A 53,950-nucleotide genomic window follows, 5' to 3' on the forward strand; every position below is an offset into this window, starting at 1 on the left:
GCAGGCGGCCGTCAACGCCCGCATGCTCATCGACATTCTGGCCGCAACGGCGAAGGAAGCACGGGTGCCCCCATGGACCGCGAAATCATCCACCTGACCGTCAGGTCTTTCCCCGTGGCCGTGGAACGGGTGGTGCATCCCGAACTGCGCCGGCGCCCCGTGGTGGTCGCGCCGCGCACCGCGGCGCGCTCGGTCGTGACGGCGTTGTCCCCGGAAGCCTGGCAGGCGGGGATCCGCAAGGGGATGCTTCTGTCCCGGGCGCTGCGCTGCTGCCGGGACATGGTCGTGCTGCCTCCGAACGAACCCCTCTACCTCCGGGCCTCCCGCGCGATATGCGGGATCCTGGCGGCGTACTCCCCGGTGCTCGAACCCTCGGGGCACGGGCACGCCTACCTGGACGTCACGGGGACCGGCCGGCTCTGGGGGCCGCCGAGGGACGCCGCCTGGAGAGCGCGCAGGGAGATCCTGCGGCGGCTGGGTCTCGAGGCCGCGCTCGGGATCGCCTCCAATAAGATGGTCAGCCGGATCGCGACGGAAGCGACGCGGACGGCGGGACTGCAGGACGTGCCGCACGGGGAAGAGAGTTCCTTCCTCTCCCCGCTGCCGGTGCGGCTGCTCCCGGGTATCGGGCCCCGGACCGAGGAGCGGTTCCGGGAACTGAATATCCGCGTCATCCACGAAGTCGCCGCGATGAGGCCGGAACATCTCGCCCTGGCGTTCGGCCGTCCCGGTTTCCTGCTCCGCGAACGGGCCCTGGGGATTGACCGCACCCCGGTGGTCCCGGCGCGTTCGGCACCGGCGCTGGAACTGGAAAGGACGCTGGGCGAAGACTCGAACGATGAAGCGCTGCTCGCGGGGGAACTCGCCGATCTCTGCGACCGGGCGGGGGAGCGGCTGCGCGGGGAGGGGCGGCGCGCCGGGCGGGTGGAGGTGCGGGTCCGCTACGCCGACTACGGGGAGGGGGCGTGGGGGGCGCAGCCGGCCGTGCCGCTCGAGTCGTCGGCCGCCCTGTACGCCGCGGCCTTCCCCCTGCTCGGCCGGGCGCTCAAGCGGCGCACGCGCGTGCGGAGCGTCCACCTGAGGCTCGGGGCTCTCTCCGCGGGGCCGGTGCAGATGGACCTGTTCGCCGACCCGGGGCCCGCGCGCCGCCTGCGGCTCGAACAGGCGCTCGACACCCTGCGCCGCCGCTACGGCCGCCCCGTCCTGCGCCCCGCGGCGCAATCGTCCGTCGGGCGGTAGAGGGGATTATGTTCGTCCACCTTCACGTCCATTCCCACTACTCCTTCTGCCGCGGCGCCAGCAGCATCGAAGCCCTGGTGGATGCGGCCCTGGAGCGGGGGATGCCGGCGCTCGGACTGACCGACATCAACGGCGTCTACGGGCTGGTCCGGTTCCTTCAATATGCCGCCCAGCGGGGGCTGCGGCCCGTTGTAGGGGCGGAACTGAGGGCGGAAGGGGAGCGGGCGACGCTGCTCGTGCGCAACCGCGAGGGGTACGCCCTGCTCTGCCGCATCATCTCCGGGCTCCGGGAGCCCGGCTTCCGGCTCTCCCGCGCCCTCATGGAGGAGCGGGAAAACCTGGTCGTGCTCAGCAGCCAGGTCCCGCTGCTGGGGGCGCTCGCCCGCCAGAACGGGACCTCGGGCCTCTACGTCGAGCTCGACGATCCCCGGACCGAGGCGGGCCTCGTCGATTTTTCCCGGGCCTCGGGCGTCCCCCCCGTGGCGGCCAACGACGTCTATTTCGCCGACCCTTCCGATCACGCGCTCCACCGGTTGCTGCGCGCCATCGACCTGAACACCTCCCTGTCCCGGGTCCCGCCGGGGGAACTGGCGGGGGAGGACCGCTGGCTGAAGCCGGAGGCGGAGATGGAGCGCCGCTACCCGCACCTCGTCCGCGCCCTCGACAACGCCGCCCGCATCGCCGACGCGTGCCGGGCCGACCTGGAGATGGGCAAGCCGGTGTTCCCCCCCTGCGACCTTCCCGAAGGCGCCGACGCGTCGGGGTACCTGCGGGAGGAGTGCTACCGGGGGGCCGAGAGCCGCTACGGGGAGCTTTCCGATTCGGTGCTGAAGCGGCTGGACCACGAACTGGGCATCATCGAATCGAAGGGGTTCGCCCCCTATTTCCTGGTCGTGCGCGACATCGTCCGCCGCTCGGCGCGCACCTGCGGCCGGGGGTCGGCCGCGGCCAGCCTGGTTTCCTACTGCCTGGGGATCACCCACGTGGAGCCGATCACCCACAACCTTTTCTTCGAGCGCTTCCTCAACGAGGGGCGGAGCGACCCGCCCGACATCGACATCGATTTCCCGTGGGACGAGCGGGACGGCGTCCTCGAGGACGTGTTGATGAAATACGGGGCCGGGCGGGCGGCCATGATCGCCAACCACGTGGGGTTCGGCGCGCGCGCGGCCGTCCGGGAGGTGGCCAGGGTGTACGGCATCCCCGAGGCCGAGATCCGGGCGGTCACCCGGCGCATCGGCTATTACTGGGCGCTCGGCCATCTCGAGGACGCCGTGCGGCACCACCCCGTTTTCAAGGACATGAAACTGGGCGCCCCCTGGCCCGAGATCCTCCGTATGGCCGTGCGGCTCGACGGCTGTCCCCGGCACCTGTCGGTCCACTGCGGCGGCGTCGTCATCGTGCCCGACCGCATCGACCGCTACGTGCCCGTGGAGACCGCGCCCAAGGGGGTCCCGATCATCCAGTGGGAGAAGGACCAGGCGGAAGACGCGGGCCTGATCAAGATCGACCTCCTGGGCAACCGCTCGCTCGCGGTGATCCGGGACGCGCTCGCCGCCGTCCGGGAGCACTGCGGGGTGGATATCGACTACGGGCGCTGGGACCCCACCGGCGACGCCCGGACCCGGGACTTCATCCGCAGGGGGGACACCCTGGGGGTTTTTTACGTGGAGTCCCCCTCCATGCGGCAGTTGCAGCAGAAGTGCGGCACCGGCGATTTCGACCACCTGGTGATTCACAGCTCCATCATCCGCCCGGCCGCCAACCGGTATATCCGCGAGTATGTCCGGCGGCTGCGGGGCGGCGCCTGGACGTCGCTCCACCCCGTCCTGGACGAAGTCCTCCGGGAGACGTACGGGATCATGGTCTACCAGGAGGACGTCTCGCGCATCGCGATGGCGATGGCGGGGTTCGGTGCGGCCGACGCCGACCTGCTCCGGAAGGTCCTTTCGAAGAAGCGGGCGGGCGGAAAGCTCGAGGATTACAGGTGGAGGTTCTTCTCCGGTGCGGCCGCCCGGGGCGTTTCGCGGGAAGTGGCGGAAGAGGTCTGGGGGATGATCCTGAGCTTTTCCGGGTACTCGTTCTGCAAGCCGCATTCGGCATCCTACGCCCTGGTCTCCTACAAGTCCTGCTACCTGCGGGCCCATTACCCGGCCGAGTTCATGGCCGCGGTGCTCACCAACGGGGGAGGGTACTATTCGGCCTTCGCCTACGTGTCCGAAGCCCGCAGGATGGGGCTCGAGGTGCGGCTCCCGGACGTCAACGAAAGCGGGCGGGAGTATCGGGGCCAGGGGAGGGTGCTGCGCGTCGGGCTGATGCAGCTCAAGGGGCTCGGCCGGGCGGCGCTCGAGGCCGTCCTCGAGGCGCGCCGCGAGGGGCCGTTCCGGTCGCTGGAGGATTTTTTCCGCCGAGTCCCGATCGATATGGCGGACGTGAAGATCCTCGTCAAGTCCGGCGCCCTGGACGGCATCTCCGGCGGCGCCACCCGGCCCGAAATGATCTGGAAGGCGCTCCTGTGGCAGGAAACGCGCGCGGCGCGCCGGCCGGCGGCCCGCTCGCTTTTCGAGGACCTGCCCCCGGCGGAGCCCCCGCGGGTGCCGCAATATCCCCCCCGCGCCATCCTGGAGCACGAACTGGAGACGCTCGGTTTCCTCCTCAGCCGCCACCCGCTCGCCCTCTACGCGCGGCCGCTGTCGCGGTGCGGATGCGTGCGGGGGGCCGATCTCGCGAAACATGCGGGGAAGCGGGTGACCACGGCGGGCTGGTGGGTGACGGGGAAACTCATCACCACCCGGGACGACGAGCCGATGGAGTTCATCAGTTTCGAGGACACCAGCGCCCTGTACGAAACCGTCTTCTTTCCGGAAGCCTACGCCCGTTTCTGCCACATGCTGAACCGTTCCCGCCCCTACCTGCTCGGCGGCACGGTTCAGGAGGAGTTCGGCGCGGTCACGCTCGCCGTCGACTCGGTGCGGTTTCTTTAGCCCTGTCCCGCGGTTGACGGTTCGGGATCGGACGGACCCGGGTATAATAAAAAAAGATATGCGGAAACATAATGGAGGACGGATGATGAACGGAACCTTGATGCTGCGGGGCCTGGCGGTCGCCGCTCTTGCCGGGCTGCTTGTCCCGGCGGGCGCCGAGGCGCAGAAGACATTCGCCGGGGATTCCTTCGAGACTTCGGGCGGAGAACTGAAAATCACCTTTATCGGGCACGGGACGCTGATGCTGACATACGCGGGCAAGGTGATCCACGTCGATCCCGTGTCGATGTACGCCGATTACGCGACGATGCCCAAGGCGGACCTGGTCCTGGTCACGCACGAACATGGCGACCACCTGGACGCCAAAGCGGTCGCGGCCGTCAGCACCTCCCGCACCGTCGTGGCCGCCAACGAAAAGGCGGCGGGATCGCTCGGCGGCGCGGTCGTGATGAAGAACGGGGACGCGCGCACCCTGGCCGGCATCCCCGTCGAGGCGGTCCCCGCGTACAATTTCGAGAAGGCGTTCCACCCCAAGGGGAACGGCAACGGCTACGTCCTCACCTTCGGCGACCGGCGCGTCTACATCGCCGGGGACACGGAAAACGTTCCCGAGATCAAGAAACTGGAGGGGATCGACATCGCCTTCCTGCCGATGAACCAGCCCTTCACGATGACGCCCGAACAGGTCGCCGACACGGCGCGCTCCCTGCGGCCCCGGGTGCTGTACCCCTATCATTTCGGGGAGACGGACACCTCGAAACTGGTGGAACTGTTGAAGGGCGAGGAGGGGATCGACGTCCGGATCCGGCAGCTGCAGTAGGCGCCGGGCGAGGGGCAGCGCCGCCGGGACCGCCCGGGGAGGGCGGTCCCGGCGAACGGGTTTACTTCAGTTCCTGCTCCGCTTTCTGGATGACGTTGTTGATGCCCGTCAGCGAGCCGCGGTGACTGCTCTTCCAGAGTTTTTCCAGGTTCTGCCTCGCCGCCGAGGCCACCGACCCCTTGATCACGTAGGCCTTGGCGAAATTCAGCATGGCCGGGGCGGTCTTGCCCGACTGCCAGTAGGCCAGCCCCAGGTGGTAGTAGGCGGTGTCGTTTCTCTTGTAATAACCGACCGATTTGTCCAGGTTGCTGATCGCCGAGGCGTAGCTCTGGTTCTGGTAGGCCGATATTCCGATCGTGTAGTAGGCCGTGGCGTAATAACTGTCGGTGGCCTTTTTCCAGTCGCCGGCGCTCACCGCCGCCGGTTTTTCCGCTTTCGGAAGGGAGCTGACCGTCATCCTGGCGTATTTGTTCGCCTTGGCCATGTCCTGGGTGGAGAGAAAATGGCGCGTCAGCCCGTCCGAGATCTCGTAGAAGCTCGTATCTTTGGCCAGGGCGCGCTCCCCCCACTGGACGAACTTGGCCTGGTTTCCCAGCTGCTGGTAGGCCCTGGCGAGGGCGTGGGCCAGCTGGGCGCTCGGCTTGGCCGCGTAGGCCTTTTCTCCGAAGGTGGCGAAACCCTTGGTGTTGTCGGTTTTCGAATAGGCCTCGGCCATGGCGGCGAAGGTGAAATCGTCATCGGGCACGCCTGCCAGGAATCTGTTGCCCAGGGTGATGATCTGCGCGTAGTCTCCCTCCTGCCCCAGGTTCACGATGAGAGTCTGGTACTCGGCCATCACGTGCTCGCGCAGGCTCGTCTTGGGGTTTTCCTTGAGGAATTGCGCGGCCTTGTCCACCTTGGCCGCGGCGTCGGCCGTGGCCTTGATATCCTCGTAGCTCTTGTATTGCGCCTCGGTATAATCCTGCGCCTGCTGCGCCGCTGCCGGCATGACGGCCAGGCAGAGGAACAGGAAGCCGGCCAGCGTTCTGGAAATCATGGAAGTCGTGGGGGAAGTCATGGTGTCGTCTCCTTCGTTACGTGCCCGGCAGCGGTTTCCGCGGCCGCCCGGCACCCTTGGCGTTTTATATCAAAAGCCTTCTGTAAACACAACTTGAAACGGCCGCCCCGCACATCGGCTTGTGAACCCCCGCCCGGATCCGATATGCTTCCGGCATGAACATGGCCGACACGCCCATCCGGGACATCGATGCGGAGAACGAGGAGTGCAGGGTCAGCGAGGAGCTGGAGCCGCCCCCCCTCATCCGGTCGATCCGTGAAATAGGCCAGCTGAACCCGGTGGTCCTGCTCGAGCGCGGCGGGCGCCGGACGATCGTGTGCGGGTTCCGCAGGCTCCACGCCGCCCGGCGACTCGGCCGGGAATCGGTCCCTGCGCGCATCCTGGGCGAGGCCGATTTTTCCCCCCTGCACCCGATGGAGTTCGCCCTGCGGGACAACCTCGCGGCCCGGCGCCTGGAACCGCTCGAGCGGGCCCGCGCGCTGCGGAAGCTCGGGGAGGCCGGCCTGCCGCGGGAGAGGATCGTCCGGGACTATCTCCCGCTCCTGGATCTGCCCCCGCGCGACGAGGTCCTCGAGGCCCAGGTCCTGGTCGACCGGGCGCACCCCGGCCTGCGCCGCTGCCTGGCCGGGGGCGTCCTGACACAGCAGAGCGTGGAGGCGCTGGCAAAAAGGGCATCGCCGCTGCAGGAGCGTTTCTCCCTCCTGGTGGAGCGCGTCCGCCTCAGCGCCAGCCTGCAGCGCCAGCTCCTCGGGCTGCTGGGGGACCTGGCGGCCAGGGACGGCGCCCCCTGGGGCGCTCCGCTGGACGGGGAGGAGGCCGGCGCGGTCCTGGACGATCCCTCGCTCTCCCCTTCCCAGAAGGGGGAGCGGCTCTACGAGGCGCTCTACCGACTGCGCCACCCCCGGCTGAACCGGGCCCGCGACCGTTTCCGGCGGCGGGAACGGGCGCTCGGCCTCCCGGGGTCGATCCGGCTCGCGCCGCACCCCTATTTCGAAACGGCCGACATCCGCGTCGAGTTTTCGGCCCCCGACGCGGCGCGCTTCCGGGAGCTGGCCGGGGAGCTCGAGCGGGCGGCCCGCTCGCCCGTGCTGGAGGAACTGTTCGAGGTGGAAGGGGAGACCCCATGACGGCCTATCGCCCGGGGGAGGTGATCGTCGAAGCCGGGTCGTGGAACGACGGCGCCACCGCCGACATCCTCCGGAACCTCCCGGGGATCCCCTGCCGGACGGTGGAGGACGCCGGCGGGGTCTCCGCCTCCCGCGATACGCTGGTGCTCGCGCGTCACCGGGGCAGGTTCCTGAAGCGGTGCCAGGGCTCCGGGGCGGAGATGTGCTGCAACTATTTCATCGCCAGCTACGCCTGGAACTGCCACTTCGGGTGCACCTACTGCGTGCTGCAGTCCTACCTCGACGGGAGCGGGATCGTCGTCTGTACCAATATCGAGGACTTCCTGGGGGACATCGGCCGGACGCTGGCCGAATCCCCCGACCGGACCTTCCGGATCGGCACCGGCGAGCTGGCGGATTCCCTCGCCCTGGACCCCATCACGGGCTATTCCAGGAGGGTGGTCCCGTTTTTCGCCCGGCTGCCGAACGGCATCCTCGAACTCAAGACGAAATCGGACCGGGTCGAGAACCTCGAGGGGCTCGAGCACGGCGGGCGCACGGTGGTCTCCTGGTCGATGAACTCGCGCCGCATCTGCCGCTCGGAGGAGGCACGCGCGGCAACGCTCAAGGAGCGCCTCGCCGCCGCCGACCGCTGCCGCCGCTGGGGCTACCGGATCGGGTTTCACTTCGACCCGATCGTGCACTACGAAGGCTGGGAGGAGGAGTACCGCGAGGTCGTCCGGATGATCTTTTCCGTCGTCGACCCCGGCGACGTGGCGTGGATCAGCCTGGGCTCCCTGCGCTTCACCCCCCACCTGCGCGAGCGCCTCATCGAGCGCCACCCCGGTTCGCGCCTCCCCTGGGGCGAGTTCGTCCCCGGCCATCACGGGAAGCTGCGCTACTTCCGGCCGGTCAGGGAGGATATCTACCGGAAGATGCACTCCTGGATCCGCGAGTGCGCGCCCGGGGTGCTGGTCTACCTCTGCATGGAAAGCCGTCTGGTCTGGGAGCGGAGCCTGGGCTGCGCCGTCCGGGACGCCCGCCACCTATCCGATTGCCTCGATGCCGCCGCGCCCGGCCGGTTCCGGCCCTCCACGCGGGCAAATGGGCTATAATGATCGCAGGGACGGCCTCGAGATGGAGAACGGAAGATGAGCGTCAACGTCAAGGATCCTGTTTGCGGAATGCAATTTCCTCCCGGGAAGGCGGCTGGAAAGCTGGAGCACGAGGGCCGGACCTATTACTTCTGCAACCCCGGCTGCCTCGAGAAATTCCGCGCCGATCCTGAACGGTACCTGCAGCCCCGCCGGGCGGCGGCCGGGCCGGAGGCGGGGCGCGGCGGGGAAGAGGCGATATACACCTGCCCGATGGATCCCGAAGTCCGTCAGAAAGGGCCCGGTTCCTGCCCCGTCTGCGGTATGGCCCTGGAGCCGCTGGCCCCCGGCCTGGACGATGCTGAAAACCCGGAAATGGGCGCCATGAAGCGCCGGCTGCTCGTCTGCCTGGCCCTGACCCTCCCCCTGCTCCTGGTCGCCATGGGGGGTATGGCCCTGGGCATCCACGGCGCGGCCGGTACGTGGGTCCAGTTCGCCCTCTCCACCCCCGTGGTGCTGTGGGGGGGGTGGCCTTTTTTCCGGCGTGCCTGGAGCTCACTCGTCAACCGGAGCCTCAACATGTTCACCCTGATCGGGATCGGCACCGGGGCGGCCTACCTCTACAGCGTCTTCGCCCTGCTCTTTCCCGGGAGGCTCCCCCGCTCCTTCCTGGGCCCCGGCGGCGCCGCCGAGGTCTATTTCGAGGCGTCGGCCGTGATCATCACCCTGGTCCTCCTCGGCCAGGTCCTGGAACTCCGGGCCCGCAGCCGGACGGGGAGCGCCATCCGCGAACTGCTCGAGCTGGCGCCCCGCACCGCGCGCGTCGTCCGGGAGGACGGCTCCGAAACCGACGTCCCCCTCGACCGGGTGGAGCCGGGGGACCTTCTGCGGGTGCGCCCGGGGGAAAAGGTTCCGGTGGACGGCCGGGTGCTGGAAGGGGAGAGTGCGATCGACGAGTCGATGGTGACGGGGGAGGCGATGCCGGTGGAGAAGTCGGCCGGCGGCCGGGTGACGGGGGGTACCCTGAACGGGACCGGGAGCTTCATCATGGAGGCCGAAAAGGTGGGGGCCGACACCCTCCTGGCCCGGATCGTGCGCATGGTGAGCGAAGCGCAGCGGAGCCGCGCGCCCATCCAGCGCCTGGCGGACCGGGTCGCGGCCTGGTTCGTCCCGGCGGTGATCGCCGTGGCGCTCGCAGCCTTCGCCGTCTGGAGCCTGGTCGGGCCCGAGCCGCGGAGCGTCCACGCGCTGGCGGCCGCGATCGCGGTCCTCATCATCGCCTGCCCGTGCGCCCTGGGCCTGGCTACGCCGATGTCGATCATGGTGGGGACGGGGCGCGGGGCGCGCGCGGGGGTGCTGATCCGCAACGCCGAGGCGCTCGAGCGGCTCGACCGGGTGGACACCCTGGTGGTCGACAAGACCGGCACCCTGACCGAGGGGAAACCGGCGCTCACGGCCGTCCAGCCCATGGGCGGGTGGACCGGGCCGGAAATGCTCCGGCTGGCGGCGAGCCTGGAGCAGGGGAGCGAACACGCCCTGGCGTCCGCCGTGGTCGCCGAAGCCCTCGACCGCGGGCTCGAACTCTCCAGGGCGGCGGAGTTCCGCTCCCTGACCGGGAAGGGCGTCACCGGGGTCGTCGACGGGCACCGGGTGGCCGTGGGCAACAGCGGGCTGCTGGGGGAGGCGGGGGGGAGTCCGGATCCGCTCGAGGAGGCGGCCCACGAGTTGAGGCGGGCGGGGAGAAGCGTGATGCTCGTGTCGATCGACGGCGCCCCGGCGGGGCTGCTCGGCGTGGCGGACCCGATCCGGGACTCCGCCCGCGTGGCCGTGGCGGAGCTTCACCGGCAGGGGATCCGGGTGATCATGCTGACGGGGGACAACCGGACCACGGCCGACATCGTGGCGAACCAGCTGGGGATCGACGCCGTGGAGGCGGAGGTGTCCCCCGAGCGGAAGGGCGATTTCATCGAGCGGCTGCGGCGGGAGGGGCGGGTCGTGGCGATGGCGGGGGACGGCGTCAACGACGCCCCCGCCCTGGCCCGGGCCGACGTGGGGATCGCCATGGGGACGGGGACCGACATCGCGATCCAGAGCGCGGGGATCACGCTCGTCGGCGGGGACCTGCGCGGCGTGGTCCGGGCGCGCACCCTCAGCCGGCACACGATCCGGAACATCCGCCAGAACCTCTTTTTCGCCTTTGTCTACAACATCCTGGGGGTGCCCATCGCCGCGGGGGTGCTCTACCCGGCCCTGGGGCTGCTGCTCAACCCCATGATCGCGAGCGCGGCCATGACCTTCAGTTCGATCTCGGTGATCACGAACGCGCTGCGGTTGCGCAAGGTGGAACTCTAGCCCTCGGCGCCCGTTCCGTCCCGGCGCCGGGACAGCGCCTGTTCCCATTTCCACGCGGACCGCATCATGTCGTCCAGGTCCCGCTCCGCCTTCCACCCGAGCTCGCGGTTGGCGAGCGATGTGTCGGCCCACACCTTCTCCACGTCCCCCGGCCGGCGGCCGACGTAGCGGACGTTGAGCCGCACGCCGGAGACCCTTTGGAAGGCGTCGATGACCTCCCGCACGCTGTGCCCCCTGCCCGTCCCCAGGTTGAAGACCTCCAGGTCCGACCGGGTCTTTCCTTCCGCCATCCGCGCCACGGCGGCCACGTGGGCGCGGGCCAGGTCGACGACGTGGATGTAATCGCGCACGGCGGTGCCGTCGGCCGTGGCGTAATCGGTGCCGAAGACCTCGAGGCACTCCTGCCGCCCGGCCGCCGTCTGGGTGATGAAGGGGGCGAGGTTGTTCGGGACCCCCAGGGGGAGTTCCCCGATCAGGGCCGACTCGTGCGCCCCCACCGGGTTGAAATACCTCAGGGCGACGGCCCGCAGCCCGTAGGCCGCGACCGAGAACCGGAGGATCTCCTCGGCCATCTGCTTGGTGCTCCCGTAGGGGGACCAGGCTTCCCTGACGGGGGAGGTTTCCCGGACCGGCAGCTCGTCCGGCTGGCCGTAGACGGTCGCGGAGGAGGAAAAGACCAGGTGGCGCGGGCCGTGGCGCCGCATCCCCTCGAGCACCCGCAGGAGCGATTCCAGGTTGTTGCCGTAATAGGCGAGCGGGTCGCGCATGCTCTCGCCGACGGCCTTGCGGGCGGCGAAGTGAATGACGGCGCCCAGGTCCGGGGTGGAGGCGAAGAACGCCTCGGTCTTTGCGCGGTCGGTCAGGTCGAAATTGTGGAATTCGGGGCGGACGCCGGTGATCTCGGCGATCCGGTCCACCACGTCGGCCCGGGAGTTGGAGAGGTTGTCCACGATGACGACGGCGTGTCCCCGCTGCTGCAGCTCCACTACCGTGTGCGAGCCGATATAGCCGGCCCCGCCCGTCACCAGTATCCTCGATGGCCTCCCCGTCTCCGTCATGGCGATCCCCGCAGGTTTCCGTTTCGATCCAGGGGACATCATACACCAGATTCCGGACGACGACGCCCCACAGGGCAGATCGGCATCCGGGCCGCACCGCGTCAGGTTTTTGCGCCGCGGGCCCCCGGGAAAATTGTGGGGGGCGCCGTTCTGTGGTTTACTTGCGGCATGGAGCGGACGATCCTGCACGTCGACATGGACGCCTTCTACGCGGCCGTCGAACAACGCGACCACCCCGGGTACCGCGGCCGGCCCGTCATCGTGGGGGCGGACCCCAGGGGAGGGCGCGGGCGGGGGATCGTGGCGACCTGCTCGTACGAAGCCCGGAAGTTCGGGATCCATTCGGCGCAACCGATTTCCGAGGCTTGGAAGCTGTGCCCCCGGGGGATCTATCTCCCCCCGGACATGCGCAAATACGCCCGTGTCTCGAGGCTCGTCATGGGGATCCTGTCCGATTTCACCGACCTGGTGGAGCCGGTGAGCATCGACGAGGCCTTCCTGGACGTCACCGGGTGCCGCCGGTTGTTCGGGGCGGGAGACGTCATCGCCCGCAAGATCCGTGAGCGGGTCGCGCGGGAACTCGGTCTCACCGCCTCGGTGGGGGTGGCGGCGAACAAGTTCGTGGCCAAGGTGGCTTCCGACCTCGAGAAACCGGACGGCCTCGTCGTCGTCGAGCCGGGGCGCGAAAGGGAGTTCCTGGCTCCCCTCGCCGTCGGCAGACTCTGGGGGGTCGGTCCCAGGACCGAGGCGAGGCTCAAAGCCCTGGGAATCGGGACCGTGGGGCAGCTGGCGGCCCTGGCCCCCATGGACGCCGCGCGCCTGCTGGGGGACCACGGGGAGCACCTGTGGCGCCTGGCGCGCGGGATCGACGACCGGCCGGTATCGGCCGGACCCGGGTGCCGCAGCATCGGCCACGAGGTCACCTTCGAACAGGACACCGCCGACCCCGGGAGGCTCCGGAACACCCTGCTCGACCTTTCCGGGAGGGTGGCGCGGCGGCTGCGGGCCGAGGGCGCCCTCGCCCGCACGGTCACCCTCAAATTCCGGCAGGCCGATTTCACCACCTCCACCCGGCGCCGGTCGCTCGCGGAGCCGGTCGACACGGCGGAAGCGATCTTCCCGGTGGCCTTCGAGCTGATGCAGGGGGTGTTCCGCGCGGGGATGAAGGTGCGCCTCCTCGGAGTCACCGTTTCCGGCCTGGAGCCGGGAAGCCTCCAGCCGACCCTCTTCCCCCCCTCCCCGTCCCGCGACCGGAAACTGGCCGAGGCGGAGGACGACATCGCGCGGCGCTTCGGCGCGCGGGCGATCACGCGCGCGTCGCTCGTCGGCGGGAAGGAGGGGGCCTGATCCCCGCATCGGACAGGCTCCTCAGCTTTTCCGCCCATCCCCCCGCGCTTGATGCTATGATCCATAATTTGGAGCGGGGGAATGGTGCGGATCGCGGCGGCCGGTGTTCTCATCCTCGGGGCGTTGCTGGGCGGCATCGCCGACGGGGTGCGGGCCGGAGCGGTCCCGCCCGACGGGGCCCCCTTCGCCCAAAGGCGCGAGCGGCTGATGGAACGGATCGGGGGCTCGGTGGCCGTTCTGGCCGGGGCCCGCGACACGGCCGCCTATGTCGCGTTTCGCCAGGACAACGGCTTCTACTACCTGAGCGGCGTGGAGGTCCCGGGCGCCCTGCTGCTCCTCGACGGGGTGCGGAGGGAGAGCCTGCTGTTTCTGCCCCCGCGCGACCGCGGCCTGGAGGGGTGGGAGGGGGAGCGGGTTTTCCCCGGGCCGGAGGCGGAGCGCGCGACCGGCATGGACGCGGTGCTCGACACCGCCCGGTTCGGGGGGGAACTGGAGGAGCGGACGGGCTCCGCGGGCGTCCTCTATCTGCCCCGCTCCCCGCAGGAGACGGCGGCCGTCAGCCGCGACCGGGCGCTCGACGCCGACGAGGCGCGCCGCCTCGACCCGTGGGACGGCCGGGAACCGGCATGGGCGGCTTTTGAGCGGAAGGTGCGGAACCGGGTAGGCCCGTCGGTCGACATCCGGGACCTCGCCCCCGTCCTCGACGGGATGAGGCGGGTCAAGGACGCGGCGGAGATCGCCCTCCTCCGGGAGGCCGGCCGGATCGGGGCCCTCGGCCTCCGGGAGGCGATGCGCTCCGCCGCGCCCGGGGCGTACGAATACGAGCTGGCGGCGCGGGCGCAGTTCGAGTTTCTGCGGCTGGGGGCGGCGGGATACGCCTTCCACCCGATCGTCGGCTCCGGGCCGAACTCGTGCGTTTTGCATTATTCGCGCAATCGGCGCAAAATGATGCCCGGGGAGATGGTCGTCATCGATTTCGGCCCCGACTACGGCTATTACGCGGCCGACGTCACCCGGTCGTTCCCGGTCTCGGGAAGATTCGGCGCGGAACAGGCGAAGGTCTACCGGGCGGTGCTCGAGGCCCAGGAGGCGGCCCTCGCCAAGGTCCGGCCCGGCGCCACGTTCAGGGAAGTGGAGGAGGCCGCCGGCGAGGCGCTCGACCGCCACGGGTACGGCGGACGCGCCCCCCACCGGTTCGTGCATCACGTCGGCATGGCGGTCCACGATGTCGGGGACGGGGCGCCGCTGGAGCCCGGGGTCGTGATCGCGGTCGAACCGGGGGTGTACCTGAAGGAGAAAAACCTGGGGGTCCGGATCGAAGATACGGTGCTGGTGACCGAAAGCGGCCACGAAGTGCTCACCTCCGGCGCGCCCAGGGAAATCGCCGGGATCGAGGCCCTGATGGCCCAACCGGCCGTCGTGCAACCCATGCAGGATTGAGGCTGTCGCCGATTCCTGATTCGTCCTACGGGAAGGTGTTTATGGTCCGCATCTACCACGCCAAAGACAGGGCCAGGCTGTTTGCCCGCCTGGAAAGCCGGAAGATCCTGGCGACGAGTGAAATCTCCGCTTCGGTGCGGCAGATCCTCTCGCAGGTCCAGAAGGAGGGGGACCGGGCCCTGGTGCGCTTCACGGAGCGGTTCGACAAGGTCAAGCTCCAGGCGCGCCAGCTGCGGGTCCGTCCCCAGACGCTGCGGGCCGCGGCCCGGAAGGCCGACCCCGCCCTGCTGCGCGACCTGGAAAAGGCGATCTTCAACATCCACGCCTATCACAAGCGGCAGGTGCAGAAATCGTGGGAGTACCGCAAGCCGGGGGCCGTCCTGGGGCAGCGGGTGCTGCCGATAGACAGCGTGGGCGTCTACGTCCCCGGGGGGAGCGCGGCCTACCCCTCGTCGGTCCTGATGAACGTCATCCCCGCGAAGATCGCGGGGGTCCCGAGGATCGTGGTCGTGACCCCGCCCGGCACCTTCCAGCAGCACCCCATCATCGCCGCGGCGCTCTACGAGCTCAACATGACGGAGATCTACCTGGTCGGGGGCGCGCAGGCGGTGGCCGCGCTCGCCTACGGCACGGAGACCATCCCCCGCGTGGACAAGATCGTCGGCCCCGGCAACGCCTACGTCAGCGCCGCCAAGCGGGAGGTCTTCGGGCAGGTCGATATCGACATGATAGCCGGCCCGAGCGAGGTCGTCATCATGGCCACGGCGGAGTCCAACCCGCGCTTCATCGCCGCGGACATGCTCTCGCAGGCCGAACACGACGAGTTCGCCTGCTCGATCTGCTTCACCGACTCGATGCCGCACGCGGTGCTGGTCGGGCGCGAGCTGCAGCTGCAGCTCGAGTCGCTCGACCGGAAGGAGATCGCCCGGAAATCGATCGACAATTACGGCGCCATCGTCGTCATGGACAGCTACCACGACTACCCGGAGTGGATCAACGAGATCGCCCCGGAACACCTCGAGATCTTCTCCAGCATCCCGGCGTCGATGATCCGGGAGGTGCGTAACGCGGGGTCGATCTTCTACGGGGACTACACCCCCGAGGCGGTGGGGGACTACTTCGCGGGGAGCAACCACGTGCTGCCGACCGCGGGCACGGCGCGCTTCTTCTCGCCTCTCGGGGTGTACCACTTCCAGCGCAAGACCGGCATCATCCGCTACACGAAGCAGGAACTGGCCCGCACCTGGAAGTCGATCGACGCCCTGGCCCGCTCCGAAGGGCTCGATGCGCACGCCCGGAGCGTGTCGATCCGCCAGGAGTCCCCGAAAACCCTCAAGCGCAAGGACAAGTGACCGTGAAGAAGACGTCCCCCCTCCGCGGAGTCAAGCCCCGGGTGTTGAAGGTGCCGGCCTATACGCTCCACGCGTACGAGGCGGAGGTCAAGCTCAACCAGAACGAGAACCCCTTCGATTTCCCGGAGGATCTCAAGGAGGAGGCGTTCCGTCGCTTCCGCGCGCGGCAGTGGTCGCGCTACCCCGATTTCATCCCCGACCGGCTGCACGCGAAGCTGGCGGAGTTCGTCGGCTGGCCCAAGGAGGGGATCCTGGCCGGCAACGGTTCCAACGAGCTGCTCCAGGCGACGCTGATGGTGCTGGTAGGGGCGCGCACGCCCGTGGCCATCCCGCTCCCCACCTTCACCGTCTACCGGCTGATCGCCGCCATCCTGGGGGCGCGCGTGGTCGACATCCCCCTCGGCGCCGACATGAGCTACGACGTCGACGCCCTCATCTCCCGGTCGCGGGACGCGGGCGCCCGGGTGCTGGTCGTCAACAATCCCAACAACCCCACCGGGTGCGCGATCGGGGAAGGGGAGATCCGCCGCATCCTGGACGCATTCGAGGGCTTCGTGCTCCTCGACGAGGCCTACTACGAGTTTTGCGGCCACACCGGGTTCGGACTGCTCGAGCGCTACCCGCGCCTCGTCATCACGCGGACCTTTTCCAAGGCGATGGGGATGGCGGGGCTGCGGCTCGGCTACCTGCTGGCGCACCCGGACCTCGTCGCCCAGATTTCCAAGGCGAAGCTTCCCTACAACATCAACCAGTTCAGCCTCACGGCGGCCGAGGTCGCGCTCGAGAACATCGACCGCTTCCGGCCGGCGATCGAGACGATGCTGTCCGAAAAGGAGCGCCTGGACCGCGGGCTCCGGGAGATCCCGGGGGTCCGGGTGTACCCGTCGCAATCCAATTTCTTCCTGATCGAGGTCCCGGTCCCCCCGCGGGAGATCTTCGACGACCTCTACCGCCGGGGGGTCCTCGTGCGGGACGTGAGCTCGTATCCCACGCTCGGGCGCTGTCTGCGCGTCAGCGTGGGCACGCCGGAAGAGAACACTCAACTGCTGGCGGCGTTGCGCGCCGGCCTGGAATCGCTCGCGCCGGCCCGCGCCGGGCGCGAGGCGGGGGCCCTATGAACAGACGATGTGCGACGATCCACCGGACCACGAAGGAAACCGACATCAGGTTGACGCTCGACCTGGACGGCGGCGGCAACGGCGACGTGAGCACGGGGGTGCAGTTTTTCGACCACATGCTCACCCTCTTCGCCAGGCACGGGATTTTCGACCTCGACATCGCCTGCCGGGGGGACCTGGGGGTCGACGCGCACCACTCGGTCGAGGATATCGGCATCTGCCTGGGGATGGCGATCGACGAGGCCCTGGGGGACAAGAGCGGCCTGGTCCGCTTCGCCCACGCCTATTTCCCCATGGACGAGGCGCTGGCCCGGGTGGTCGCCGACCTTTCGGGGCGGCCGTACCTCCATTACGACGTCGAGGTGCAGCAGGAACGGGTCGGGGAACTCGACTCGGAGCTCGTGGAGGAATTCTGGCGCGCGGTGTCGGTGCACGGCCGGCTGAACCTCCACCTCGAACTGCTTCACGGCCGCAACGCGCACCACATTTTCGAGGCGGTGTTCAAGGCGGCGGCGCGCGCCCTCTCGCTGGCGACGCGCACCGACCCGCGGATCGAGGGAGTGCCGTCGACCAAGGGGGTGCTCTAGCTTGGCCGCCATGGCGGAAACCCTCATCGTCGACTACGGCATGGGCAACCTGCGCAGCGTGGAGAAGGCGCTCTCGGCCGTGGGGGGCCGGCCGCGGGTGTCGGCCGACCCCGACGCCGTCCGCCGGGCCGGCCGCCTCATCCTCCCGGGGGTCGGGGCCTTCGGGGACGCCATGGCGAACCTCGGGCGCACCGGCATGGATGAAGCCCTGCGGGAGGCCGCGCGGGCCGGGGTCCCGCTCCTCGGCCTCTGCCTCGGGCTGCAGCTGCTGTTCGCGCACAGCGAGGAGTTCGGCAGCCACCGCGGGCTCGGCCTGATACCGGGCAAGGTGCTGGGTTTCCGCGCCCCGGGCCTGCGGGTGCCCCACATCGGGTGGAACCAGGTCGAGGACCTCCGGCCCGACCCCCTCTTCCGGGGGATCGCCGAGGGGAGCTATTTCTATTTCGTCCACTCCCTCTACGTGGAGCCCGACCGCGGGGAACACGTGTTGGCGCGGACGACGTACGGGCACGCGTTCTGTTCGGTCGCGGGCCGCGACAACGTCCGGGGGGCGCAGTTCCATCCGGAGAAGAGCCAGGACAACGGGAAGCGGCTCCTGGAGAATTTTCTTGCGATATAGAAGGGCGGGGGACCTATGCTGGAACTGATACCGGCCGTGGACATGAAGGGGGGGAAATGCGTCCGGCTCCAGGAAGGGGTCGCCTCGCGGGTGACGGAGTACGGCGACGACCCCGTGGCGATGGCTCTCCACTGGGAGGCGGAAGGGGCGACGCGGCTCCACCTGGTGGACCTGGACGGCGCCTTCTCCGGGCGCTCGGCGCACCTGGACGTCGCGCGCTCCATCTTCCGCTCCCTGAAGATCCCGGTCGAGTTCGGGGGCGGGCTGCGGACGCTCGATCAGATCGAAGCCGTCCTCGACCTGGGCGCCGACCGCGCCATCCTGGGGACGGTGGCGGTGGAGGACCCCGCCGTCGTGCGGGAAGCGGTGCGGCGCCACCCGGGCGCCATAGTGGCGGGCATCGATGCGCGGCGGGGAAAGGTGGCCCTGCGCGGCTGGGTGGACCAGACCCCGGTGGAAGCCGTGGACCTGGCCCTCGGGATGAAGGGGCTCGGGATCGAGCGCATCGTCTACACCGACGTGGCGCGCGACGGGATGCTCACGGGGGTCAACTACGAGGAAACCGAGAGGGTCGCCCGGGAGTCGGGGCTCAGGGTCATCGCCAGCGGCGGCGTCGCCTCCGAGGAGGATATCCGGGAACTATGGTCGCGGCGCGGGGCCGGGATCGAGGGCGTCATCCTGGGCCGGGCGCTCTACGACGGCAAGATCGATTTCAGGAGTCTACGGGCCCGGATGCTGTCGTGGTAGGGGCGGGCCGGGGAAGACGCGGAAGGTTTTAGGCGCATGCTTGCGAAAAGAATCATTCCCTGCCTCGACGTGAGGGAGGGCCGGGTCGTCAAGGGGACCCATTTCGTCAACCTGGTCGACGCCGGGGACCCGGTGGAAGCGGCCGCGCGCTACGACGCCGAGGGGGCGGACGAACTGGTGTTTCTCGACATCACGGCCTCCTCCGACCGGCGGGAAATAGTGACCCGGATGGTCAGGGCGGTCGCCGACCGGGTCTTCATCCCCTTCACCGTCGGCGGGGGGCTGCGCACCCTGGAGGACATCCAGGCCATCCTGCGCGCCGGCGCCGACAAGGTGTCGCTCAACACCTCGGCCATCGACAACCCCGGGCTGATCACCGAGGCGGCTCGCTATTTCGGGTCCCAGTGCATCGTCGTGGCGGTCGACGCGCGCCGGGCCTCTCCGTGGGACGAGGATCGGCCGCGGTGGGAGGTCACGACCCACGGCGGGAGAGTCCGCCGGCCGCTCGAAGCGGTCGCCTGGGCTGCGGAAGCGGCCAAAAGGGGCGCCGGGGAAATCCTCCTGACGTCGATGGACCGTGACGGAACCCGGTCCGGGTACGACAACGCGCTCAACCGCCGGGTGGCGGAGCGGGTGGGGGTTCCCGTCATCGCCTCCGGGGGATGCGGCGCGCTCGAGCACCTGGCCGACGCCTTCACCGAGGGGCGCGCCAGCGCGGTGCTGGCGGCCTCCATCTTTCATTTTGGCAACCACACGATCGCCGAGGCCAGGAGGTACCTGCGCGCGCGCGGCATCCCGATGCGCCCGGCGGAATAGTGTGGACTTCACCGGACAAGAGAGAGAATATGAAAAGCATCGAAGATCTTAAATGGGGCGCGGCCGGGCTTATCCCCGCCGTCGTCCAGGACGCCGACTCGGGCGAGGTGCTCACGGTGGCCTACGTGAGCCGCGAGAGCCTGCGGAAGACGCTCGAACTGGGGGAAACGGTTTTTTTCAGCCGGAGCCGCCAATGCCTCTGGCACAAGGGGGAGACCTCGGGGAACACGCAGAAGGTCGTCAGCGTCACGGCCGATTGCGACCTGGATGCCCTGGTCATCCGGGTGCGCCCGAAGGGGCCCGCGTGCCATACGGGGGCGCGCTCCTGTTTTTACGAGGCGGTGGAGGGTTTCGCGGCCGGGTAGATGGAGCCCGCGGGCGCGGGCCGGAACCGTCGGAGAGCGGGTATGAAAGACGTCATAGGAGTGATTCTGGGCGGCGGACAGGGGCAACGCCTGTATCCCCTGACCAAGGAGCGGAGCAAACCGGCCGTGCCCCTGGGGGGGAAATACCGTCTCATCGACATCCCGATCAGCAACTGCCTGAACTCCCAGATCAACCGGGTGTTCGTGCTGACGCAGTACAACTCGGCCTCCCTCAACAAGCACATCGTCCAGACCTACAAGTTCGACATGTTCAACGGCGGCTTCGTAGACATCCTGGCCGCCGAACAGACGCCGGAAAGCTCCAGCTGGTTCCAGGGGACGGCCGACGCCGTCCGCAAGAGCCTCAAGCACCTGATTCCTTTCGGGGACGCGAAGTACGTCATCGTCCTGTCCGGGGACCAGCTCTACCAGATGGACCTGCGCCGGGTCATCAACTGCCATCTCGAGAGCGGGGCCGCCATCACCGTGGCCGCGATCCCGGTCTCCGCCGCGGAAGCCCCGGACCTGGGCATCATGAAGACCGGCCCCGGGGGGGAGGTGCTCGGCTTCAGCGAGAAACCGAAACCGGAGGCGCTGGCGGACCTGCGGTCGGATGACCGTCCCGACGGCAGGAACTACCTGGCCAGCATGGGCATCTACGTGTTCGAGAAAAACTTCCTGGTGGACCTGCTTTCCAGCACGACGGCGGCCGATTTCGGCAAGGAGGTGATCCCCCAGGCCATCGGGGTCCATCGCGTCTCGGCCTGTCCCTTCGACGGGTACTGGGAGGACGTCGGGACCATCCGGGCCTTCTACGAGGCCAACCTCGCCCTGGCCGATGTCGCCCCCCGGTTCAATTTCTACGACGTGACGCGTCCCATCTACACCCACCCGCGCAACCTGCCCGGGTCGAAGCTCAACAACTGTAACGTGCACCAGTCCATCATCTCGAGCGGCTGCATCCTGACGGGCGCCGACATCAAGCACTCCATCATCGGGGTGCGCAGCCGCATCGGCATCGGGACCACGATCAAGCATTCCATCGTCATGGGCGCCGACCACTACGAGACCGCGGAGCAGCTGCAGGAGAACCTGGAAAAGAAGCAGCCGCACATCGGCATCGGGAACCATTGCACGATCATCAACGCCATCATAGACAAGAACGTACGGATCGGCGACAACGTCTCCATCATCAACGCCCACAACCTTCAGGAAAAGGACGACGAGAACTACTGCATCCGGGACGGGATCATCGTTGTGCCGAAGGGGGCCTGGATTCGGGGCGGAACGGTCATCTGAGGCCCTCTCCGCCCATAGTGGGATCGATGTCCCCAAAGACCATCAGGATCCTCGGTCTCGTCCTGCTCCTGGGCGCCCTCTTGAGGGTCCCCTATCTTTTCCATACCCTCCAGGACATGGACGAGGGCTGTTACGCCGGCGCCGCCGCGGTGCTGATGGACGGGGGGCTGCCGTATCGCGACGCCGTGGAAAACAAGCCGCCGGGGATTTTCTACCTCTACCGGGCCGTGTTCGAGCTCTTCGGCAGATACAACATGGGGGCGGTCCATGCCCTGACCTTCGCCTGGACCCTCCTTACCGCCGCCGTGCTGGCCCTGGCCGCCCGCCGGCTGGGCGGGCGGCTCGAGGCGGTGTGCACGTTCCTCTTCTATCTCGTCTTCACCGCCTCGCTCTACCCCAAGATGATCGCGGCCAACAGCGAGATCTTCATGGCCCTCCCTTGCGCCCTCGGCGCTCTCGCGCTCCTCGACGCCTTTGCGCGCAACAGCCGGGCGCTCTATTTCGCCGCGGGGCTGGCCTTCGGGTTCGCCCCCCTGTTCAAGCAGGTGGGCGCCGTCGGGGCCGCCGCGGTCTTCGCTTTCCTCCTCATCCTCCCGCTTTCCAGGCGCGGGATGCGGGTGGGGCGTACGGCCGCCCCCCTCCTCTTATTCGCGGCCGGGTTCGTCCTGCCGGCCGCAGCCGTCGCCTTCCTCTTCCACCGGGCGGGGATCCTGGGGGACTGGCTGTTCTGGAACGTGACCTACCCGGTCCGCTACGTCGGCTCGGGAAATGCGGCGCTCCCCTTTTTCCCCCAGCTCCTCGGCGAGTTTCTTCCCTTTGTCCTGGCGACCGTCCTCCTCTGGGCGCTCGCGGCGCTCTGGGTGCGCCACGAGGCCGGGCGGTGGCGCTCCGGGGGAGGGTTTTCCCTCTTCATCCTGCTCTGGCTGGCGTCGAGTACGGGGGCGACCTTCATCGGCAGCCGGATGTTCGGCCACTACTTCATCCAGATCCTCCCCCCCCTCTGCCTCGCGGCGGGGCTCTCGGCGGGACGCCTCCTGTCGGCGGGGGACCCGTTGCGGAGGCGCGCCTGGAAGGGCGCCGTGATCGCGCTGACCCTGGTTCCGGGCGTCATCTTCGCGCTGATGGGCATCGCCTTCGAGGCCTCCACCAACAGCTGGTGGCGGCCCGAGCCCGATTTCCGCCCGGCCACCGACTACATCCGGCGCCACACGGCCCCCGGGGACACGATCTTCGTCTGGGGGTGGTTCACCCCCGTCTATGTCTACGCGGAGCGGACGCCGGCCACGCGCTTCATGAACACCCACCTCCTCACGGGATACCGGGAGGGGAACGATCCGGACGAGCGGGACCGCGCCGACATCGCCTGGCACGCCGTCCCCGAAGCGTGGCCGATGCTGGAGGCGGACCTCCGGCGCAACCGCCCGGTACTCGTCGTGGACACCTCCCCCGGCGACTACCACGATTTCGGCCGCTACCCGATCCGGGACTACGCGCCCCTGGCCCGCTACCTGGACGACGCCTGCCGCCTTGAAAAACGGGTCGCCGGCATGGATATTTATCGCTGCCGATGAGGCCCCGGAGCCGCCATGACGGATGAAATCGCGAAGGTGTTGAAGCGGTACTGGGGGTACGACGGGTTCCGCCCGCTGCAGCGCGAGGCGATGGAGTGCGTCGTTCGGGGAAGGGACTCGATCGTGGTGCTCCCGACCGGCGGGGGGAAGAGCCTCTGTTACCAGGCGCCCGCCCTCCTCCTTCCCGGGCTGACTCTGGTGGTCTCCCCCCTGATCTCCCTGATGAAGGACCAGATCGACGCCCTGGCCGGGTGCGGCATCCCCTCCGGGCGGCTCGACAGCACCCTGTCGGCGGGGGAAAAGGACCGGGTGTCCCGGGAGCTGGGCGCGGGGGGGCTCCGGCTCCTCTACGTGTCGCCCGAACGGCTGCTCTCCCCCGGTTTCCTCGATTTTCTCAAGGGCCTGGGGGTGTCCTCCATCGCCATCGACGAGGCCCACTGCGTCAGCATGTGGGGGCACGATTTCCGTCCCGAATACCGCCGGCTCGGCATTCTGCGCATGGCCTTTCCCGGCGTCCCCATCGGCGCCTACACGGCCACGGCCACCGAACAGGTGCGCGGCGACATCGCCGCTCAACTGGGGCTCGGCAAGCCGGAGGTCCTGGTCGGCAGCTTCGACCGCCCCAACCTGGTCTACCGCGTGCGGCGGCGCACCGAGGGGGTGCGGCAGGTGCGCGACGTCATCGACCGGCACGCCGGGGAATCGGGCATCGTCTACTGCCTCCGCCGCTCCGACGTCGACCGGCTGACCGAAACCCTCCGGCGGCAGGGGTATCGCGCGGCCGCCTATCACGCCGGCATGTCGGACGAGGAGCGGCACCGGAGCCAGAACGCGTTCATCCGGGAGGAGGCCGACATCATCGTCGCCACCGTCGCCTTCGGCATGGGGATCGACAAATCGAACGTCCGCTACGTGGTCCACGCCGCCATGCCCAGGTCGCTCGAACACTACCAGCAGGAGAGCGGCCGCGCCGGGCGCGACGGGCTCGAGGCCGAGTGCGTCCTCCTCCACTCGGGCGCCGACTACGTCACCTGGAAGCGCATCATCCTGGAATCGGAACCGCAGACCGTGGAGAACGGACTCGGGAAGCTGGGGCAGATGTCGCGCTACTGCCGGGGGGTCTCCTGCCGCCACCGGGCGATCCTCGCTTATTTCGGCCAGCCGCCGGGGATGGAGCCGTGCGGCGCCTGCGACATCTGCCTGGGGGAGGTGGAGGGGGTCGCCGACCCGGTCGTCGTGGCGCAGAAGATCCTCTCCAGTGTGCTGCGGCAGGGGGAGCGCTTCGGGGCCGATTACACGGCCGGCGTCCTCTGCGGCTCCAGGGAGGAGAGGATCGTGGCCAACGGCCACGACCGGATCTCCACGTACGGGATCCTGAAGGCGGAGACCCGGCCGGCGGTGCGGGACTGGATCGAGCAGCTGGTGGAGCAGGAATACCTCGCGCGGGTGGGCGATTACGGGGTGCTGAAGCTCACCGCGCCGGGGCGCCGGGCGCTCGCGGGGGAGGAACGCCCGCTCCTGCTCGCGGCGCCCGCGGCGCGGCGGGCGCCGAAGGCGGCGGTGGAAAAGGACTCCTGGGACGGCGTGGACCGGGCGCTGTTCGAGCGGCTGCGGGCCTTGCGCAGGACGCTGGCGGCCGAGGCCGGGGTCCCCGCCTACATCGTCTTCGGCGACGCGACGCTGCGCGACCTGGCCCGGAAGAAACCGGCGACCCCCGAAGAGCTGCTCGAGGTCACCGGGATCGGCGCGAAGAAACTCGAGCTGTACGGCGCGAGGGTGCTCGCCGAGGTCCGGGCGCACGACCCTCTCCAGACGGGGCCGGGGGTGGGGCGATGAGACCGCCGCTCATCGGGGCGCACATGTCGATCGCCGGGGGGATCCACAAGGCCTTCGAGCGCGGGGAGAGTGTCGGCTGCCGGACCCTTCAGATCTTTCTCAAAAACAGCAACCGGTGGGACGCCCGCCCCCTTTCCGCGGAGGAACGGGAGCTTTTCGCCACGGCCCGGGCCCGGACCGGCATCGACCCGGTGGTGGCCCACGACAGCTACCTGGTCAACCTCGCCTCCCCCGACCGGGCGCTCCGCGAAAAATCGGTCCGCGCCTTCATGGAAGAGATGGGGCGGGCCAATTTCCTGGGGGTCCCCTTCCTGGTGCTGCACCCCGGAGCCCACATGGGGACGGGGGAGCGGGAAGGATGCGCGCGCGTGGCCGAAGCGCTCGACCGGGCGCTCGGGGAGGTCGGGGGTCCCGTCGTCCCGCTCCTGGAAAATACCGCCGGGCAGGGAAGCACCCTCGGGCGCAGCTTCGGGGAGCTGGCCTCCATCCTCGAGCGGGTCGGGGAGCGCGAGCGGGTGGGCGTCTGCTTCGACACCGCCCACGCCTTCGCCGCGGGCTACGACCTGCGGACGAAAAAGGGCTACGACGCGGTGATGCGGGAGTTCGACCGCCTGGTCGGAATCGGCCGGATCCGGGTGTTTCACGTCAACGACAGCAAAAAGGAGCTGGGGAGCCGGGTGGACCGCCATGCCGACATAGGGAAGGGGTTCCTGGGCCTCGAGCCCTTTCGTTTTCTCCTGAACGACCGCCGCTTCCTCGCGGTCCCCAAGATCCTGGAAACGCCCAAGGGGCCCGATCTTGCCGAGGACCGGCGGAACCTCGCGACCCTAGAGTCCCTCTGCCGGAGGAAAAAGCCCCCTACAGGACCTTGAGTTTCGCGAACTTCTCCACCAGCGACTTGCGGCCCACGCGGCTGAAGGTGATCACCAGCTTGAAGTCGTTCCCCATCCGTTCGCGGCGGAGGATGATGCCGTCGCCGAACTGCTCGTGGCGCACCCGCATCCCGCTCTGCAGCCCGGCGGCGCTCCTGGATCCTTCGGCGGGCGCGGGGGGCGCCCCTCCCGATTTCTTCTGGCCCGCCAGGTACTCCTTCAGTTCGGCGATCGATTTCGGCTGCGGGAGCGGTTCGGGGCGGCTGGAGGGAACCGCTTTGCGGAACGGCTCGGGCTGTTTGCGCGCGAACGCGGTGCGGAAACCGGCCGGCTGCTCCCTGAAGCGTCCCCGGGGGGCCGGAGTCTGATCGTAGGCGTCCTCTTCGAGGTCTTCGAGCCCCTCCACCAGCTCCGCCGGCATCTCCTTCAGGAAACGGGACGGCTGGGCGGGAAAGCCCACCTCCGGCCCGTAGGTTTTGCGGAAGGGGGTCCAGGTGACGAATAGTTTGCGCCGGGCGCGCGTGATCCCGACGTAGCACAGCCGCCGCTCCTCCTCGAGCTCCGAGTCCGACCCGCTCGACTGGGAGTGGGGGAAGAGCCCCTCCTCCATCCCCGCCAGGAACACCACGTCGAACTCGAGCCCCTTGGCGCTGTGGAGGGTCATGAGGGCCACGCGGGCGTTGGGGTTGAGGTGGTCGAGTTCCGAGGAGAGGGAGGCGCGGTCGAGGAATTCGGCGATGGTCTCCCCCCGCTCCTCCGACTCGGCGGCCGCGGCGATCAGTTCGTCGATGTTGCCGGTCCGGTTTTCGGCCTCGAGCGCCGTCTCCTGCCGCTCCAGCATCTGCCGGTACCCGGTGTCGGCGAGGATGGCCTCCAGCATCCCGGCCAGCGTGCTCGACGCCTGCATCCCCGCCCACTTGTCGACCAGCGCCAGGAAGCGCTCGAGCGCCCGCGCCGCCCGGGACGGGAACTGCGGGTCCCGCACCTTCTCCCGCAGCGCCTCGAGCACCGGGATCCCCCGCTCGAGGGCGAAGGCGGTCAGGGTGTCGACCGTGGTCGCGCCGATCCCCCGCGGCGGGGTGTTGAGCACGCGCAGGAGCGCGATGTCGTCCACGGGATTGAAGACGATGCGCAGGTAGGCCAGCAGGTCCCGGATCTCCATCCGGCTGAAGAAGGCGATGCTGCCGACGACGGCGTAGGGGATCCCCTCCTCGGTCAGGACGTCCTCGAAGTTGCGCGAGAGGAAATTGGCGCGGTAGAGGACGGCCAGGCGCCAGTCGGGGTTTTCCCGCAGGATCTGCTTGATGTGCCCCGTGATCAGCCGGGCCTCCTCGCGCGGCGACTCGGCCGAGCGGCAGCTGATCAGGTCGCCGCCGTCGTTTTCGGTCCAGAGCGTCTTCCCCTTCCGCTCCCGGTTGTTCCCCACCACGGTCCCGGCGGCCCGGAGGATGTTGCCGGTCGAACGGTAGTTCTGCTCCAGCTTGATCACCCGGGCACCCGGGAAATCCTTCTCGAATTTCAGGATGTTCTGGATGTCGGCGCCGCGGAATTTGTAGATCGACTGGTCCTCGTCCCCCACCACGAAGAGGTTCCGGTGTGCCGTCGTCAGCAGGCGGAGCAGGTCGTACTGCGGGCGGTTGGTGTCCTGGTACTCGTCGACGAGGATGTAGCGGTACCAGTCGCTGTAGAACTTTCCCAGCTCGGGGTTCTGCTCCAGCACCGCCACCGATTTCAGGAGCAGGTCGTCGAAGTCGAGCGAGTTGGTGCTCCTGAGCCGCGTGTTGTACTTGTCGTAGATGTACTCCAGGTCCTCGGCCTTGTCGGACGGGAAGCGGGCGGCGAAGCGCTCCGGCGGCACGCCGTGGCTCTTGGCGTAACTGATCCGGCTGATGATTTCCCGCGGGGAGAGTTCCAGATCGGGTTTCTGCATTTCCTCGAGCGTCTGCCTGATCAGCCGCTTCTGGTCGTCGGTGTCGTAGATGGAAAAGTCCCTCTTGTACCCGAGGTGGTGGATCTCCCGCCTGAGCAGGCGCACGCAGAAGGAGTGGAAGGTCGAAATCAGCGGTTCCGCGCTCCGCTCGCTCCCCAGGAGCTTCTGCACCCGCTCCCGCATCTCCTTGGCCGCCTTGTTGGTAAAGGTAACCGCGAGAATGTTTTCCGGCCGCACGGCCCCGTTCTGCACCAGGTACGCGATCCGGTAGGCGATGACGCGCGTCTTCCCGCTCCCCGCCCCCGCCAGCACCAGCGCCGGGCCCTGCCCGTGCTCCACCGCGAGCCTCTGCTCCCGGTTCAGCCCTCCCAGAATATCCATGGCGCAATGCTATCAAGCCGCCGCGGAATAGACAAACCCGGCGGCGGATGTTTTTGGATTTTTCGCCGCCCGCCCCTTTGCTATAGTGGTCCCGGCCCCGTTCTCCGCGGGAAGACGCACGATCCTTGCATCCGAGGGTTACCCATGCTGATCAAAGCCGAGAAGCTGAAAGCGATTTTCGCCCCCCGCTCCGTCGCCGTCATCGGCGCCACCGCCCGGCCCCAGAGCCTCGGGCGCGCCGTTTTCGCCAACCTCCTCTACGCCGGCTACGGCGGCTGCGCCTACCCCGTCAACCCCGGGGTGAAGAGCGTCCTGGGGGTGCGGGCGTACGGCTCGATCCTCGAAGTCCCCGACGACGTCGACCTGGCCGTCATCGTCGTCCCCGCCGCCGCCGTCTGCGACACGCTCGAGGAGGCGGGGCGCAAGGGTTGCCGGGGCTCCATCGTGATCAGCGCCGGCTTCAAGGAGATCGGCGGGGAAGGAGGGGCGCTGGAGCGCCGTCTCCAGGAGGTCGCGCGCCGGCACGGCATCGCCGTCGTGGGGCCCAACTGCTTCGGCGTGATCAACACCGACCCCGCCGTCTCCCTCAACGCCACCTTCTCCCGCAGCTTCCCGGCGGCGGGGAGGATCGCCTTCGTCTCCCAGAGCGGTGCCCTGGGCGTCGCCGCCCTGGAGCACGCGGCCCAGGAGAAGATCGGCTTTTCGAAGTTCATCTCGATCGGCAACAAGGCCGATATCAACGAAAACCATGTCCTGGCCGCCCTCGCGGACGACGAGGCCACCGACGTCATCCTCCTCTACCTGGAGGACCTGGAGGACCCGAAGGAGTTCATCGACCTGGCCCGGCGGGTTTCGGAGAAGAAGCCGATCCTGGCGGTGAAATCGGGGCGGACCAAGGAGGGGGCCAAGGCCGCCGCCTCCCACACCGGGGCGCTGGCGGGGTCGGACGAGACCTACGACCTCCTCTTCACCCAGTGCGGCGTGCTCCGGGTGGAGACGCTCGAGGAGCTGTTCCGCCTGGGGATGGCCTTCACCCACCGGCCGCTCCCGCGGGGGAAGCGGCTGGCCATCGTGACCAACGCCGGGGGCCCGGGGATCATGGCCACCGACGCCGCCGTCCGCCACGGCCTGGAGCTGGCCCGGCTCAACCCGGCGACGGAGGCGCGGATGCGGCCGCACATGTCGCCGGCGGCGAGCCTCGGCAACCCCGTGGACCTGGTGGGGGACGCCGACGAGGCCCGCTACCGGGAGGCGCTCGCCGCGGTGCTCGACGACGACGGGGTCGACGAGGTGATCGTCATCGTCGTCCCCCAGATGAACACCGATCTCGGCGCGATGTCGCGCGTGGTCGCCGGCGCGGCGCGGGAGACCGACAAGCCCCTTTTCGCGGTCTACATGGCCACGGGCGACATCGAGCGTCCGCTCCGGCTCCTGGACGAGGCGGGTGTCCTGCACTACCGCTTCCCGGAGGACGCCGCGCGCGCCCTGGGCGCCATGGCCCATTACGTCCGCTGGCGCAAGCGCCCGCACGCGGGCCTGCGCCTGTTCGACGACGTGCGGCCCGACGTCGTCCGGGAAATCCTCGCCGGGGCCGCGCGCGAGCGGCGAAGTTTTCTGCCGGAGCCGGAGGCGCACGCGGTGCTGGGCGCCTACGGACTCCCCGTTTCCCGCTCCCGCTTCGTCCGGGACGGCGCGGAGGCGGCCGCGGCCGCCCGGGAGATCGGCTTCCCGGTGGTGCTGAAGATCGTCTCCCCCGACATCGTCCACAAGGTGGACGTGGGGGGGGTGCGGCTCGACCTGAATTCGGAGGAGGAGGTGCGGGGCGCGTACGCGGAACTGACCGCGCAGGTCGCGGCGGCGCAGCCCGAGGCGCGGATCTGGGGCGTGTTCGTGCAGGAAATGGTCGGCCGGGGGAAGGAGACGATCCTGGGGATGAAGCGGGACCCCCACTTTGGGCCCCTCCTGATGTTCGGCCTCGGCGGGATCTACGTCGAGGTCTTCCGCGACGTGATCTTCCGCCTGGCCCCCATCCGCGAACTCGACGCCCGCACCATGATCCGGGGGATCCGGGGGGCGAAGCTCCTCAAGGGCTTCCGAGGCGAGCCGGCGTCGGACATGGACGCCATCGCCGACGCGCTGCTGCGCCTGTCGCAGCTGGTCACCGATTTCGCCGAGATCGAGGAGATGGACATCAACCCGCTCATCGTCCTCCCCGAGGGGAACGGCGCCCGGGTGGTCGACGCGCGCATCCTGATCCGGAAATAGCCGCCCGGGTAGCAAGGCGCGTCCTGCTTGATGACCGGTTGACAAAATGTACCTTATAAGGTACATTTGTGATACGGGTGTTTGCCAATGCCCCGGTTCTCGAGAAAAATCGTTCCGGCAGCCTTCTTTCGCACGGAAACGGGAAGTGAGCCTGTCCGCGATTGGCTGAAGGAACTGCTCCCGGAGGACCGGCGCATTATCGGCGCCGATGTCCGGACTGTTGAATTTGGCTGGCCCGTGGGCATGCCGGTGTGTCGGCCGATGGGACAAGGGTTGTTCGAGGTTCGCAGCACGATTACGGGGAACCGGATCGCGCGCATCCTGTTCTGTTTTCACGAGGGGACTATGCTCCTGCTCCACGGCTTTGTGAAAAAGAAGGGCAAGATTCCAGCCGCCGATCTGGCAATCGCCCTGAAACGCAGGAAGGAGGTAGAAAAATGAAGCGGCGAACGATCGGGACGTCCTTCGACGATTTTTTAAGAGAGAAAGGGATCTACGAAGAGGTGACGGGTCATGCCATAAAGCGTGTCATCGCCTGGCAGCTGTCCGAGGCCATGAAGGCCCAGAAGATATCCAAAGCGGAAATGGCCCGCCGGCTGCAAACCAGCCGCACCCAGATCGCGCGTTTCCTCGATCCCGAAAACAGCAGCGTTCAGCTCGACACCATGCAGAGGGCGGCGGCCATCGTGGGCAAACGCCTGGTGATCACGCTTGAGGATTTCCCTCGTCCGGCGGCATGAATCACCTGCCGATCAGAACAGGCGATCCCGGGGCGTCCCGTCGAGCAAAATAGGTGTTGGAAATCGATTGAATGCCTCATAACCCCGGACGAAAACGGCAGCGGATCCCTCCCTCCCCGGGAACCTTCATGAATGGGCGGATTTGAGGACGGCTGGCTTTTCCGCCCCCGGCGCGCGATAATGGAGCCTGCGAAAGGAGCCTGGTATGAAGACCAAGCTGGATAGAAGGGAATTTCTGAAAGCCTCCACCCTGGCCGGCGTGGCCGGGAAGATGAGTTTCGACCTCTTCGCCGCGCCGGGGGGCGATCAGGATCCCGCCGCCTGGATCCGGTCTCTCATCGTCGAGCGGGTCGCGAATTCCCCGGCCAACTCCATCCGGAACGCGGAAAACGAAAAGGCGTGGGACGAGCCGCTGGTCGGTTTCGCGCGGGGGGACGACCCGATCTTCGAGTCCTTCAAGGAGCATGTGGGGCCCTTTCACCTCACCCCGCTCGAGATTTTCGGCAGGGAGTTCCCGGACGTCGCCGTGAAACCCGGCGAACTGGCCGTCATTTCCTGGGTGCTCCCCCACACGGAAGCGATCAAAGCGGACCTTCGCCGGCAGAAGACCGACCCTTCGCAGAAATGGATCCGGGCCCGGATCTACGGCGAGGAGTTCAACGAGGGGCTGCGGCGGTTCGTGGCCGAAACCCTCACGGAAGCGGGCCACCCCGCCGTCGTTCCCGTGCTTACCAAGAGCTACAAGATGGAGCAATCGCAGCGGTACGGCATCGCTTCGACCTGGTCCGAGCGGCACGCCGCCTACGCCGGCGGCCTGGGGACCTTCGGGTTGTGCGACGGCCTGATCACCGCGAAGGGGAAGGCCATGCGCTGCGGTTCGGTGGTGGCCCGGATCGAGGTCCCGGCGACGCCCCGTCCCTACAAGGACCATCACGCCTACTGCCTGTTCTACGCCACGGGAGGGTGCGGGGTGTGCGCGACCCGGTGCCCGGCCGGCGCCGTCACCAAGGCGGGCCACGACAAGATGGCGTGCCTCAAGCAGTGCAACGCGACCTCGGAGTACGCCGCCAAGCACTACGGCCTGGATGGATATGGCTGCGGCTTCTGCCAGACCGGCGTCCCCTGCGAATCGAGAATCCCGGTGTAGCCCAATCCCCGGAATCGCGTCGATCGGCAGTCGCCGCCCATGACTGCGCAATAGAGTATTACGAGCAAAAAACGATATTTAGGGCCCCGATCTTCGGCTAGAATGCTCCCATAGGCAAGAGTGTGAACCTGGCACCGTTGCGGTTGTCGACGCAGGCAGGAATTTGCTCCCTTTAATCACATGTTCATGCAAGGAGAATAAGAAATGAGAAAGATCGGGTTTCTGGGTATCCTGGCCCTCCTGGGGCTCGTGGCCGGCTGCGGCCCGGCGCCTCAGGCCACGCCGCCGGAGTTGACCACGCTGGTGGAGCGCACGGCCATCGAGGACATGTTCATCGATTACTACGCGCAGTTCAGGCCCGACAGCGGGCACGATTTCGCTTCCTTCTTCACGGCCGACGGCAGGCTCGAGGTCAACGGCATGGTGGCCAGCGGCATCGAGGAGATCAAGGCGATGTACGCCGGGATAGAAGGCGGCGGCGGGGAAAAGCCGAAAGCGGCCGCCGCCATACCGGAGGGGGTGTCGGAGATGATGCTGACGAACATGAAGATCGATGTCGACGGGGACAAGGCCGTCGCCACCTTCCTCTGGCACAGCATCAAGGCGGAACTGGTGACCACCGAGGGGAAGATCACGGAGTACGGGCGTGAAAGGTCCGAGCTGGTCAAGCAGGACGGGAAGTGGCTCCTCAAGAACCGTGTTGTTCTCACCGAGGGGGGCATGCCCGAGTCGCTGCTGGAATACTACCCGAAAAAGTAAGACGGAAAGGATCGGCCCCCGGCATCGGACAGCCGCTTCGGCGCATGTCCGATGCCGGAAGCCGCCGGCCCTCTATTATTTTCAATGAATACTGCTGCCGGATTTGTCTTGCAGTGAAAATGAAATAGCCGCCAATTTTTCTTTGTCTGCCGGAATGGTATTCTGAATGGATATTCATGGAGAAGCCATATGTCTGATAAGAGCAGCAGGATTCTGGCGGAGGCTCTTGACTTGCCGCCAATGGAGCGCGCCCTCCTTGTCGAGGAAATCCTGGCGAGTTTTGATTTTCCTGATCGGCGGGATGTCGATGCGGCATGGGCTGCCGAAACAGAAGACCGTATTGACGCTTACGAAAGAGGAGATCTCTCAGCCTCATCGGTGCAAGAGGTTTTTGACCGTCTGAATCGTGAGCCGCGGAAATGAAGGTGCAGATCCTCTCAACGGCGGAGAGCGAACTCCGTCAAGCAGTTGACTTTTATAACGATCAGCGTGAAGGGCTCGGATTTGAATTTGCTTCTGAGGTGAAGCAGACGATAGGTAGAATCGTTCATTTCCCTGGAGCCTGGACGCCTCTATCCATCCGTACCCGCCGATGTCGCACAAGGCGATACCCGTACGGAGTCGTTTATCAGATTCGCGATGACTGCATTCTGGTTGTTGCCATAATGCATTTCCGGCGTCATCCCGATGCCTGGAAGTCAAGGCTGGCGCAACAAGATCGGTGATCAGCGATAGCGGGATCCTTGACTGCTTAAGTTGCTCCTTGAAATGAAGGGCTCCCGGGCAGTCGATGCGCGCAGGTTAGGTTGTCGATAAAGGAGCTGCCCATGATAACAAGACGAAAGGTCATGAAAGCGATCGCTTCGGGCGGGGCCGCGGCGGCCGCTTCCGGGGCGCTGGCCGCCCCGGGCGCCGATTCGGGGGTGCTCCTCGGGAGCGTGTCGCGGGAGACGTCCGACGGGAAGACGCGCTACGGGAAATGCCTGGTCCCCCTCCCGGTCCGGAAGATGGGGGAGATGTCGATGTTCGCCGCCGGCGCCGACCTCCTCAACGGCTTCCCCTGCAACATCATCTACGCGTTCGGGCTCGAGGCGGGCCCGCTGGGGCTCTCGCGGGAGCCGCACGTCCACGACCACGACGAGGTCGTCTACTTCATCGGCTCCGACCCGCGCGACATCGGGGACCTGGGCGCGGAGGTCAACTTCAAGATCGGGGAGAAGGGGAGGGAGGAGGACCACGTCTTTTCGGTGCCCACCGCCGTCGTCATTCCCAGGGGGGTGTGGCATTGCCCGATGGAGACCCTGAAATTCCGCAAGCCGTTTTTGTGCATGGCGGTCTCCCTCACCGGCAAGTACGAATACCACTATTCGGAGCCGAAACCTTAAACCGGGTGAACGGACTTGAATGCGAGGTGAAGTCAGTGCCCACCTCCTGTCATTATCTTGCTTAACCGGTCTGAATAGGGTACGTTATTAAGACCGTGAGGGAAAGATGAACATAATCGACGACATCAAACCCGTGACCTACCTGAAATCCCGGGCAGCAGACCTTCTCGATCAGATCAATGAAACGCAGCGTCCCGTGATCATCACGCAAAACGGGGAGCCCCGTGCCGTGCTGCAGGATCCCAAAAGCTATGAGAGCATGCGCAACGCCATCGGGATCCTGAAGCTTATGGCCGAAGGAGAGTCCGATATCAGGGATGGAAAGGTCAGATCCCAGGACGAAGTCTTTGCCTCAATTGAAGATTCGGTAAAAAAAATGCTTAGCCGGTGATCCGGTGGCGGAAAAATCGGGAAAGATGGCCCGCAAATACTCTGTTCAGTGGACGGCATCGGCGCAGGAAGACCTGAAGCGGGTGGTGGATTACCTGGCGCAGGAAAATCCCTCCCTGGCGCTGCGAATACTGGAGAGAATCAAAGGGAAGGCGGCCGATCTTTATGCCTTTCCCGATCGCGGAAGGGTTGTGCCCGAATTGAAGTTGCATGGTAGCTCTCTCTATCGCGAGATCATCGTGCTGCCCTGGCGAATTATTTATAGAATAGCCGATTCCACGGTGTATGTTACGGCGGTTCTCGATTCCCGCCGCAATATCGAGGATGTGCTGCTGGAAAGGCTCATCAGGCGGCGGTTGGGCGGATGAGCGGGTGCATCATCCCGGCTGGATCCGCGCAGTCTAGGATTTCCCCGCCGAGAAGAAGGTCTCGATGAAGCGCGCCCCCTTCATCAGGCCGAGGGCGCCCGATCGGACGCTCTCCTCGTCGAAGCATACGACGGGGTCGGGCGCGAGGCGCGGCGCGCGGATGGCGACCGGCACCGGCTCGCGGGTGTGGTTGCCGGTGGCGATGGGGGTCGGGTGGTCGGGCAGGACCGCCACGGTGCTCTCCCACCCCCGCCGCTCGAGCCCTTCCAGGACCGGTCCGATCAGGCGCCGGTCGAGGTCCTCGATGCAGCGGATCTTGAGCTCGAGGTCGCGCTCGTGCCCCGCCTCGTCGGCGGCCTCGACGTGGATGTAGACGAAGTCGACCTCCTCGAGCGCCTCGAGTGCGGCCCGGGCCTTCCCCTCGTAATTGGTGTCGTAGAGGCCCGTGGCCCCCTCCACCGCGATCGGCGTCATCCCCGCGTAGATGGCGAGCCCCTTGATGAGGTCGACGGCCGTGATCGCGGCGCCGCGCACGCTGAAGCGCTCCTCGATGGTCGGCATGATCGGCTTTTTGCCCGGGGCCCAGGGCCAGAGGGCGTTGGCCGGCTGCTTCCCCTCCGCCCGGCGCCCCCGGTTGACCGGGTGGTCGGCGAGGAATTTTTTCGATTCCTCGACCAGGCGGTTCAGGAGCGCGGCCGTTTCCTCCCCCGCGGGCGTCATCGGCCGGACCGCCAGCTCCCGGTAGGGGACTCCCACGTGGTCGTGGGGGGGGAAGCACTCCAGCCGGAACTCGCCGCCCGGGACCACCAGGAGGTGGCGGTAGCTGAGGCCGGGATGGAGGCGCAGGGGCCAGTCGGCAAAGTGGGCGTCGAGGTCGCGGATCAGCCGGTGGGCGTCTTTGCTCGGGATGTGGCCGGCGGAGTGGCTGCGGATCTTTTCATCCTCGATGCAGATCAGGTTCACCCGCAGCGCCAGGTCGTCATCGGCGAGCTCGACGCCGAGGCTGGCGGCTTCGAGCACCCCCCGCCCCTCGGTCCCCTCGAAGAGGGCGCGGGCGTCGTAGCCGAGCACGGCGAGGTTGGCGATGGCCGACCCGGTCAGCATCCCGGGGGCGATCGTCTCCACGAGCCCGGTGCGCCCCTCCCGCGCGATCCGGTCCATCGCCGGCGTGCGGGCGGCCATCAGCGGGGTCTTCCCCCCGAGTTCCGGGACGGCGTAGTCGGCCATGCCGTCGCCGAGAAAGATGACGTATTTCATGGGCGGTAGGTGTCCAGGATCAGCCGGTGAAAGGCCCCGTAATCGGCCGGCATGGTGAGGAAGCGTTCGTCCTTCTGTTCCAGTTCGGCCAGGCTCGGGGGCGCCTCGGGCGTGAAGCCGAGCAGGCGCTCGATCTCTTCCGGAAACTTGGCCGGGTGCGCCGTCTCGACACAGACGGCGACGGCGGAGGAGGGGTGCGCGCCGAGGTAGCGCTCCAGCCCGAGCCAGCCGACCGCGCCGTGCGGCTCGAGCAGCAGGCGGCGCTCCTGCCAGGCGCGCCGGATCGTCTCGCGCGTCTCCTCGTCACTGACGCTCGAGGCCCAGAGCAGCTCCCTCATCCCCTCCATGTCCGGCATCCGGCGGACCGTCCCCGTCTCGTCCAGCCAGCCCCCGAAGAGGGAGAAGACTCGGGCGAAGTTGCTCGGGTGCCCCACGTTCATGGCGTTGGAGATGCAGTGGCGCGACGGGACGATTTTTTCGTACCTGCCGGTCTCCATGAAGCGCGGCACCTCGTCGTTCCGGTTGGTGGCGACGATGATCCTCTCGACCGGCACCCCCATGCGCGCGGCCAGCAGCGCCCCCATCATGTTGCCGAAGTTGCCCGAGGGGACGGAGAAGAGGATCGGGCCTTCGGGGGCGAGGCGGACGGCGGCGTAGACGTAGTAGACGATCTGCGGCAGCAGCCGCCCGATATTGATCGAATTGGCCGAGGTCAGCTGCACCCCGGCGAGGGTCGGGTCGGTGAACGCCTGCTTGACCAGCGCCTGGCAGTCGTCGAACTTCCCCTCGACCCCCACGGCGGTGATGTTCTCCCCGAGGGTCGTCATCTGCTTCCGCTGGCGCGGGCTGACCTCGGCGGGGGGAAAGAGCACCATGACCTCGATCTTCGGGATCCGGTAGAAGGCGTGGGCGACCGCGCTCCCGGTGTCCCCGCTCGTGGCGGTCAGGATCACCAGCCGCCCCGGCGTGTCCCGGCGCAGCCGGCCGAACATCTGCCCCATCATCCGCCCGGCGAAGTCCTTGAAGGAGGCGGTCGGGCCCCGGTCGAGGCGCAGGACATGGCGGCGGTCGTCCACCCGCTCGATCGGGACGTCGAAGTCGTAGGCCTCGCGGCACATGACCTCGAGCGTTTCCGGCGGGAAGGTGCGGGACGCGAACTTGGCCAGGACGGCGGCGGCGATTTCGGGGTAGGAGCGGTCGCGGAGCGAGCGGAGTTCCCCGGGGGCGAAGCGCGGAATGGCGACCGGCAGGTAGAGGCCCTTGTCGGGCGCCTGCCCCTGCATCAGGGCCTGGGCCAGGCCGACCTTCGGCGTCTGCCCGTTGGTGCTTGCATACAGCATTGGATCCATTCCGGTCTCCCACACGATCGCCAGAGTTGACCCGGCCATTATACCCTAGTCGAATCCGGGCCGAAACAGGCAGAGCGCGCTCAAAATCGGCGGGGAAGGGGTTATGGCTATGGGAGGGCGAAAAAGGAACGGATCAGCGGGAGGTATTCCTCGAGATCGCCTCCCGCGGGGGATCTCTCCCCGGGGTCCCGGGCGAGGTCGTAGACGGCGACATCCCGCCCGAGCACGTCGAAGAGGACCTTTTCCGGGTAGCGCACGAGCGAGATGTAGCCCCCGCCGTAGGGCTGGATCGAGAGCTTGGCCTTCGCGGGTTTTGCCCGGGCCCCATCCACGAGCAGCCAGGGGGCGAACGACTCCCCCAGCAGCCCCGCGTGCTCCATCCCCAGCAGGTCGAGCATGGTCGGCAGCAGGTCCATCTGGCTGAAGCGCTCCGGGACCTCGGCGCCGGCGGCGAAGCGGCCGTCCCCGCCCGGGGGGACGAAGAGGAGCGAGATCAGGAAGTTTTCCTCCCAGGCCCCGCGCTCGTTGTAGATGTTGTTTTCGTGGGCCGGGATCGGCCAGGAGTGGTCGCTGACGGCCACGAGCGACCCGCGCGCGCCGAAGCGCTCGCGGAAGAGGTCGTAGCAGAGCCCGAAATAGGCGTCCTGCACGAAGGTGGTGTTCGACAGCCTCTCCTCGAATGTTTCCGGTTCCGGGTAGGGGATTCGGTCCAGGAGCGCTTCGTCGAGCACTTCGAAGGGGGTGTGGTTGGTGGCTCCGGTGTCGAGGAAGACGAAGACCTTCTCCCCCGCGCAGTGCGTGTCGAGGTGCTCGAAGACGCGGCGGTAGAAGATGTCCTCGCGGTAACCCCAGTCGAACCTGGTGTCCCCCGGCCGCATGATCTCGTCGGACAGCACCTCGTCGAAGCCGGTCGAGCGGGCGAACCGGACGATGCGGGGGTTGTGGCTCCCGCCGAAGAAGTAGAGGGTGCGGTAGCCGAGCGAGCGGAACACCTCCGGCAGGCAGGTCAGTTTCCCGATCTCCTCCGGCGCGTACTCGTCCACCAGCGCCCCGGCCGCGCCCGGCGGGACCCCGCAGAGGACGCATTCGTAGCCGCGCAGGCTCTGGACCGCGTTGCCGTACGTCCGGGGGAAGAGGACGCCGTCGCGCGCCGCCCGCATCAGCTCGGGCGTGACCCGGGACCCGGTCAGGAGGCCGCTCAAGCTCTCCTGCTTGACGACGAAGACCGCGTCCCCCAGCGCGCCGGGGGAGAAGCGGGCGCCGGGTCGGGGCGTCTCGGACCGGAGGCGCTCGATATGGCGGCCGTAGAGCGCGGCGTATTCGTCGCGCAGGCTCCGGTCGCTGAGGAAACTGGAATAGACGAACCCGGAAGCGGAGCCCCGGACCGAATCGATCGTCATCGCCTGGCTGAGGGCGGAGAGGGCGATGACCCCCCCGAGCCCCAGGGCCAGGGAGCGCGGGGCGTGCTCGAGCCGGCGCACCAGCGGCGCGTAGGCGTGCTTCTGGAAGAGGGCGAAGAGGGCGATGAGGAGGAGGACCACCGGGAACCAGGGGGCGAAGAGCTTCCAGAGCGCCGGGAGGGTGTCGGCGAGGTTGTACCACATGAAGTAAAAATCGAAATCGACCTTCCGTACCGACTTGTAGACGGCCAGGAAGAGGATGAAGTGAAAGTAGACGGCCCCGAGCGTGCGCACCGCGACGCGGACCGCGCGGCGGCGCCAGAGCCGCGGGATGGAGGCGAAGAGGAGGTAGACCGCGACCGGCGCCAGGACGACGCAGAGGATGTTGAGGAAAAGGACCAGGGTGCTCGCCTGGAAGAAGGGGAGGTCGGTGACGTAGGTGTCCAGTTCCAGGCCGCAGTAGCTCCCGAAGAGGGCGAGGTAGAGGCCGAAAAAGCCCCAGGCGAGCTTTTTATTCATAGCGCAGCGCTTCCACCGGGTTCATGCGCGAGGCCCGCAGCGCGGGGAGCATGCCGAAGGTCAGGCCCACCAGCAGCGTGACGGCGAAACCGAAGACGACGGCCAGGGCGGGGATCTGGATCCGGATGTCGGGGGCGAAAAAGCGGACGGAAAAGGGGGCGGCCACCCCGAGGAGGATCCCCACCAGGCCCCCGCCGCTGCTGAGGATCAGGGCCTCGACCAGGAACTCGGTCAGCAGTACCTTGCGGTGGGCGCCGATCGCCTTCTTGATCCCGATCTCGCGCGTGCGCTCGGTCACGGTGATGAGCATGATGTTCATGATGCTGATGCCGCTCGCGACCAGCGAGATGGCCGCGATCACCAGGAGGACCAGGGTCAGGCCGAGGCTGATCTTCCCCGCGGCCTCCAGGATGCTGGCGAGGTTGATGACGCTGTAGAAATCCTGGTCGCGGTGCCGGGCGATCAGCAGCCGCTCGATCTCCTCCGTGACTTCGGGGACCACCCCCATGTTTTCGGCGGAGACGTAGATGCTGTCGATCGTGTCGTCCGGCTTGAAATAGCGGACGACGGGGAGCGGCATGACGGCGCTGTATTCGCTCACCTCCGTCTGCCCGAAGGTGTTGGCCCTTTCGCCGAAGATGCCGACGACGGCGAAGCGGATGCCGTGCAGGGTGATCGAGCCGTCGTAGAAGGGGTCGCGCGCCAGGCGCCGGTGGAACGGTTCGGTGATCACGCACACCTTGCTCCGCAGCCGCATGTCGTCGTCGTCGATGAAGGTCCCCTCGAGCAGGCGCAGGTTGCGCACCTCGCGATACTCGGGCGTCGTCCCGATCAGGGTGACACGGCGCGACACCCCGTCGAGCGTCAGGGTGGGGAAACTGGTGACGAGGGGGGCCACGCTCCCGACCCCGGGGACCTCGCTGCGGATCGCCTCGACGTCCCCCGGGTTGAGGCGGTCGGCGGTGGGGGCCGACTCGTTGTTGATGGAGATCAGGTTCGTCCCCACTCCCTGGATCTGCTCCAGGGTGTAGGCCCGGCCGCTGATCCCGGCGATGACGACCAGCACGAGCGAGGCGGTGCCCACGACCATGCTGAGGGACGTCAGCACCGCGCGCCCCCAGTTGCGCAGGAGCGCCTGGCTCGCGGTGCGGAGGATCTCGAAGACAGGCAGCGCGGACTTCATCAGGATGCCGGCCGGCCGGGATTCAGGTCGAGCGGATTGGTCACCACGACCTCCCCCTCCCGGACCCCCTCCAGAATTTCAATTTCCTCGGCGGTGACGAGGCCCGGGAGGACCGTGCGCACGACCGCCTTCGGCCCCTCCAGGACCAGGACCGCGCGCTTCCCGTCCAGGCTGAAGACGGCGCTGCGGGGGACGGTGAGCGCGCCCGGCTTCCGTTCGGTGGTGATCTCGACCTTCACGTTGAGGTTGGGGATCAGTTCCTTCGGCTCCCCCTCGATGGAGCAGAGGACGTAGCCGACCGTGCGGTTGTCGAGGTCCACCACCTGTTCGGCCGGTTTTTCGACCGCTCCGTTCCAGTGCCGGCCCGCCAGCCCGTCCCACTCGATCCGCGCCGGCTGTCCCTCGGCGATCCTGCCGAGGTCGGGCTCGTCCACGTAGGCCCGGAGCCGCACCCGGCCCGGCTGGTTGATCCGGGCCAGGAGCTGGCCCCTGGCGACATGGGCGCCCGGCTTGACCTCGAGGGCGAAAAGCACTCCCTCCCTCGGCGCCCGCACCGACTCCATCCCGATCTGCCGCTCCAGGTATTCGACCTGCCGGGCCAGTTCCTGCACCTTCGCCCGCTCCCACTCCTTCTCCTGGGCCGAATAACGATGGGCCAGGTCCCGCCTCTGCCGCTCGAGTCCCTCGATCCGCAGCCTGAGCCGGTCCCTCTCCCTGGCAAGCGCCTCCACCGAGGCCCGCGTCACGGCCCCCCTGGCCAGCAGGCCCTCCTCCACGGCGAGATCCTTTTGGGTGCGCTCGAGGGCGAGGGCGGCTTCCGCGATCGAGGCCTCGACGACCGTGATCTCCTCCGCCGGCGGCCCGGTTTCGACCCGCTCGGCCTGCCGCCTCGCCTCCAGCAGCGCGGTCCGGGCGTCGGCGAGGGCCGTGCGGGTCTCGGCCGATTCCAGCTCGACCAGCGTCTGCCCGCGGGCGATCCGCGCCCCTTCCGTCACGGGGATCCCGGCCACCACCCCGTCGACGGGGGCATAGACTTCGCTGCGGTCCACCGGTTCGATGATGCCGTTGGTGTTGACCACCAGCCGGAGATCGTGGCGCGCCGCGCGGGCGGTCTGGTACTGCGGGGCGTCCGAGTTCCGGTCGAGGAGCAGCATCGCGACGACGGCGCCGACGAGGACCACGACGGCGGCCGGGATGAGGATTTTACGCATCGGCATTCCGCTCCAGGGCAAAACTCAAAGGTTACCGCATTCCGCGGCGTTTGTGAAACCGGGAGCTAGCCCGCATTATTCATGAGGCTCCTGCTGCGTCGGTGCAATCGGGCATGTCCACCGCGTTGCGCTTGGTCGGATTCCTCGACGTACTGTGAGTACGCCTGCGGAATCCTCCCGGCTCGCGCCTTGTATCCACACCCACCTGCGCCGCCTCGCGACGTACCCTCATGAATAATGCGGGCTAGGGCGCCGGCTGGAGTTTCAGCCGGAGCTTCCGGACCTCCTCCCGCTGCTCCAGCTTGGGGTCGATCTCGAGCGCGCGCTGGAGGGCGACCTCGGCCGCGAGCGTGTCACCGGTTTCGGCGCTGACGATGGCGAAGTGCAGGTGGAGTTCGGCATTGCGCGACTGCCCCCGGACCGCCTCTTCGAGCAGCTCGACCGCCCGGTCGTTTTGCCCCATCAGGTGGTGGATCCAGCCCAGGGTGTCGGCCACGCTCGGGTTCTGCTTCGACAGGGCGTAGGCCTTTTCCGCCATCGGGAGCGCCTCCTCGAGGTCGTTCTTCCGCACGGCCAGGGCGAAGGCCAGGTTGTTCAGGACCACGGCGTTGTCCGGGGCGAGTTCGAGCAGCCGGCGGTAGAGGGCGATGGCCTTGTCGTGCTCCCCGGCCGTTTCGTAAAGGCCCGCCAGGAGGAGGCGGGGCGCCGCCAGGCGCTCGTCCCTCGCGACGGCCTCCTCGAGCGCCTGGATGGCCCCGGCCCGGTCCTGGCGCTGCATGCGCGCGTCGGCCAGGATCGTCAGCCGGGTGGTTTCCGGGTGGATCCCCTGGCTCGAGTAGGCCCGGGCGGAGAGGGTCTTGAGGCGCCGGGGGCCGAAGTCGGCCGGCAGTTCGGTCTGCGGGTCGAGTCCCCGGTCGATCTCCGCGGCGGCGAGGCTGCCGGTGCGGAATGGGGCCGAGAGCGGGTCCCCCACGATGACGGTCTGCCAGCCCAGGTAAGGGGTGGCCAGGTAGAACGATTCCACCAGGTTGAAGCCGGAGACGTACGCCGGAAAGAGGATGTCGGGCCGGACCGTCCCCTCGAGGAAGGGTTCGGCGACGTGGGCGCCCACGCCGGTGACGCCGCCGCGGATGAAATCGGCCGCCAGGGTGGGCGGCCCCTCCGCTTCGGCCAGGCTCCACGGCCGGTCCGATTCGGCGAAGGTACGGCCGTCGGCCCCCGCGAAGGTGCCCGCCAGGGCGCCCGGGGCGAAGTCGAAGTCGAGCCGGCGCCGGCGCACCGCGGGGTCGTTGGAGCCCCAGGAGTAGTACCCCAGCGCCCTTCCGGTGGCGGTCAGCGCCTCGGCGGTTTCCTCGAGCACCACCCGGTCCCCCATCCCCAGGGCGGCCAGCCGGTCGGCCGCCGCCTTGAGCCAGACGTCCCCCTTCTGATCGGGCGTCCCCTTCGCGTCGAGCAGGATCTTCCCCTCACGGGAGGGGGCCGCCCCCCGGTCGATCAATCCCCTGGTCTCCTCCAGGTTGTAGCCGTCGAGCCGGCTGACCAGGTAGATGTCGTGTTCGGCGTGCCGGAACTGTTTCGCCTCCTCCAGGGGGGCGTCGCCCAGAAAGTAGGGGTTCGGCACCGGCCCCTCCGAGCGGACCTGCTCGCCCGTCAAACGGCGGTAAAGGAGGGCCAGTTCGGAGTCTACCCCCGCCGCGGTTCCCGTCGGTCCCCCGCTCCCCTCGATCCGCAGGGGGATTCCCCGGGCCAGCACGATGTACAGGATCCGGTCCTGGGCCCCCTGCCGTGTCAGGTAGGTGCCTATGGGGGCGGCGATCTGGCGGTCGAAATCCTCGCGCGAAACGGTCTCCCCTTCCGTGGTCCGGACCGCGATCACGTTCGATTTGGGGATGCCGCGCTTTTCGGCGTAATAGAGCCCCGTCTGGATCGAATCGCGGCTGGCCTGGTTCATGACCACGAGCACGTTGTCGGCCGTCTGCGCGCACAGGGGAGGGACGCATAACACGAGCAGAATCAGGATTCGAACTATCATGGGGGCGATGATAGCACAATCCGCTTTTTCAAAATATTGATTCCGCGCACCGGTGCCGATAGAGTTATCTCATGTACGAGAAATTCTACGGCCTCAGGGAACCGGCCTTCAACCTGACCCCCGACCCCTCCTTCCTCTTCCTGAACCAGCGGAGCAAGGGGGCGATCGAGCAGATCCTTTACAGCATCGAACGCCGGGAGGGGTTTGCGGTGGTGGTCGGCGACATCGGCACCGGCAAGACCACCCTCTGCTGGGCCCTGCTCGAGAGGCTCGCGCGCAGGGACATCCGCACCGCCCTGATCCAGAACCCGATGCTGTCGGAGATCGAGATCCTGAAGTCGATCCTGCAGGACCTGGGGGTGCGCCCGGAAGAGCCCGGGGAGCAACCCGGCGACCCCCTCGAGCGGATCTTCGACACCGAGTGGATGCGGGGGATGACCAAGAAGCAGCTGCTCGACCGGCTCAACATGTTCCTGGCCCGGCGCGCGGAGGAGGACATCTTCACCGTCCTCATCATCGACGAGGCGCAGAACATGTCGCTCGGCCTGCTCGAGCAGATGCGGCTTTTGTCGAACCTCGAGACGGCGAAGAAGAAACTGCTGCAGATCATCTTCGTGGGGCAGCTGGAACTGGACCGGAAACTGAAGTCCCCCACGCTGCGGCAGCTCAACCAGAGGATCTCCGTCCGGTTCGAGACCAAGCCGCTTTCGCGGGAGGATACCGAGCGCTACATCCGGCGGCGGATCGCGGTGGCCGGCGGCGCTCCCCGCCTCCGCTTCGGCACCGGCGCTTTCCGCTCCATCTGGCGCCACTCCGGCGGCTACCCGCGCCTGATCAACCTCATCACCGACCGGGCGCTGCTGGGGGGGTACCAGGAGCGGGCGGGCACGATCACGCCGCGCCTGGTGCGCCGCGCCGCCCGGAGCCTGCGGGGGGAGGAAAATTCGGCCGGTTTCAGATCGGGGTGGTTCCGCCGCCTGGTCCCCTATGCCGTCTCGGCCATCGTCCTGATCGCGGTGGTCTTCTTCATGGTCTACAGGGGCCTGGCGCAGTAGGGGCTTACCGCGCCCCCCCGGAGACCACCTCCGCGATCCGCTCCCCCGCTTTCCCGTCCCAGAGCGGGGGCACCGACCCCGATTTCGCCTCGCCCGCGAGGATCTTGCGCGCCTCGGCTTCGAGCCGCTCCATGTCGCGCCCCACCAGGATATTGCTCCCCACGGTCACGGTGACGGGCCGCTCGGTGTTTTCGCGCACGGTCAGGCAGGGGACTCCCAGGTAGGTGCTCTCTTCCTGGATGCCGCCGGAATCGGTGATGATGAAGGCCGCGTGCCGCTGCAGCCCCAGAAACTCCAGGTAGCCGGCCGGGTCGGCCAGGCGCAGCCGGCCCGAAAGCTCGAGCCCCCCGATCTGTCCCAGCATCCGGCGCGTGCGGGGGTGGACGGGGAAGACGATGTCGATTTCGGCGGCGATCCGGTTGAGCGCCCCGATGATGGCGCCGAGCCCCTCCGGGTCGTCCACGTTCGACGGGCGGTGGAGCGTGGCCAGGGCGTAGCTCTTGTCGGCATGGGGGGGCGGGACCGCCTGCGGCAGGAGGCGCACCAGGGTGTCGATCATCACGTTGCCGACCAGGTGGATCCGCTCCGGCGCCACCCCCTCCCGCACCAGGTTCTCGTTGCCGTCGGCCGACGGGGTGAAGAGGAGATCGGCCACCCGGTCGGTCAGGACGCGGTTGACCTCCTCGGGCATCGTCCGGTCGAACGAGCGCAGCCCCGCCTCGACGTGTCCGACGGGGACCAGGAGCTTGGCGCAAACGAGGGCGGCGGCCACGGTGGAATTGACGTCCCCGTAGACGAGCACCAGGTCGGGGCGGACGTCGAGGATCACCCGCTCGATCCGCACCATGATTTCGGCCGTCTGCCCGGCGTGGCTCCCCGAGCCGACCTCGAGGTTGAAATCGGGGGCCGGGATCCCCAGCTGGCGGAAGAAGACGTCGCTCATGGCGGCGTCGTAGTGCTGCCCCGTGTGTACGATCGTCTGACGGACCCCGCCGCGGCGGGCCAGGGCCGCCTCGACCGGCGCCACCTTCATGAAATTGGGGCGCGCGCCGACGACGTGAAGTATCTTCATCCCTTCTCCTTTGGCTTTCGACAGGCTTTTCGGACCGGAAGGCAGTTTACTTGAACGATCTTTCGAATCCAAGGCCGCCCGTAATAGATTCCAATTTCCATTGCGGGGTTGCTACAATACCCCACCGGCCCGAAAGCCGGGACGCGGGCAAAAAATGCATGCGGGACGCGCTCCTGCCGATATGATCGTTGGCCGTGCACTACAGGCCAGGCACTGATAGGAAAGGAACCATTCATGAAGATAGCCGTGGTGGGATTGGGATACGTGGGGTTGCCGCTGTCGCTGCAGTTCGCCCGGGCGGGGGTCGAGGTCCTGGGCCTCGACGTGGACCGGGCCAAGGTCGAGGCGTGTAACGCGGGCAGGAGCTACATCAAGCATATCGAGGCGGCCGACATCGCCGCGGTCGTGAAGGCCGGGACCTTCAGCGCCTCGGACGATTTCAGCCGGGTGCGGGAGAGCGAGGCCGTGATCATCTGCGTGCCGACCCCCCTCAACAAGAACCGCGAGCCCGACATCAGCTACATCGTCGAAACTGGGAAGGCGATCGCCCCCCACATGGCCAAGGGGTGCCTGGTGGTGCTAGAATCGACCACCTACCCCGGGACCACCGACGAGGACCTGCGCGCGGTCCTGGAGGAAGGGTCCGGGATGAAGGCGGGGGAGGATTTCCACCTGGCCTTCTCCCCCGAGCGCGAAGACCCGGGCAACCCCGACAGCAAGGTGGCGCTGATCCCCAAGGTGGTGGGGGGCTATACCCCGGAATGCCTCAAAAAGGCCTCCGCCCTGTACGGGAAGGCGATCCGGACCATCGTCCCGGTGTCGAGCTGCCGCGCGGCGGAAGCGACCAAGCTGCTGGAAAACACCTTCCGCGCGGTCAACATCGCCCTGGTCAACGAGCTGAAGGTGGTCTACGAGGCGATGGACATCGACATCTGGGAAGTGATCCGCTCGGCCAAGACCAAGCCCTTCGGCTTCATGCCCTTCTACCCCGGGCCGGGGCTGGGAGGGCACTGCATCCCGATCGACCCCTTCTACCTGACCTGGAAGGCGCGCGAGTACGGCCAGAACACCCGCTTCATCGAGCTGGCGGGGGAGGTCAACACCTCGATGCCCAACTACGTGGTGCACCGGGTGGCCGAGGCGCTCAACTCCCGGCGCAAGGCGCTCAACGGTTCGAAGGTGCTGATCCTGGGGATCGCCTACAAGGCCGACGTGGACGACGACCGCGAGAGCCCGAGCTACGTCCTGATGGACCTGCTCTCGAGGCGCGGGGCCGAACTCAGCTACTACGACCCGCACGTCCCCGTCATCCGCCCCTCGCGCGAGCACTCGCACTGGGCCGGCACCCGCTCGATCGCCTGGACCCCCGAGGCGCTCCGCGCCTTCGACGTGGTCCTCATCTCCACCCAGCACGAGGCCGTCAACTACCGGGACCTGGCGGAGCACGCCGACTGCATCGTCGACGCCCGCAACGCCATGGACGGGATCCCCACCCGCCCCGGGCAGGTCTGGAAGGCCTAGACCCAATGCCGGGATTCCATGGAAACCATGGAATCCCGGCAGATTTTTCTCTACACTGGGAAGGACCAAAAGCTGCAAATCGAGGGATCCTGTATGACATCCACCGTCACCTCCAGGGGGCGGGTCACCATCCCCGTAGAAGCCCGGAAAAAGCTCCGGATCAAACCGGGGACCCGGCTGCGGTTCGTGGTGAGGGAAGACGGACGGCTGGAGGTGATCCCGCTCCTGGAATCATTGAAAAGCCTGAAGGGGATGGTTCCGAAGCCTGCGCGCAGGCTCGGCCTGGAGGAGATGGACGAGGCGATTTCGAAGGGAGCGCGCCGGTGACAAGGCGATGATTCCTCCGGGAGTCAAAGGTGCTTCAGCGCCGGCTTCCCCAGCGGGTAGACGTTAAAGCCGATCTGGTGAAGCCGAGCGTGGTCGAGCAGGTTGCGCCCGTCGAACAGAAACGCCGGTTTTTCCATCGAGGCGTAGATCTTCTCCCAGTCGAGCCCGCGGTACATCTCCCATTCGGTCATGACCGCCACGGCGTGCGCCCCGCGGGCGGCTTCGTACGGGTCCTCCAGGAAATCCACCCCCTCGAGCCCCGCGAGATCGATCTTTGCGTTCGCGAGCGCCTTCGGGTCGCTCACGGCCAGGTTCGCTCTTTCTTCGAGCAGCTTGCGGGCGACGTGGATGGCGGGGGACTCGCGCGTATCGCTCGTGTCGGCCTTGAAGGCGAAGCCGAAGAGGGCGATGCGCTTGCCCACGATGGTGTTGAACATCTCGCGGATCATGGTGCGGACGAAGCGCGCCTCCTGGTATTCGTTGATATCGAGCACCGATTCCCAGTAGCGCGCCACCTCCTCGAGTCCGTACGATTCGGAAATATAGACCAGGTTCAGGATATCCTTTTTGAAGCAGGAGCCGCCGAAGCCGACGCTGGCGTTTAAAAACCGGGCGCCGATCCGGCCGTCCATCCCGATGGCGCGCGCCACCTCGCCAACGTCGGCGTCGGTCTTCTCGCACAGGGCCGAGATGCTGTTGATCGAAGAGATGCGCTGGGCCAGGAAGGCGTTGGCCACCAGTTTGGACAGCTCCGCGCTCCAGACGTTGCTGGTGAGGATCCGTTCCCTCGGGATCCAGTTGGCGTAGATGTCGACCACCTCCTGCCGGGCCCGGAGCCCTTCCGGTGTCTCGCGCGAACCGACCAGGACGCGGTCGGGGTGGAGCAGATCGGCGATGGCCGTCCCCTCGGCCAGGAACTCGGGGTTGGAGATCACCTCGAATCGCTTCCCGTTGGCGTTGAGGATCTGCTCCATCGTCCGGGCGGTTTTGACCGGGAGGGTGCTTTTCTCCACCACGATCTTGGGGGAATCGGCAACCCGCAGGATCTGGCGCGCCACCTTTTCCCAGTACTGCAGGTCGGCCGCCCGGCCCGCCCCTTCGCCGAAAGTCTTGGTCGGGGTGTTGACCGAAACGAAGATGATGTCCGATTCCCGGATCGCCGCGTCGATGTCGGTGGAGAAGAACAGGTTGCGCCCGCGGGCCTTCCGCACCACCTCGTCGAGCCCCGGCTCGTAGATCGGCAGCCGGTCGCTCTGCCACGCCCCGATCCGCTCTGCGCTGACATCCACGACCTGCACCTTGTACTCGGGGCATTTCAGGGCGATGACGGCCATCGTCGGCCCCCCCACATACCCCGCGCCGATACACGCGATCTTTTTGGAAAACATCCGCTATTTTCTCCCCAGGCAGTTTATCGTTCCTATCGGAGGATGCAAAGAAATCAAGTATCTCCGGTTGCCGCCGATAAGTCACGAGGATAGAATAGGATCTTGCTATGTTCAATAAAATAACGGCTTCACCCCTCCTGGTCCGCGTCCTTCCCTTCGCCCTCTTCGCCGCCCTGACCATGCTCCAGGGGCGCCTGGGCCCCGATTCGCAATACTGGGTCTACGCGCTCAAGACCGCGCTCGGCGCCTGGTGCCTCTGGGTGATGCGCCCATACGTCCGGGAAATGAGATGGAAATTTTCCTGGGAGGCGGTCGTGGTCGGGGCGGGGGTTTTCGCCCTTTGGGTAGGGCTCGACGGGCACTACCCGCTCCTGGCCGAGCGCTCCAGCGGTTTTAACCCTTCCGCCGCCTACGGTCCCGGCAGTCTGCTCGCCCTCTTCTACATCGCCGTCCGCACCCTCGGCTCCACTCTCGTGGTCCCGCCGCTCGAAGAGGTCTTCTACCGCTCCTTCGTCTACCGCTACCTGGTCCGGCCCGATTTCCTGGGTGTCCCGCTCCGGCACTTCAGCGTGCGCGCCCTCGCGATCACCGCCGTCGTCTTCGGGATCGGCCACTTCGAGTGGCTCCCCGGCATCCTCTGCGCCCTGGCCTACCAGGGCCTGGTCCTCTACAAGAACCGGCTGGGGGACGCGATCACGGCCCATGCCGTCACCAATCTCCTGCTCGCCCTCTGGGTCGTCACCCGCAGCCAGTATCAATTCTGGTAGGCTGGGCAATCCTCGTCGGCCTCCCGCACCATTTCCGGCGTCAACGGGGGCGCATTTTTCGAAACCGAAAACGAAGGGATCTGCTCCTTCCTCCGCTTCGAGATCCTGCTTCCGGCTTCGGTCATCCGCTCCGGTAGCCGCTTCGGGTCGGCATTCCCGCACATTCTCTTTTTCATAGGAAATATTATAATGCTTTGGCGTCCAGGGAACCATGAAATCCGCGCAGGGGTAATTTTCTCCAGCACTCCGGCCAAAACAAGCCCATGGCAGGAAATCAACAGTTCGGTGACTGGAGTCACACCCGCATCCTCCCCCTGTCCGATACGGGAAAGCGTCAGTGTATTGAAGTCTCAATCGCAGAGGTGAGAAATGGAAACGGATAAGGAACTGAAATTATCCGCTGTTTTATGGCTGTGAATTGTCACCCCCCTCGGGTCCGGCCGCCCGAATCCATCACGTGAGGCGACCGGACCCGGGGGCTTCCTTTCCCATTCTTCACTTCCTTGACTCCTTCCCAAGCCCGTTTTTACGAAAAAATTAATGGAATAGTTCATTCGGGTGACATCCGTCACACAGCCCCCGCGCTTCCGTCCGATAAGTTCAGCGTCCCCGGAAACCGGTCCGGGGACGGCGGCCGATTGGCCGCCGGGCCTTTTCGGAGGGATGTATGAAGTCGGGTAACTCCCACTCTTTCTTTATGATAACCGCACTATCGGGGCTCTTGTTCGCCACCACCGCAGCCTGCGCTCAAAACAGGACCAGCATGAACCAGGACACCGGCGCGAAAACCCAGGCTGAGGTCTCACAGGCGGACGGGGAACAGAACGGTCCCGTCATCGTCGTCGACAAACAGTTCAATAACCGCGAAATCAAGGTGAGAAAAGGCGGCCTGTTTGTGGTCGAGCTCGAGCAGCTGGGGTCGGCCGGCTACGAATGGGTGGTATCGGAACTCGACGAGACTTCCTTCGAAATCGTGCAGGTGGACACCCTGGAGGAACCGCAGCCCGGCGACGTCACCGGCGCCCCGGTCACCCGGCAATGGCGGATCCGGGCGAAGAAGGAAGGGAATCCCTCCATCCGTTTTTTGCATCGCAGGCCCTGGGAAGGTCCGGAAGAAGCTTCGGACCGCTTCGAACTCAAGGTCCGAATTCTCCCCTGAGGAATATACAAGGAGACAACCATGGTTTCAGTAAGTGGATTGAAAAAATTGATGAGTCTGACGCTGGTGCTTTTCCTGGCGTTCGGCGCCACGGCGGTTTTCGCCCAACCCGACGAAGAGGTCGAAAACATCCGGCAGATGATCAAGGCCAAAAACGCCCGGTGGCACGCCGACAAGACCTCCGTTTCCGGACTGTCCCTGAAAGAGAAGAAAAAGCGGCTTGGCGGGGAGGAATTCGAGGACCTGATGGCGGCCTCGCTTTCGTCGGACGTGGCGGCTCCGATTCCCCAGGTCACCGGCCTCAACGGCACCCTCGACTGGCGCAATGTCGAGGGCACGGCCTACGTCTCCCCGGTCAAGAACCAGGGCTCCTGCGGCAGCTGCTGGGCTTTCGCCACTGCCGCCGGCCTCGAATCCCAGGCCATGATCAGCACGGGCGGCCTCCCGATCGACCTTTCCGAGCAGACCCTGGTGTCCTGCAGCGGCGCTGGTTCCTGCACCAGCGGTTCCATTGGGGTCGCTTCGAACTTTCTCCGGGATGTGGGAATCCCGGTGGAGAGCTGCTTCAAGTACACGGCTAGCAACAATGTGTGCACCAATGCCTGCCTGAACTGGCAGGACGCCGCCTATCGGATCACCGGCTGGCATGTGGCCAGTACCAAGACCGTCACCGTTGACGACATGAAGAACGCCCTGTACTCCTATGGGCCCTTCATTGCGACAATGCTTGTTTACAACGACTTCGCTTCCTATCGCAGCGGGGTTTACAGCTATACCACCGGGTCGTATCTTGGCGCCCATGCGGTTCTTGTAGTCGGATTCGACGATGAGCAAAGGGCGCTGATTGTTAAAAACAGCTGGGGAAGCGGCTGGGGGGAGGCGGGATATTTCATGATCTCCTATGATGAAATCGGCGGCACAAGCCGGTTCGGGTACTCCACCATGGTTTATGACGGATACGCTGGAGACCCGGACCCGGAGCCTGCCCCGGCCCCCATTATCGAGCCGGATCCCGAACCGGCGCCCGAGCCCGAACCGGTTCCCGATCCGGCTCCGGAGCCGTGCACCCTTTCCCTCTCGTCGAGCGGGACTACCTTCAAGGCCGCGGGCGGCAGCGGCAGCTTCACGGTCTATATGTCCGGGTCCTGCTCGGCCGCATCTTTCAGCGCCATATCGAGCGCCTCGTGGGTGACCATCAGTTCGATGCAGAGTTCGAATGGCAGCGTGAAGGTAACCTACTCCGTTTCAGTGAACAGCGGCGTAGCCCGAGAGGCGAGGATTGATATTTCGGGCCAAATCCATAACGTAAAGCAGCTTGCGGCAAAGGTCTTCAACCGCAACAAGCCGGGAAAGGCAAATATTGTCAAAAAGCCGTCAAAGACAAGAAATGCCAGCGTTACAAACAGGGTGAGCAGGACAATCTGGTAGGCTGAAACCTGAAGTTTATGCAGTAAACAAAAGGGTGCGGCCATGCCGCACCCTTTTGGCTTCGACCGAACCAATTCTCCTGGCGTTCATCCCCCCTTGTGATCGATTCGCCATTTTTCAGGAGTTTTTGGCCTGGTTTCGAGCGGATTCCTCTCTCGCCCCACGCAACATATCCCACAAAAATCCAGGAATGTAAAATATACCGTCACTTTTGGAGGATTTCTCTAAACAAGCCAAATAAAACGCTCCATTCCCTGCTCGGGGGAGGATGAGCGTAAAGTATTTAAAACATACGAGATCGAAAATCATTCCCCAGTCGCAGATATTTTGCGCACCATGAAGGGTGTCGAATATTTTTACAGTCCGTCCGAGGGTCTCCCGCCGAAATTCAATATTGTCAAGACATTGCCTGATTGGAAGAATAATTGCTTAAAATTGTTTGGAAGTTTGGATGAGAAATATCGGGACGGAGGAACTGAAATGAATAAATCATTGATGGTTTTGGGAATAGCGCTCTTCGCATTGTTCGTGGGCACGGCCGCCGCGGATCCGATTGTCTACGATGAAGGTGGTAACTACTACCTTCCGGCTGCTACCGGAGAGGAGACCAGCCAGGCACAAATTAATGTCGCCATTACGCCTTACTGTTCATCTCCCGCCTGCACGGAATTGTACAAAGAAAATGTCGGCGATGGCTACGATACGGGCACGTATGCTGCTTCTTACGAAACAGAATTTTTCAATGACCCCGACGATCCGCAGGAAGCCACGATTACCTATGTCGCACCTCCGCCCCTGGTGGATGCTATGTTCCTTCTGGTCAAGGATGGGAATCATGACCCGGCATGGTATCTCTTCAATATCGCGGGGTGGGATGGTGTGGATACCCTGTACATGGAGGATTTCTGGCCGGGCGGTGGGGCGATTTCCCATGTTACTCTCTATGGCGGCGGCGGTACAGGGATAACGATCGTTCCCGAACCGGGTTCGCTCCTGCTTCTAGGTACTGGATTTATCGGACTGGCGCTGGCTTTGAGGCGGCGGCAGAGATAAATCTGGCTCACCCGAAACCACAATGGAAAAAGGCCACCGTGAGGTGGCCTTTTTTTTGCCTGTTCCAACCACTCCCCGTTGTCGATAAAACCCCTGGGAGGGACTATGAAAAGACCACGGGCGTGTTTTGCTACAGCCATCTATGCGATGTTTATCCTAAATCATGCCATTCTTTTTGCGGATCC

45 protein-coding genes and 2 pseudogenes are annotated in these 53,950 nt (G+C 66.8%); 35 read left to right on the plus strand and 12 right to left on the minus strand.

What is annotated here, in order from left to right:
* Positions 1-72 precede the first annotated feature (72 nt).
* The 3 genes from GXY47_04985 (at position 73) to GXY47_04995 (ending at position 5,043) form a co-directional block, all read left to right on the plus strand.
* Positions 73-1,239 carry a hypothetical protein gene (locus GXY47_04985; protein NLV30493.1) on the plus strand — a complete coding sequence of 389 codons (1,167 nt, stop codon included), beginning with the start codon at positions 73-75 and terminating at the stop codon, positions 1,237-1,239.
* An 8-nt stretch (positions 1,240-1,247) separates the two neighbouring features.
* Positions 1,248-4,223, plus strand: a complete 2,976-nt coding sequence (locus tag GXY47_04990; protein ID NLV30494.1) for a DNA polymerase III subunit alpha — start codon at positions 1,248-1,250, stop codon at positions 4,221-4,223.
* Positions 4,224-4,323: 100 nt separating this feature from the next.
* A complete protein-coding gene (locus GXY47_04995; GenBank protein NLV30495.1) occupies positions 4,324-5,043 on the plus strand; it encodes an MBL fold metallo-hydrolase in 720 nt (239 codons plus the stop codon).
* A gap of 61 nt (positions 5,044-5,104) precedes the next feature.
* On the opposite strand, the gene GXY47_05000 is transcribed toward GXY47_04995, so the two are convergent.
* A complete protein-coding gene (locus GXY47_05000; protein NLV30496.1) occupies positions 5,105-6,100 on the minus strand; it encodes a hypothetical protein in 996 nt (331 codons plus the stop codon).
* 155 nt (positions 6,101-6,255) lie between these two features.
* Here GXY47_05000 and GXY47_05005 point away from each other — a divergent pair, with 155 nt between their 5' ends.
* Genes GXY47_05005 through GXY47_05015 form a run of 3 tightly spaced genes read left to right on the plus strand, consistent with a single transcriptional unit; the run spans position 6,256 to position 10,652 of the window.
* Positions 6,256-7,227, plus strand: coding sequence for a ParB N-terminal domain-containing protein (locus tag GXY47_05005; protein NLV30497.1), 972 nt, complete (start codon positions 6,256-6,258; stop codon positions 7,225-7,227).
* Positions 7,224-8,321: a hypothetical protein gene (locus GXY47_05010; protein ID NLV30498.1), complete on the plus strand. Its 1,098-nt coding sequence runs from the start codon at positions 7,224-7,226 to the stop codon at positions 8,319-8,321. Before GXY47_05005 ends, GXY47_05010 begins: the two co-directional genes overlap by 4 nt.
* A 36-nt stretch (positions 8,322-8,357) precedes the next feature.
* On the plus strand, positions 8,358-10,652 hold the full coding sequence (locus GXY47_05015; GenBank protein NLV30499.1) for a heavy metal translocating P-type ATPase: 2,295 nt from the start codon (positions 8,358-8,360) through the stop codon (positions 10,650-10,652).
* Here the strand turns inward: GXY47_05015 and galE are convergent.
* Positions 10,649-11,710, minus strand: a complete 1,062-nt coding sequence (gene galE, locus GXY47_05020) for a UDP-glucose 4-epimerase GalE (protein ID NLV30500.1) — start codon at positions 11,708-11,710, stop codon at positions 10,649-10,651. The two genes, GXY47_05015 and galE, sit on opposite strands and share 4 nt — an antisense overlap.
* Before the next feature lie 168 nt (positions 11,711-11,878).
* Between galE and GXY47_05025 the strand changes: the two genes are divergently transcribed.
* The 13 genes from GXY47_05025 to GXY47_05085 all read left to right on the plus strand — a co-directional run bounded on the left by GXY47_05025 (position 11,879) and on the right by GXY47_05085 (position 25,679).
* Entirely contained in the window at positions 11,879-13,057 is a 1,179-nt protein-coding gene (locus tag GXY47_05025; GenBank protein NLV30501.1) for a DNA polymerase IV, read from the plus strand.
* Positions 13,058-13,138: 81 nt separating this feature from the next.
* Positions 13,139-14,497, plus strand: a complete 1,359-nt coding sequence (locus GXY47_05030) for an aminopeptidase P family protein (protein ID NLV30502.1) — start codon at positions 13,139-13,141, stop codon at positions 14,495-14,497.
* A 41-nt stretch (positions 14,498-14,538) separates the two neighbouring features.
* Complete coding sequence (gene hisD, locus GXY47_05035; protein NLV30503.1) at positions 14,539-15,849, plus strand: histidinol dehydrogenase; 1,311 nt, start codon at positions 14,539-14,541, stop codon at positions 15,847-15,849.
* Between the two features lie 2 nt (positions 15,850-15,851).
* Entirely contained in the window at positions 15,852-16,967 is a 1,116-nt protein-coding gene (gene hisC / locus GXY47_05040) for a histidinol-phosphate transaminase (GenBank protein ID NLV30504.1), read from the plus strand.
* Positions 16,964-17,554, plus strand: a complete 591-nt coding sequence (gene hisB, locus GXY47_05045; GenBank protein ID NLV30505.1) for an imidazoleglycerol-phosphate dehydratase HisB — start codon at positions 16,964-16,966, stop codon at positions 17,552-17,554. The genes hisC and hisB overlap by 4 nt, the downstream gene beginning before the upstream one ends.
* A 10-nt stretch (positions 17,555-17,564) precedes the next feature.
* Positions 17,565-18,173: an imidazole glycerol phosphate synthase subunit HisH gene (hisH, locus tag GXY47_05050; GenBank protein ID NLV30506.1), complete on the plus strand. Its 609-nt coding sequence runs from the start codon at positions 17,565-17,567 to the stop codon at positions 18,171-18,173.
* Positions 18,174-18,188: 15 nt separating this feature from the next.
* Positions 18,189-18,920, plus strand: coding sequence for a 1-(5-phosphoribosyl)-5-[(5-phosphoribosylamino)methylideneamino]imidazole-4-carboxamide isomerase (gene hisA, locus GXY47_05055; protein ID NLV30507.1), 732 nt, complete (start codon positions 18,189-18,191; stop codon positions 18,918-18,920).
* Positions 18,921-18,956: 36 nt separating this feature from the next.
* Positions 18,957-19,736 (plus strand): imidazole glycerol phosphate synthase subunit HisF, encoded by a 780-nt coding sequence (hisF, locus tag GXY47_05060; protein ID NLV30508.1) that lies wholly within the window; start codon positions 18,957-18,959, stop codon positions 19,734-19,736.
* Positions 19,737-19,765: 29 nt separating this feature from the next.
* Positions 19,766-20,101, plus strand: a complete 336-nt coding sequence (gene hisI / locus GXY47_05065) for a phosphoribosyl-AMP cyclohydrolase (protein NLV30509.1) — start codon at positions 19,766-19,768, stop codon at positions 20,099-20,101.
* 42 nt (positions 20,102-20,143) lie between these two features.
* Positions 20,144-21,400, plus strand: a complete 1,257-nt coding sequence (locus tag GXY47_05070; GenBank protein NLV30510.1) for a glucose-1-phosphate adenylyltransferase — start codon at positions 20,144-20,146, stop codon at positions 21,398-21,400.
* Between the two features lie 26 nt (positions 21,401-21,426).
* Complete coding sequence (locus tag GXY47_05075; protein NLV30511.1) at positions 21,427-22,971, plus strand: hypothetical protein; 1,545 nt, start codon at positions 21,427-21,429, stop codon at positions 22,969-22,971.
* Between the two features lie 15 nt (positions 22,972-22,986).
* A complete protein-coding gene (gene recQ / locus GXY47_05080) occupies positions 22,987-24,807 on the plus strand; it encodes a DNA helicase RecQ (protein NLV30512.1) in 1,821 nt (606 codons plus the stop codon).
* Positions 24,804-25,679, plus strand: coding sequence for a deoxyribonuclease IV (locus GXY47_05085; protein ID NLV30513.1), 876 nt, complete (start codon positions 24,804-24,806; stop codon positions 25,677-25,679). The genes recQ and GXY47_05085 overlap by 4 nt, the downstream gene beginning before the upstream one ends.
* Here the strand turns inward: GXY47_05085 and GXY47_05090 are convergent.
* Entirely contained in the window at positions 25,666-27,990 is a 2,325-nt protein-coding gene (locus GXY47_05090) for a UvrD-helicase domain-containing protein (protein NLV30514.1), read from the minus strand. The two genes, GXY47_05085 and GXY47_05090, sit on opposite strands and share 14 nt — an antisense overlap.
* A gap of 144 nt (positions 27,991-28,134) precedes the next feature.
* Between GXY47_05090 and GXY47_05095 the strand changes: the two genes are divergently transcribed.
* The 10 genes from GXY47_05095 (at position 28,135) to GXY47_05140 (ending at position 35,044) form a co-directional block, all read left to right on the plus strand.
* The gene (locus GXY47_05095) at positions 28,135-30,255 is read left to right on the plus strand and encodes a CoA-binding protein (protein NLV30515.1); all 2,121 of its coding nucleotides are present in this window, start codon (positions 28,135-28,137) and stop codon (positions 30,253-30,255) included.
* A gap of 87 nt (positions 30,256-30,342) precedes the next feature.
* Complete coding sequence (locus GXY47_05100) at positions 30,343-30,696, plus strand: type II toxin-antitoxin system RelE/ParE family toxin (GenBank protein NLV30516.1); 354 nt, start codon at positions 30,343-30,345, stop codon at positions 30,694-30,696.
* Complete coding sequence (locus GXY47_05105; GenBank protein NLV30517.1) at positions 30,693-30,995, plus strand: XRE family transcriptional regulator; 303 nt, start codon at positions 30,693-30,695, stop codon at positions 30,993-30,995. The genes GXY47_05100 and GXY47_05105 overlap by 4 nt, the downstream gene beginning before the upstream one ends.
* A gap of 271 nt (positions 30,996-31,266) precedes the next feature.
* Positions 31,267-32,142 (plus strand): epoxyqueuosine reductase, encoded by an 876-nt coding sequence (locus GXY47_05110; protein NLV30518.1) that lies wholly within the window; start codon positions 31,267-31,269, stop codon positions 32,140-32,142.
* A gap of 204 nt (positions 32,143-32,346) precedes the next feature.
* Positions 32,347-32,901: a nuclear transport factor 2 family protein gene (locus GXY47_05115; protein NLV30519.1), complete on the plus strand. Its 555-nt coding sequence runs from the start codon at positions 32,347-32,349 to the stop codon at positions 32,899-32,901.
* Positions 32,902-33,090: 189 nt separating this feature from the next.
* Positions 33,091-33,324: an addiction module protein gene (locus GXY47_05120; protein ID NLV30520.1), complete on the plus strand. Its 234-nt coding sequence runs from the start codon at positions 33,091-33,093 to the stop codon at positions 33,322-33,324.
* Positions 33,321-33,626, plus strand: coding sequence for a type II toxin-antitoxin system RelE/ParE family toxin (locus GXY47_05125; protein NLV30521.1), 306 nt, complete (start codon positions 33,321-33,323; stop codon positions 33,624-33,626). Before GXY47_05120 ends, GXY47_05125 begins: the two co-directional genes overlap by 4 nt.
* Before the next feature lie 102 nt (positions 33,627-33,728).
* Positions 33,729-34,286, plus strand: coding sequence for a hypothetical protein (locus GXY47_05130; GenBank protein ID NLV30522.1), 558 nt, complete (start codon positions 33,729-33,731; stop codon positions 34,284-34,286).
* A 106-nt stretch (positions 34,287-34,392) separates the two neighbouring features.
* Positions 34,393-34,677 (plus strand): type II toxin-antitoxin system Phd/YefM family antitoxin, encoded by a 285-nt coding sequence (locus tag GXY47_05135; protein NLV30523.1) that lies wholly within the window; start codon positions 34,393-34,395, stop codon positions 34,675-34,677.
* Positions 34,678-34,702: 25 nt separating this feature from the next.
* Complete coding sequence (locus GXY47_05140; GenBank protein ID NLV30524.1) at positions 34,703-35,044, plus strand: type II toxin-antitoxin system RelE/ParE family toxin; 342 nt, start codon at positions 34,703-34,705, stop codon at positions 35,042-35,044.
* A gap of 33 nt (positions 35,045-35,077) precedes the next feature.
* Here the strand turns inward: GXY47_05140 and GXY47_05145 are convergent, their stop codons facing one another.
* From GXY47_05145 to GXY47_05170, 6 genes are all read right to left on the minus strand, one after another.
* Positions 35,078-36,301 carry a cofactor-independent phosphoglycerate mutase gene (locus GXY47_05145; protein NLV30525.1) on the minus strand — a complete coding sequence of 408 codons (1,224 nt, stop codon included), beginning with the start codon at positions 36,299-36,301 and terminating at the stop codon, positions 35,078-35,080.
* Positions 36,298-37,650 carry a threonine synthase gene (gene thrC, locus GXY47_05150; protein ID NLV30526.1) on the minus strand — a complete coding sequence of 451 codons (1,353 nt, stop codon included), beginning with the start codon at positions 37,648-37,650 and terminating at the stop codon, positions 36,298-36,300. The genes GXY47_05145 and thrC overlap by 4 nt, the downstream gene beginning before the upstream one ends.
* Positions 37,651-37,757: 107 nt before the next feature.
* Positions 37,758-39,569: a sulfatase-like hydrolase/transferase gene (locus GXY47_05155; GenBank protein NLV30527.1), complete on the minus strand. Its 1,812-nt coding sequence runs from the start codon at positions 39,567-39,569 to the stop codon at positions 37,758-37,760.
* A complete protein-coding gene (locus tag GXY47_05160) occupies positions 39,562-40,752 on the minus strand; it encodes an FtsX-like permease family protein (GenBank protein ID NLV30528.1) in 1,191 nt (396 codons plus the stop codon). Before GXY47_05160 ends, GXY47_05155 begins: the two co-directional genes overlap by 8 nt.
* Positions 40,752-41,969 (minus strand): HlyD family efflux transporter periplasmic adaptor subunit, encoded by a 1,218-nt coding sequence (locus GXY47_05165; protein NLV30529.1) that lies wholly within the window; start codon positions 41,967-41,969, stop codon positions 40,752-40,754. The genes GXY47_05160 and GXY47_05165 overlap by 1 nt, the downstream gene beginning before the upstream one ends.
* A gap of 238 nt (positions 41,970-42,207) precedes the next feature.
* Positions 42,208-43,995 carry a TIGR03790 family protein gene (locus GXY47_05170; GenBank protein ID NLV30530.1) on the minus strand — a complete coding sequence of 596 codons (1,788 nt, stop codon included), beginning with the start codon at positions 43,993-43,995 and terminating at the stop codon, positions 42,208-42,210.
* A 71-nt stretch (positions 43,996-44,066) separates the two neighbouring features.
* Between GXY47_05170 and GXY47_05175 the strand changes: the two genes are divergently transcribed.
* A complete protein-coding gene (locus GXY47_05175; GenBank protein NLV30531.1) occupies positions 44,067-45,050 on the plus strand; it encodes an AAA family ATPase in 984 nt (327 codons plus the stop codon).
* A gap of 4 nt (positions 45,051-45,054) precedes the next feature.
* On the opposite strand, the gene wecB is transcribed toward GXY47_05175, so the two are convergent.
* Complete coding sequence (wecB, locus tag GXY47_05180) at positions 45,055-46,122, minus strand: UDP-N-acetylglucosamine 2-epimerase (non-hydrolyzing) (protein ID NLV30532.1); 1,068 nt, start codon at positions 46,120-46,122, stop codon at positions 45,055-45,057.
* Between the two features lie 234 nt (positions 46,123-46,356).
* Between wecB and GXY47_05185 the strand changes: the two genes are divergently transcribed.
* Both GXY47_05185 and GXY47_05190 read left to right on the plus strand, forming a co-directional pair.
* Positions 46,357-47,643, plus strand: a complete 1,287-nt coding sequence (locus GXY47_05185) for a nucleotide sugar dehydrogenase (protein ID NLV30533.1) — start codon at positions 46,357-46,359, stop codon at positions 47,641-47,643.
* Positions 47,644-47,736: 93 nt separating this feature from the next.
* On the plus strand, positions 47,737-47,970 hold the full coding sequence (locus GXY47_05190) for an AbrB/MazE/SpoVT family DNA-binding domain-containing protein (protein ID NLV30534.1): 234 nt from the start codon (positions 47,737-47,739) through the stop codon (positions 47,968-47,970).
* Positions 47,971-47,993: 23 nt separating this feature from the next.
* Here GXY47_05190 and GXY47_05195 read toward each other — a convergent pair whose 3' ends face one another.
* A complete protein-coding gene (locus GXY47_05195) occupies positions 47,994-49,358 on the minus strand; it encodes a UDP-glucose 6-dehydrogenase (GenBank protein NLV30535.1) in 1,365 nt (454 codons plus the stop codon).
* Positions 49,359-49,465: 107 nt separating this feature from the next.
* Between GXY47_05195 and GXY47_05200 the strand changes: the two genes are divergently transcribed.
* Both GXY47_05200 and GXY47_05205 read left to right on the plus strand, forming a co-directional pair.
* Positions 49,466-50,125 (plus strand): CAAX prenyl protease-related protein, encoded by a 660-nt coding sequence (locus GXY47_05200; protein NLV30536.1) that lies wholly within the window; start codon positions 49,466-49,468, stop codon positions 50,123-50,125.
* A gap of 763 nt (positions 50,126-50,888) precedes the next feature.
* Positions 50,889-51,284, plus strand: a complete 396-nt coding sequence (locus GXY47_05205; GenBank protein NLV30537.1) for a protease inhibitor I42 family protein — start codon at positions 50,889-50,891, stop codon at positions 51,282-51,284.
* A 965-nt stretch (positions 51,285-52,249) separates the two neighbouring features.
* Here the strand turns inward: GXY47_05205 and GXY47_05210 are convergent.
* A pseudogene (locus GXY47_05210) lies at positions 52,250-52,348 on the minus strand (endoglucanase).
* Between the two features lie 1,336 nt (positions 52,349-53,684).
* On the opposite strand from GXY47_05210, the pseudogene GXY47_05215 reads away from it, so the two are divergent.
* Positions 53,685-53,765, plus strand: a pseudogene (locus GXY47_05215) (PEP-CTERM sorting domain-containing protein).
* Positions 53,766-53,950: the final 185 nt, after the last annotated feature.

It is taken from the genome of Acidobacteriota bacterium (genome assembly GCA_012729555.1).
Taxonomy (GTDB): domain Bacteria; phylum Acidobacteriota; class UBA6911; order UBA6911; family UBA6911; genus UBA6911.

What these genes read in the sequence shown, in the direction of transcription:
- GXY47_04985 (NLV30493.1), top strand. Translation starts at nt 73, where the DNA reads ATGGACCGCGAAATCATCCACCTGACCGTCAGGTCTTTCCCCGTGGCC.
- GXY47_04990 (NLV30494.1), top strand. Translation starts at nt 1,248, where the DNA reads ATGTTCGTCCACCTTCACGTCCATTCCCACTACTCCTTCTGCCGCGGC.
- GXY47_04995 (NLV30495.1), top strand. Translation starts at nt 4,324, where the DNA reads ATGCTGCGGGGCCTGGCGGTCGCCGCTCTTGCCGGGCTGCTTGTCCCG.
- GXY47_05000 (NLV30496.1), bottom strand. Translation starts at nt 6,100, where the DNA reads ATGACTTCCCCCACGACTTCCATGATTTCCAGAACGCTGGCCGGCTTC.
- GXY47_05005 (NLV30497.1), top strand. Translation starts at nt 6,256, where the DNA reads ATGAACATGGCCGACACGCCCATCCGGGACATCGATGCGGAGAACGAG.
- GXY47_05010 (NLV30498.1), top strand. Translation starts at nt 7,224, where the DNA reads ATGACGGCCTATCGCCCGGGGGAGGTGATCGTCGAAGCCGGGTCGTGG.
- GXY47_05015 (NLV30499.1), top strand. Translation starts at nt 8,358, where the DNA reads ATGAGCGTCAACGTCAAGGATCCTGTTTGCGGAATGCAATTTCCTCCC.
- galE (NLV30500.1), bottom strand. Translation starts at nt 11,710, where the DNA reads ATGACGGAGACGGGGAGGCCATCGAGGATACTGGTGACGGGCGGGGCC.
- GXY47_05025 (NLV30501.1), top strand. Translation starts at nt 11,879, where the DNA reads ATGGAGCGGACGATCCTGCACGTCGACATGGACGCCTTCTACGCGGCC.
- GXY47_05030 (NLV30502.1), top strand. Translation starts at nt 13,139, where the DNA reads ATGGTGCGGATCGCGGCGGCCGGTGTTCTCATCCTCGGGGCGTTGCTG.
- hisD (NLV30503.1), top strand. Translation starts at nt 14,539, where the DNA reads ATGGTCCGCATCTACCACGCCAAAGACAGGGCCAGGCTGTTTGCCCGC.
- hisB (NLV30505.1), top strand. Translation starts at nt 16,964, where the DNA reads ATGAACAGACGATGTGCGACGATCCACCGGACCACGAAGGAAACCGAC.
- hisH (NLV30506.1), top strand. Translation starts at nt 17,565, where the DNA reads ATGGCGGAAACCCTCATCGTCGACTACGGCATGGGCAACCTGCGCAGC.
- hisA (NLV30507.1), top strand. Translation starts at nt 18,189, where the DNA reads ATGCTGGAACTGATACCGGCCGTGGACATGAAGGGGGGGAAATGCGTC.
- hisF (NLV30508.1), top strand. Translation starts at nt 18,957, where the DNA reads ATGCTTGCGAAAAGAATCATTCCCTGCCTCGACGTGAGGGAGGGCCGG.
- hisI (NLV30509.1), top strand. Translation starts at nt 19,766, where the DNA reads ATGAAAAGCATCGAAGATCTTAAATGGGGCGCGGCCGGGCTTATCCCC.
- GXY47_05070 (NLV30510.1), top strand. Translation starts at nt 20,144, where the DNA reads ATGAAAGACGTCATAGGAGTGATTCTGGGCGGCGGACAGGGGCAACGC.
- GXY47_05075 (NLV30511.1), top strand. Translation starts at nt 21,427, where the DNA reads ATGTCCCCAAAGACCATCAGGATCCTCGGTCTCGTCCTGCTCCTGGGC.
- recQ (NLV30512.1), top strand. Translation starts at nt 22,987, where the DNA reads ATGACGGATGAAATCGCGAAGGTGTTGAAGCGGTACTGGGGGTACGAC.
- GXY47_05085 (NLV30513.1), top strand. Translation starts at nt 24,804, where the DNA reads ATGAGACCGCCGCTCATCGGGGCGCACATGTCGATCGCCGGGGGGATC.
- GXY47_05090 (NLV30514.1), bottom strand. Translation starts at nt 27,990, where the DNA reads ATGGATATTCTGGGAGGGCTGAACCGGGAGCAGAGGCTCGCGGTGGAG.
- GXY47_05095 (NLV30515.1), top strand. Translation starts at nt 28,135, where the DNA reads ATGCTGATCAAAGCCGAGAAGCTGAAAGCGATTTTCGCCCCCCGCTCC.
- GXY47_05100 (NLV30516.1), top strand. Translation starts at nt 30,343, where the DNA reads ATGCCCCGGTTCTCGAGAAAAATCGTTCCGGCAGCCTTCTTTCGCACG.
- GXY47_05105 (NLV30517.1), top strand. Translation starts at nt 30,693, where the DNA reads ATGAAGCGGCGAACGATCGGGACGTCCTTCGACGATTTTTTAAGAGAG.
- GXY47_05110 (NLV30518.1), top strand. Translation starts at nt 31,267, where the DNA reads ATGAGTTTCGACCTCTTCGCCGCGCCGGGGGGCGATCAGGATCCCGCC.
- GXY47_05115 (NLV30519.1), top strand. Translation starts at nt 32,347, where the DNA reads ATGAGAAAGATCGGGTTTCTGGGTATCCTGGCCCTCCTGGGGCTCGTG.
- GXY47_05120 (NLV30520.1), top strand. Translation starts at nt 33,091, where the DNA reads ATGTCTGATAAGAGCAGCAGGATTCTGGCGGAGGCTCTTGACTTGCCG.
- GXY47_05125 (NLV30521.1), top strand. Translation starts at nt 33,321, where the DNA reads ATGAAGGTGCAGATCCTCTCAACGGCGGAGAGCGAACTCCGTCAAGCA.
- GXY47_05130 (NLV30522.1), top strand. Translation starts at nt 33,729, where the DNA reads ATGATAACAAGACGAAAGGTCATGAAAGCGATCGCTTCGGGCGGGGCC.
- GXY47_05135 (NLV30523.1), top strand. Translation starts at nt 34,393, where the DNA reads ATGAACATAATCGACGACATCAAACCCGTGACCTACCTGAAATCCCGG.
- GXY47_05140 (NLV30524.1), top strand. Translation starts at nt 34,703, where the DNA reads ATGGCCCGCAAATACTCTGTTCAGTGGACGGCATCGGCGCAGGAAGAC.
- GXY47_05145 (NLV30525.1), bottom strand. Translation starts at nt 36,301, where the DNA reads ATGAAATACGTCATCTTTCTCGGCGACGGCATGGCCGACTACGCCGTC.
- thrC (NLV30526.1), bottom strand. Translation starts at nt 37,650, where the DNA reads ATGGATCCAATGCTGTATGCAAGCACCAACGGGCAGACGCCGAAGGTC.
- GXY47_05155 (NLV30527.1), bottom strand. Translation starts at nt 39,569, where the DNA reads ATGAATAAAAAGCTCGCCTGGGGCTTTTTCGGCCTCTACCTCGCCCTC.
- GXY47_05160 (NLV30528.1), bottom strand. Translation starts at nt 40,752, where the DNA reads ATGAAGTCCGCGCTGCCTGTCTTCGAGATCCTCCGCACCGCGAGCCAG.
- GXY47_05165 (NLV30529.1), bottom strand. Translation starts at nt 41,969, where the DNA reads ATGCCGATGCGTAAAATCCTCATCCCGGCCGCCGTCGTGGTCCTCGTC.
- GXY47_05170 (NLV30530.1), bottom strand. Translation starts at nt 43,995, where the DNA reads ATGATAGTTCGAATCCTGATTCTGCTCGTGTTATGCGTCCCTCCCCTG.
- GXY47_05175 (NLV30531.1), top strand. Translation starts at nt 44,067, where the DNA reads ATGTACGAGAAATTCTACGGCCTCAGGGAACCGGCCTTCAACCTGACC.
- wecB (NLV30532.1), bottom strand. Translation starts at nt 46,122, where the DNA reads ATGAAGATACTTCACGTCGTCGGCGCGCGCCCCAATTTCATGAAGGTG.
- GXY47_05185 (NLV30533.1), top strand. Translation starts at nt 46,357, where the DNA reads ATGAAGATAGCCGTGGTGGGATTGGGATACGTGGGGTTGCCGCTGTCG.
- GXY47_05190 (NLV30534.1), top strand. Translation starts at nt 47,737, where the DNA reads ATGACATCCACCGTCACCTCCAGGGGGCGGGTCACCATCCCCGTAGAA.
- GXY47_05195 (NLV30535.1), bottom strand. Translation starts at nt 49,358, where the DNA reads ATGTTTTCCAAAAAGATCGCGTGTATCGGCGCGGGGTATGTGGGGGGG.
- GXY47_05200 (NLV30536.1), top strand. Translation starts at nt 49,466, where the DNA reads ATGTTCAATAAAATAACGGCTTCACCCCTCCTGGTCCGCGTCCTTCCC.
- GXY47_05205 (NLV30537.1), top strand. Translation starts at nt 50,889, where the DNA reads ATGAACCAGGACACCGGCGCGAAAACCCAGGCTGAGGTCTCACAGGCG.